Annotated in this window: 59 protein-coding genes (2 of these 59 cut by a window edge); 22 read left to right on the top strand and 37 right to left on the bottom strand. The window is 61.2% G+C overall.

Features of this window, described 5'->3' with window-relative positions; genetic code table 11:
- The 3 genes from accD to ACTRWK_RS04890 all read left to right on the top strand — a co-directional run.
- Window positions 1–73, top strand: the final stretch of a protein-coding gene (gene accD, locus ACTRWK_RS04900; RefSeq protein WP_005850460.1) for an acetyl-CoA carboxylase, carboxyltransferase subunit beta. Its footprint begins 893 nt before the window's first position; only the last 73 of its 966 coding nucleotides appear in the window; its start codon lies beyond the left edge, outside the window; it ends in the stop codon at window positions 71–73.
- Window positions 70–1,344, top strand: a complete 1,275-nt coding sequence (locus ACTRWK_RS04895; protein WP_289081341.1) for a bifunctional folylpolyglutamate synthase/dihydrofolate synthase — start codon at window positions 70–72, stop codon at window positions 1,342–1,344. Before accD ends, ACTRWK_RS04895 begins: the two co-directional genes overlap by 4 nt.
- Before the next feature lie 96 nt (window positions 1,345–1,440).
- Complete coding sequence (locus ACTRWK_RS04890) at window positions 1,441–2,082, top strand: hypothetical protein (RefSeq protein WP_289081340.1); 642 nt, start codon at window positions 1,441–1,443, stop codon at window positions 2,080–2,082.
- On the opposite strand, the gene zapE is transcribed toward ACTRWK_RS04890, so the two are convergent.
- Window positions 2,079–3,137, bottom strand: coding sequence for a cell division protein ZapE (gene zapE / locus ACTRWK_RS04885; RefSeq protein ID WP_289081339.1), 1,059 nt, complete (start codon window positions 3,135–3,137; stop codon window positions 2,079–2,081). The two genes, ACTRWK_RS04890 and zapE, sit on opposite strands and share 4 nt — an antisense overlap.
- Before the next feature lie 124 nt (window positions 3,138–3,261).
- On the opposite strand from zapE, the gene ACTRWK_RS04880 reads away from it, so the two are divergent.
- Window positions 3,262–4,503, top strand: a complete 1,242-nt coding sequence (locus ACTRWK_RS04880) for an MFS transporter (protein ID WP_009825556.1) — start codon at window positions 3,262–3,264, stop codon at window positions 4,501–4,503.
- Here ACTRWK_RS04880 and ACTRWK_RS04875 read toward each other — a convergent pair.
- The 6 genes from ACTRWK_RS04875 to ACTRWK_RS04850 all read right to left on the bottom strand — a co-directional run bounded on the left by ACTRWK_RS04875 (window position 4,500) and on the right by ACTRWK_RS04850 (window position 9,342).
- A complete protein-coding gene (locus ACTRWK_RS04875; protein WP_289081338.1) occupies window positions 4,500–5,435 on the bottom strand; it encodes an alpha/beta fold hydrolase in 936 nt (311 codons plus the stop codon). The two genes, ACTRWK_RS04880 and ACTRWK_RS04875, sit on opposite strands and share 4 nt — an antisense overlap.
- A complete protein-coding gene (locus ACTRWK_RS04870) occupies window positions 5,432–6,352 on the bottom strand; it encodes an ornithine cyclodeaminase family protein (RefSeq protein WP_037942633.1) in 921 nt (306 codons plus the stop codon). The genes ACTRWK_RS04875 and ACTRWK_RS04870 overlap by 4 nt, the downstream gene beginning before the upstream one ends.
- Window positions 6,349–6,969, bottom strand: a complete 621-nt coding sequence (locus ACTRWK_RS04865; protein WP_005850450.1) for an HAD family hydrolase — start codon at window positions 6,967–6,969, stop codon at window positions 6,349–6,351. Before ACTRWK_RS04865 ends, ACTRWK_RS04870 begins: the two co-directional genes overlap by 4 nt.
- Window positions 6,970–7,018: 49 nt before the next feature.
- Complete coding sequence (locus tag ACTRWK_RS04860) at window positions 7,019–7,468, bottom strand: YaiI/YqxD family protein (protein WP_005850449.1); 450 nt, start codon at window positions 7,466–7,468, stop codon at window positions 7,019–7,021.
- Window positions 7,469–7,477: 9 nt separating this feature from the next.
- Window positions 7,478–8,311, bottom strand: coding sequence for an S-formylglutathione hydrolase (fghA, locus tag ACTRWK_RS04855; protein ID WP_037942636.1), 834 nt, complete (start codon window positions 8,309–8,311; stop codon window positions 7,478–7,480).
- Between the two features lie 101 nt (window positions 8,312–8,412).
- Complete coding sequence (locus ACTRWK_RS04850; protein WP_037942638.1) at window positions 8,413–9,342, bottom strand: AEC family transporter; 930 nt, start codon at window positions 9,340–9,342, stop codon at window positions 8,413–8,415.
- A 148-nt stretch (window positions 9,343–9,490) separates the two neighbouring features.
- Between ACTRWK_RS04850 and ACTRWK_RS04845 the strand changes: the two genes are divergently transcribed.
- On the top strand, window positions 9,491–10,108 hold the full coding sequence (locus ACTRWK_RS04845) for a TetR/AcrR family transcriptional regulator (RefSeq protein WP_037942640.1): 618 nt from the start codon (window positions 9,491–9,493) through the stop codon (window positions 10,106–10,108).
- Here the strand turns inward: ACTRWK_RS04845 and paaK are convergent.
- Together paaK and paaI are read right to left on the bottom strand one after the other, a co-directional pair.
- On the bottom strand, window positions 10,105–11,415 hold the full coding sequence (gene paaK, locus ACTRWK_RS04840) for a phenylacetate--CoA ligase PaaK (protein ID WP_037942643.1): 1,311 nt from the start codon (window positions 11,413–11,415) through the stop codon (window positions 10,105–10,107). The two genes, ACTRWK_RS04845 and paaK, sit on opposite strands and share 4 nt — an antisense overlap.
- Complete coding sequence (gene paaI / locus ACTRWK_RS04835; protein ID WP_462843809.1) at window positions 11,412–11,849, bottom strand: hydroxyphenylacetyl-CoA thioesterase PaaI; 438 nt, start codon at window positions 11,847–11,849, stop codon at window positions 11,412–11,414. The genes paaK and paaI overlap by 4 nt, the downstream gene beginning before the upstream one ends.
- Before the next feature lie 113 nt (window positions 11,850–11,962).
- On the opposite strand from paaI, the gene ACTRWK_RS04830 reads away from it, so the two are divergent.
- Window positions 11,963–12,313, top strand: a complete 351-nt coding sequence (locus ACTRWK_RS04830; protein WP_037953992.1) for a DUF2794 domain-containing protein — start codon at window positions 11,963–11,965, stop codon at window positions 12,311–12,313.
- 31 nt (window positions 12,314–12,344) lie between these two features.
- On the opposite strand, the gene ACTRWK_RS04825 is transcribed toward ACTRWK_RS04830, so the two are convergent.
- From ACTRWK_RS04825 to ACTRWK_RS04815, 3 genes are all read right to left on the bottom strand, one after another.
- Window positions 12,345–13,154, bottom strand: a complete 810-nt coding sequence (locus ACTRWK_RS04825) for a C40 family peptidase (protein WP_340270213.1) — start codon at window positions 13,152–13,154, stop codon at window positions 12,345–12,347.
- Window positions 13,151–14,533 (bottom strand): leucyl aminopeptidase family protein, encoded by a 1,383-nt coding sequence (locus ACTRWK_RS04820; RefSeq protein ID WP_289081335.1) that lies wholly within the window; start codon window positions 14,531–14,533, stop codon window positions 13,151–13,153. The genes ACTRWK_RS04825 and ACTRWK_RS04820 overlap by 4 nt, the downstream gene beginning before the upstream one ends.
- A gap of 67 nt (window positions 14,534–14,600) precedes the next feature.
- Window positions 14,601–14,978, bottom strand: coding sequence for a hypothetical protein (locus tag ACTRWK_RS04815; protein ID WP_005850435.1), 378 nt, complete (start codon window positions 14,976–14,978; stop codon window positions 14,601–14,603).
- Window positions 14,979–15,127: 149 nt separating this feature from the next.
- Between ACTRWK_RS04815 and ACTRWK_RS04810 the strand changes: the two genes are divergently transcribed.
- Both ACTRWK_RS04810 and ACTRWK_RS04805 read left to right on the top strand, forming a co-directional pair.
- Complete coding sequence (locus ACTRWK_RS04810; protein WP_037965419.1) at window positions 15,128–15,778, top strand: carbonic anhydrase; 651 nt, start codon at window positions 15,128–15,130, stop codon at window positions 15,776–15,778.
- 40 nt (window positions 15,779–15,818) lie between these two features.
- Window positions 15,819–16,418 (top strand): NYN domain-containing protein, encoded by a 600-nt coding sequence (locus tag ACTRWK_RS04805; RefSeq protein ID WP_289081334.1) that lies wholly within the window; start codon window positions 15,819–15,821, stop codon window positions 16,416–16,418.
- A 99-nt stretch (window positions 16,419–16,517) separates the two neighbouring features.
- Here the strand turns inward: ACTRWK_RS04805 and ACTRWK_RS04800 are convergent, their stop codons facing one another.
- The 8 genes from ACTRWK_RS04800 to ACTRWK_RS04765 all read right to left on the bottom strand — a co-directional run bounded on the left by ACTRWK_RS04800 (window position 16,518) and on the right by ACTRWK_RS04765 (window position 25,347).
- Window positions 16,518–17,540 (bottom strand): aspartate-semialdehyde dehydrogenase, encoded by a 1,023-nt coding sequence (locus ACTRWK_RS04800; protein WP_289081333.1) that lies wholly within the window; start codon window positions 17,538–17,540, stop codon window positions 16,518–16,520.
- Between the two features lie 76 nt (window positions 17,541–17,616).
- On the bottom strand, window positions 17,617–18,792 hold the full coding sequence (locus ACTRWK_RS04795; RefSeq protein ID WP_180828408.1) for an MFS transporter: 1,176 nt from the start codon (window positions 18,790–18,792) through the stop codon (window positions 17,617–17,619).
- Window positions 18,789–19,565: an aldolase/citrate lyase family protein gene (locus ACTRWK_RS04790; RefSeq protein ID WP_037942656.1), complete on the bottom strand. Its 777-nt coding sequence runs from the start codon at window positions 19,563–19,565 to the stop codon at window positions 18,789–18,791. Before ACTRWK_RS04790 ends, ACTRWK_RS04795 begins: the two co-directional genes overlap by 4 nt.
- Window positions 19,566–19,659: 94 nt before the next feature.
- Window positions 19,660–20,565 carry a sugar kinase gene (locus ACTRWK_RS04785; protein WP_289081332.1) on the bottom strand — a complete coding sequence of 302 codons (906 nt, stop codon included), beginning with the start codon at window positions 20,563–20,565 and terminating at the stop codon, window positions 19,660–19,662.
- A gap of 3 nt (window positions 20,566–20,568) precedes the next feature.
- The gene (locus ACTRWK_RS04780) at window positions 20,569–22,353 is read right to left on the bottom strand and encodes an IlvD/Edd family dehydratase (RefSeq protein ID WP_289081331.1); all 1,785 of its coding nucleotides are present in this window, start codon (window positions 22,351–22,353) and stop codon (window positions 20,569–20,571) included.
- Between the two features lie 10 nt (window positions 22,354–22,363).
- A complete protein-coding gene (locus tag ACTRWK_RS04775) occupies window positions 22,364–23,689 on the bottom strand; it encodes a TRAP transporter large permease (RefSeq protein WP_005850423.1) in 1,326 nt (441 codons plus the stop codon).
- Window positions 23,689–24,264 carry a TRAP transporter small permease subunit gene (locus tag ACTRWK_RS04770; RefSeq protein ID WP_037942663.1) on the bottom strand — a complete coding sequence of 192 codons (576 nt, stop codon included), beginning with the start codon at window positions 24,262–24,264 and terminating at the stop codon, window positions 23,689–23,691. The genes ACTRWK_RS04775 and ACTRWK_RS04770 overlap by 1 nt, the downstream gene beginning before the upstream one ends.
- Before the next feature lie 60 nt (window positions 24,265–24,324).
- On the bottom strand, window positions 24,325–25,347 hold the full coding sequence (locus tag ACTRWK_RS04765; protein ID WP_037942665.1) for a TRAP transporter substrate-binding protein: 1,023 nt from the start codon (window positions 25,345–25,347) through the stop codon (window positions 24,325–24,327).
- Window positions 25,348–25,465: 118 nt separating this feature from the next.
- Between ACTRWK_RS04765 and gntR the strand changes: the two genes are divergently transcribed.
- Window positions 25,466–26,503: an HTH-type transcriptional regulator GntR gene (gntR, locus tag ACTRWK_RS04760; protein ID WP_037942667.1), complete on the top strand. Its 1,038-nt coding sequence runs from the start codon at window positions 25,466–25,468 to the stop codon at window positions 26,501–26,503.
- 79 nt (window positions 26,504–26,582) lie between these two features.
- Here the strand turns inward: gntR and ACTRWK_RS04755 are convergent, their stop codons facing one another.
- Entirely contained in the window at window positions 26,583–27,257 is a 675-nt protein-coding gene (locus ACTRWK_RS04755; protein ID WP_037942669.1) for a winged helix-turn-helix domain-containing protein, read from the bottom strand.
- 1 nt (window position 27,258) lies between these two features.
- Entirely contained in the window at window positions 27,259–27,552 is a 294-nt protein-coding gene (locus ACTRWK_RS04750; RefSeq protein WP_005850413.1) for a hypothetical protein, read from the bottom strand.
- A gap of 189 nt (window positions 27,553–27,741) precedes the next feature.
- Here ACTRWK_RS04750 and ACTRWK_RS04745 point away from each other — a divergent pair, with 189 nt between their 5' ends.
- From ACTRWK_RS04745 to ACTRWK_RS04735, 3 genes are all read left to right on the top strand, one after another.
- Window positions 27,742–28,320 carry a hypothetical protein gene (locus ACTRWK_RS04745; protein ID WP_037942674.1) on the top strand — a complete coding sequence of 193 codons (579 nt, stop codon included), beginning with the start codon at window positions 27,742–27,744 and terminating at the stop codon, window positions 28,318–28,320.
- 186 nt (window positions 28,321–28,506) lie between these two features.
- The gene (locus ACTRWK_RS04740) at window positions 28,507–29,124 is read left to right on the top strand and encodes a ribonuclease HII (RefSeq protein WP_037942886.1); all 618 of its coding nucleotides are present in this window, start codon (window positions 28,507–28,509) and stop codon (window positions 29,122–29,124) included.
- A gap of 101 nt (window positions 29,125–29,225) precedes the next feature.
- Window positions 29,226–30,326, top strand: coding sequence for a site-specific DNA-methyltransferase (locus ACTRWK_RS04735; protein ID WP_005850409.1), 1,101 nt, complete (start codon window positions 29,226–29,228; stop codon window positions 30,324–30,326).
- 151 nt (window positions 30,327–30,477) lie between these two features.
- Here ACTRWK_RS04735 and ACTRWK_RS04730 read toward each other — a convergent pair whose 3' ends face one another.
- Together ACTRWK_RS04730 and ACTRWK_RS04725 are read right to left on the bottom strand one after the other, a co-directional pair.
- Window positions 30,478–31,629: an alkane 1-monooxygenase gene (locus ACTRWK_RS04730; RefSeq protein ID WP_462843808.1), complete on the bottom strand. Its 1,152-nt coding sequence runs from the start codon at window positions 31,627–31,629 to the stop codon at window positions 30,478–30,480.
- A 78-nt stretch (window positions 31,630–31,707) separates the two neighbouring features.
- A complete protein-coding gene (locus ACTRWK_RS04725; protein ID WP_037942678.1) occupies window positions 31,708–32,772 on the bottom strand; it encodes an A/G-specific adenine glycosylase in 1,065 nt (354 codons plus the stop codon).
- Window positions 32,773–32,856: 84 nt separating this feature from the next.
- Between ACTRWK_RS04725 and ACTRWK_RS04720 the strand changes: the two genes are divergently transcribed.
- The 3 genes from ACTRWK_RS04720 to ACTRWK_RS04710 are packed head-to-tail and all read left to right on the top strand — an operon-like array spanning window position 32,857 to window position 35,187.
- Window positions 32,857–33,366, top strand: a complete 510-nt coding sequence (locus ACTRWK_RS04720) for a DUF721 domain-containing protein (RefSeq protein ID WP_005850403.1) — start codon at window positions 32,857–32,859, stop codon at window positions 33,364–33,366.
- 13 nt (window positions 33,367–33,379) lie between these two features.
- Window positions 33,380–34,075: a DsbA family protein gene (locus tag ACTRWK_RS04715; RefSeq protein WP_289081326.1), complete on the top strand. Its 696-nt coding sequence runs from the start codon at window positions 33,380–33,382 to the stop codon at window positions 34,073–34,075.
- On the top strand, window positions 34,075–35,187 hold the full coding sequence (locus tag ACTRWK_RS04710; protein ID WP_005850400.1) for a CaiB/BaiF CoA transferase family protein: 1,113 nt from the start codon (window positions 34,075–34,077) through the stop codon (window positions 35,185–35,187). The genes ACTRWK_RS04715 and ACTRWK_RS04710 overlap by 1 nt, the downstream gene beginning before the upstream one ends.
- A gap of 45 nt (window positions 35,188–35,232) precedes the next feature.
- Here ACTRWK_RS04710 and lpxK read toward each other — a convergent pair whose 3' ends face one another.
- From lpxK to ACTRWK_RS04680, 6 genes are all read right to left on the bottom strand, one after another.
- Window positions 35,233–36,225, bottom strand: coding sequence for a tetraacyldisaccharide 4'-kinase (gene lpxK / locus ACTRWK_RS04705; RefSeq protein WP_289081325.1), 993 nt, complete (start codon window positions 36,223–36,225; stop codon window positions 35,233–35,235).
- Entirely contained in the window at window positions 36,222–37,451 is a 1,230-nt protein-coding gene (locus ACTRWK_RS04700) for a 3-deoxy-D-manno-octulosonic acid transferase (protein WP_289081324.1), read from the bottom strand. The genes lpxK and ACTRWK_RS04700 overlap by 4 nt, the downstream gene beginning before the upstream one ends.
- A 6-nt stretch (window positions 37,452–37,457) precedes the next feature.
- A complete protein-coding gene (locus tag ACTRWK_RS04695) occupies window positions 37,458–37,700 on the bottom strand; it encodes a DUF4170 domain-containing protein (protein WP_005850395.1) in 243 nt (80 codons plus the stop codon).
- Window positions 37,701–37,742: 42 nt separating this feature from the next.
- Window positions 37,743–38,537, bottom strand: a complete 795-nt coding sequence (locus tag ACTRWK_RS04690; protein WP_064216093.1) for a 3'(2'),5'-bisphosphate nucleotidase CysQ — start codon at window positions 38,535–38,537, stop codon at window positions 37,743–37,745.
- On the bottom strand, window positions 38,524–39,870 hold the full coding sequence (locus tag ACTRWK_RS04685) for a TldD/PmbA family protein (protein WP_289081323.1): 1,347 nt from the start codon (window positions 39,868–39,870) through the stop codon (window positions 38,524–38,526). Before ACTRWK_RS04685 ends, ACTRWK_RS04690 begins: the two co-directional genes overlap by 14 nt.
- Window positions 39,871–39,965: 95 nt before the next feature.
- Window positions 39,966–41,495, bottom strand: coding sequence for a DUF2125 domain-containing protein (locus ACTRWK_RS04680; protein ID WP_180828396.1), 1,530 nt, complete (start codon window positions 41,493–41,495; stop codon window positions 39,966–39,968).
- Window positions 41,496–41,728: 233 nt separating this feature from the next.
- Between ACTRWK_RS04680 and ACTRWK_RS04675 the strand changes: the two genes are divergently transcribed.
- The 3 genes from ACTRWK_RS04675 (at window position 41,729) to ACTRWK_RS04665 (ending at window position 44,510) form a co-directional block, all read left to right on the top strand.
- Window positions 41,729–42,478: an SDR family oxidoreductase gene (locus tag ACTRWK_RS04675; protein ID WP_037942693.1), complete on the top strand. Its 750-nt coding sequence runs from the start codon at window positions 41,729–41,731 to the stop codon at window positions 42,476–42,478.
- Entirely contained in the window at window positions 42,475–43,110 is a 636-nt protein-coding gene (locus ACTRWK_RS04670) for an enoyl-CoA hydratase/isomerase family protein (RefSeq protein WP_289081322.1), read from the top strand. The genes ACTRWK_RS04675 and ACTRWK_RS04670 overlap by 4 nt, the downstream gene beginning before the upstream one ends.
- A 197-nt stretch (window positions 43,111–43,307) precedes the next feature.
- A complete protein-coding gene (locus ACTRWK_RS04665) occupies window positions 43,308–44,510 on the top strand; it encodes a TIGR03862 family flavoprotein (protein WP_289081321.1) in 1,203 nt (400 codons plus the stop codon).
- Here the strand turns inward: ACTRWK_RS04665 and ACTRWK_RS04660 are convergent.
- The 5 genes from ACTRWK_RS04660 to ACTRWK_RS04640 all read right to left on the bottom strand — a co-directional run bounded on the left by ACTRWK_RS04660 (window position 44,507) and on the right by ACTRWK_RS04640 (window position 49,724).
- On the bottom strand, window positions 44,507–45,097 hold the full coding sequence (locus tag ACTRWK_RS04660) for a glutathione S-transferase family protein (protein ID WP_289081320.1): 591 nt from the start codon (window positions 45,095–45,097) through the stop codon (window positions 44,507–44,509). The two genes, ACTRWK_RS04665 and ACTRWK_RS04660, sit on opposite strands and share 4 nt — an antisense overlap.
- Window positions 45,098–45,127: 30 nt before the next feature.
- Entirely contained in the window at window positions 45,128–46,126 is a 999-nt protein-coding gene (gene holA / locus ACTRWK_RS04655) for a DNA polymerase III subunit delta (RefSeq protein ID WP_009825517.1), read from the bottom strand.
- Complete coding sequence (lptE, locus tag ACTRWK_RS04650) at window positions 46,123–46,608, bottom strand: LPS assembly lipoprotein LptE (RefSeq protein ID WP_009825516.1); 486 nt, start codon at window positions 46,606–46,608, stop codon at window positions 46,123–46,125. The genes holA and lptE overlap by 4 nt, the downstream gene beginning before the upstream one ends.
- On the bottom strand, window positions 46,595–49,141 hold the full coding sequence (gene leuS / locus ACTRWK_RS04645) for a leucine--tRNA ligase (protein ID WP_289081319.1): 2,547 nt from the start codon (window positions 49,139–49,141) through the stop codon (window positions 46,595–46,597). The genes lptE and leuS overlap by 14 nt, the downstream gene beginning before the upstream one ends.
- 85 nt (window positions 49,142–49,226) lie before the next feature.
- Complete coding sequence (locus tag ACTRWK_RS04640; protein ID WP_168592297.1) at window positions 49,227–49,724, bottom strand: DUF3576 domain-containing protein; 498 nt, start codon at window positions 49,722–49,724, stop codon at window positions 49,227–49,229.
- Between the two features lie 289 nt (window positions 49,725–50,013).
- Here ACTRWK_RS04640 and ACTRWK_RS04635 point away from each other — a divergent pair, with 289 nt between their 5' ends.
- Together ACTRWK_RS04635 and ACTRWK_RS04630 are read left to right on the top strand one after the other, a co-directional pair.
- Window positions 50,014–50,985, top strand: a complete 972-nt coding sequence (locus ACTRWK_RS04635) for a porin (RefSeq protein ID WP_289081318.1) — start codon at window positions 50,014–50,016, stop codon at window positions 50,983–50,985.
- 103 nt (window positions 50,986–51,088) lie between these two features.
- Window positions 51,089–51,742, top strand: coding sequence for a YggS family pyridoxal phosphate-dependent enzyme (locus tag ACTRWK_RS04630; protein WP_289081317.1), 654 nt, complete (start codon window positions 51,089–51,091; stop codon window positions 51,740–51,742).
- Here ACTRWK_RS04630 and ACTRWK_RS04625 read toward each other — a convergent pair.
- Both ACTRWK_RS04625 and ribA read right to left on the bottom strand, forming a co-directional pair.
- Window positions 51,739–52,230: a L,D-transpeptidase family protein gene (locus ACTRWK_RS04625; RefSeq protein ID WP_289081316.1), complete on the bottom strand. Its 492-nt coding sequence runs from the start codon at window positions 52,228–52,230 to the stop codon at window positions 51,739–51,741. The two genes, ACTRWK_RS04630 and ACTRWK_RS04625, sit on opposite strands and share 4 nt — an antisense overlap.
- Entirely contained in the window at window positions 52,227–53,315 is a 1,089-nt protein-coding gene (gene ribA / locus ACTRWK_RS04620) for a GTP cyclohydrolase II (RefSeq protein WP_037942710.1), read from the bottom strand. The genes ACTRWK_RS04625 and ribA overlap by 4 nt, the downstream gene beginning before the upstream one ends.
- A 165-nt stretch (window positions 53,316–53,480) precedes the next feature.
- On the opposite strand from ribA, the gene ACTRWK_RS04615 reads away from it, so the two are divergent.
- The gene (locus ACTRWK_RS04615) at window positions 53,481–54,167 is read left to right on the top strand and encodes a response regulator transcription factor (RefSeq protein ID WP_005850360.1); all 687 of its coding nucleotides are present in this window, start codon (window positions 53,481–53,483) and stop codon (window positions 54,165–54,167) included.
- A 243-nt stretch (window positions 54,168–54,410) separates the two neighbouring features.
- On the top strand, window positions 54,411–54,534 hold the beginning of the coding sequence (locus ACTRWK_RS04610; RefSeq protein WP_037942712.1) for an exodeoxyribonuclease III. 665 nt of this gene lie beyond the right edge of the window; the window shows 124 of its 789 coding nt (coding positions 1–124); its start codon is at window positions 54,411–54,413; its stop codon lies beyond the right edge, outside the window.

The raw sequence follows: 54,534 nt of genomic DNA, 5'->3' as shown, positions 1-54,534 counted from the left end.
TATTGCCCATGCGCTGACGCCAGAACCCGATGCGGCCCCCAAAGCCGAAGCGGCGGAACCCAAGGCGAAATGACGCAGAAGACATCGGATGCAGTGCTTGCACGCATGATGGCGCTGCATCCCAAGATTATCGACCTGACGCTGGATCGCATGTGGCGGCTGCTGGACGCTTTGGGCAACCCCCAGAACGACCTGCCCCCTGTGATCCATATTGCCGGCACCAATGGTAAAGGATCGACACAGGCGATGATCCGTGCGGGGCTTGAGGCGGATGGCCACCGCGTCCACGCCTATACCTCGCCCCATCTGGCGCGCTTTCACGAACGCATCCGCCTTGCCGGAGAGCTGATTTCCGAAGCCGCGCTGACCGAGATGCTGGATGAATGTTACGCCGCCAACAACGGCGAGAGCATCACTTATTTCGAGATCACAACCTGCGCCGCGCTACTGGCCTTTGCCCGTACTCCGGCGGATTATACCCTGCTTGAGGTTGGCCTTGGCGGGCGTCTGGACGCGACCAATGTGATCGACCAGCCCGCATTGACCGTGATCACGCCGGTGTCGATTGATCACCAACAGTTTCTGGGTACGACCCTGCCGGAGATTGCGGGTGAAAAAGCCGGCATCATCAAACGTCGCGTGCCCTGCATCGTCGGCCCGCAACAAGATGCCGCGCTCGAGGTGATAGAGACGCAGGCAGCACGCCACCACGCCCCCGTTTTTGCCTATGGTCAGCAGTGGCATGTGGCCCCCGAAGCGGGACGCATGGTCTATCAGGATGACACGGGTTTGCTGGATCTGCCCAAGCCTAACCTGTTGGGCGCGCATCAGATTTCCAACGCCGGTGCGGCTTTGGCGGCATTGCGGCAATTGGGGGTCTCCGCGCAAGCGTGCGAGGCCGCTGTGACCCGCGCCGAATGGCCCGCCCGAATGCAACGTCTGCGTCACGGGCCGCTGATCGACGCAGCGCCGCAGGCCGAATTATGGCTGGACGGCGGGCATAACCCCGCTGCGGGCGACGCCATCGCGGAGGTGCTAGAAGACATGCCCACCCGCCCCACATTCCTGATCTGTGGCATGTTGAACACCAAGGATATCGGCGGCTATCTGCGCCCGCTGGCTCGCCATGCAGAACAATTGTTAGCCGTCTCGATCCCGGGCGAAGCAGCGACGTTGCCGGCCACCGAAACCGCGCGCGCAGCGATCGACGTCGGCCTGACCGCGCAAGAGGCACCTGGCGTCGCCGAAGCCCTTGCAACCATTGTCGCGAAGGCGCCCCACGCGCGGGTATTGATCTGCGGTTCGCTCTATCTGGCAGGCGCAATTTTGCGGGAAAACGGATAGCCTTTTAACAATTAGAATTGGCTATATTTACGTTTTGTAGGGAATTTGCGTCCTAAGGTCCGAGGGTAACATTTTGCCTTTGGGGGGACCAATGCAATGACCAATACGTATCAGAATTTCCTTGCGCTGCGCAGGATGGTGTTCGGCCATCTCCGTCTGCTCGCAATCTTTGTCGGTGTGACCTTTATCGTCGATCACTGGCGATCCTCCGGGGGCCACGACGCCGCGCAGGGCTATGCCAATGGACAGGTGGCGTATCTGTCCTCCGGTGGGCCAGCCTTTGTGCCGCTGTCGCCTGCGACGCTGCTCAACAAGATGCACAAAGACGCTTCCTTTGACGTGGGGGATGCCGTCAGCGCGATCGTCCAATCGTTCGATGATAGCAAACGCGGCCAAGTGCTTGAATCCTACCTGATCTGGGCGATTAGCACGGAACGGTCGGACAGCTATATTGATACTTTGCTGAACAGCGCGGCGGCCAAAGGCGATTTCAAAGTACCACCAGCGCTTACGACAGCCTCTGGTGCGCTGGATACGGCAGGTTTGCTGACGGCGGTTGTTGTCGCTGAACGCAAGGCTTTGGCCGCCCGCCAGACTGACGGCGATCAAGCGCATGCTCGCGACGGGCAGCAGATCCGCCAATCCGTCGCCTTTTACCACAATCAGGCCGCGCCACTCTATCTGGCTGCAGTCGATCTGCAGCGGGATGGGTACGCCCCGGGGCGGCGGCGCAATTAAGCGCCCCAGCCTTCCCCCTGCATTTCGCGCAAACGCGATGCCGTACGCTCGAACTCGAAGGTGCCTTCCCCCTCCAGATATAGCATTTCGGGTTCGGCCGCGGCTGAGCAGATCAGCCTCACCTTAGCCTCGTATAACGCGTCGATCAGGGTCACAAAGCGTTTGGCTTCATTGAAGTTTGACCGGCCAAGACTGGGGATATCATCCAGCATCAACACGCGCACGGCCTCTGCCAATGTCAAATAATCTGCCGCCCCTAGGGGCCGACCACAAAGCGCGTGGAACTTGGCGCGGGCGACACCGTTGCGAAACTCCGGCACGACGACATCGCGCCCCTTCACCCGCAGGATCAACTCCTCCCCCGGGCCGCCAGCCAGATCATCCCAGACGGCATTCATCGCGGCACGGCTCTCTGGATTCACGGGGGTGAAATAGGATTTCGTACCCGCCAATCGGTCCTGTCTGTAGTCGCGCGGGCTGGCGAGCTCCTTCACCTTCATCTTCTCTTTGATCAATTCGATGAAGGGCAGGAATATCTGGCGGTTCAGACCGTCTTTATACAAGTCATCCGGTATCCGGTTCGACGTTGTAACCACCACCACACCAGCTGCAAAAAGTGCCTCAAACAGCCGGCCAACGATCATGGCGTCAGTGATGTCCGTAATCTGCATCTCGTCGAAGGCCAGCAGCTTCACGCTATTTGCGACCTCGGCTGCGACTGGCGCAATCGCATCGTCGACGCCTGTTTTACGCGCCTCATGCATCGCGCTGTGAATTTCCTGCATGAACGCGTGGAAATGCACTCGCCGCGTTGGCACATCGCCCATATTTGCCGCGAACATATCCATCAGCATCGACTTGCCGCGACCCACACCACCCCAAAGATACAGCCCCTGCGGTGGCTCGGGCGCGCGCTTGAAAAAGCCCTTTTTCTGCGGGGCCATCAAGGCGCTGCGAATGCGGTCAAGCTCTGGCAGTACGGCCTCTTGCGCGGGGTCCGGCGACAGGCTGCCGTCGGCAACGCGGTTATCGTAAATGGTGCGTAAATCAGTCATGCCTTTGGCTTACAATGTGCCACAGGCTTTGGGAAGAACCCCCGCAGGCCGATATGCGCGCAGTTTTGAAATTGACGGCCCCGGTTTCAAAGCTACGGTGGCGCCACGTGCTTCGGGGGTCATCATGGAAAAAAATACGTCAATCTTCACACCGGTGCTGATCGTCGGGTGTCTGATCATCATGGTGAGCTTTGCCGTGCGTGCCTCTTTTGGCGTCTTTCAGATCCCCATCGCGGAAGAGTTCGGCTGGCTCCGCTCCGAATTCTCGCTGGCGATCGCGATCCAGAACCTCGCCTGGGGCATCGGCCAACCGATCTTTGGCGCGATGGCCGAGAAGATCGGAGACCGCCGCGCCATTATCATCGGGTCCGTGGTCTATGCCGTGGGTCTGGTGCTGTCGGCCAATTCGGTGTCACCGATTGAACACCAAACCTATGCGTGGTTGGTCGGTTTCGGGATCGCGGGAACGGGTTTTGGCGTGATTTTGGCCGTGGTTGGCCGCGCCTCAACGGCCGAGAACCGGTCCATGTCGCTGGCCATTGCCACGGCGGCGGGTAGCGCGGGTCAGGTCTTTGGTGCGCCGGTGGCGGAATGGTTGCTGGGGTTCCTCAGCTGGCAGGCGACCTTCCTTGTCTTTGCGGGCGCGATCATGGCGATGTTGTTGACGCTGCCGTTGATGCGCGCCCCCGCGATGGCCAGCAAGGCCGAGCTGGAGGAAAGCCTGTCGCAAATCCTGGGCAAGGCGCTGCGCGACCCGACCTTTACCTTCATCTTTATCGGGTTCTTTTCCTGCGGCTATCAGCTGGCCTTTATCACCGCGCATTTTCCTGCCTTCGTGACCGAACTTTGCGGTCCGATCCTTGCGGGTGGCGTGCTGCATAACATCGGGATCACAACAACCTCTGCCCTGGGTGCGGTGGCGATTTCCCTGATCGGTCTGGCCAATATCGCCGGAACATTGCTGGCGGGGTGGGCGGGCAAACGCTATTCCAAAAAGTACCTGCTGGCTGCGATCTATACTGGACGTACCGTGATTGCGGCGTTGTTTATCCTGCTACCGATCACGCCGGTGTCGGTCATCCTGTTCTCTATCGGGATGGGGGCATTGTGGTTGGCGACGGTGCCGCTGACCAGCGGGCTGGTCGCGCATATCTATGGGCTGCGCTATATGGGCACGCTTTATGGGATCGTGTTTTTCAGCCATCAGTTGGGCAGCTTTATGGGGGTCTGGCTGGGCGGGCGGATGTATGACGCTTACGGCGATTACACCGCCGTGTGGTGGATCGGTGTGGCCGTGGGCGCGTTTAGCGCGCTGATCCATTTGCCCATCCGCGAGAAGCGGTTGCCCGGGCTGGTGACGAGTTAATCCGTCGCTTTATCCGCCGTGTCGATATGTGCCTTGATCGCTGCAATGATCTGGGGCGCATGGGTATAGGGCAGGCCGTGGCCCGCGCCTTTGATCACCTCGTGTTCGGCGGCGCGGTTCCATTCGGCAAGGCTGCCGATGGCTGACGCGGGGATCACCTGATCATCCTGCCCCCAAAGCGCCAGCACAGGGATATCATGCGTCCGGATCGCGCGGTGTTCATCCCGCAGCACATCCGCCAGAATACCGCGACGGCTGGCCAGCACCGCGGGAACATAGTGCTTATAGTCCAGCTGTTCGGCCTGATGGTCGTGGATGTGGCGGACCTGTACGGGGATGTCACGTTCGGCCCTGATGCCGCGCCGGAAGGTCGGCGGGAACAGCGCCAGCATCAGCCAATCGCCGACCAGCGGGGTTTTGGCCATAAAGTCGACCAGCTTGTTCGGCACCAGCCCCATCCCTGCGGGAGCCAGCAGGATCAGCCGTTCGACACGTTCGGGGAAAGCGGCGGCAAAGCACGTCGCGATAGAGCCGCCCATGGAATACCCCAGCAGGGTAAAGCTGCCGGTGACATCCTGATCTTCCAGCAGGTCTTGCAGCTGTTTGATAAAGAACTGGCGATCTTGCGGGGCAGACGGACGGTCGGAATAGCCGCGCCCGTAAAGGTCATAGGTTAGAGTCCGGTACCCCATCGACGCCAACCCGCGGGCGACCGCGCGCCAGACAATGCTGGGGGTGGTCAACCCGTGGATGCAAACGACAACAGGGCCTTGGGTGGGGCCGGTCCAGGCGTAATGGGTCACGCCGTCGGGCAGCTCTGCGAATTGGCCAAGGGCGCTGCCGCGGTCCGCGTCCTCCATTTCGGCACGGTTGCGTTCGATCACAAGCGGGATTGCGATGATCAGAGCCGCAATGAGAAGAAACCAGATCATCTGTGAGCGCGCCACCGGTCAAGGATATAGCGGCTGGTCATCAGGTCGAGATGTGCGCCGCCGCCGTTTTTGAACAGGGTGATGTCATCCTCTGACTGGCGGGTGAACGCACCGAGATCATAGTAATCCGCGACGATGTCACTTGCGCTCAGCACACCTTGGGCGATCGGGATCTTCAGCTCTCCGATATGTTCAACCGTGGTGTCGAGGCTGTCGACAAAGACCCGGGCACGGGTCAGCGCCGTATCATCCACCTCGCGCATGTCGGGGCGGTAGGCACCGATCAGGTCAAGGTGCTGGCCGGGTTGCAGCCACGCGCCCTTGATCAGCGGTTCGGTCGACATGGTGGCGCTGGTGATGATGTCCGCGTCGCGCACCGCGGTCTCAAGATCATCGGCAACGCGCAGCCCGTCGATATCACGTGCCATCGCCTGAGCATTGGGGGCGGATCGGTTCCACACCGTGAATGCGGCATCGGGAAACGCCGCCCGGTAGGCAGCGTGCAGTCCGCGCCCTTGGGTGCCCGCGCCGACGATCAGGATTTTGCGGCTGTCAGGACGGGCAAGCCTGCGCGCGGCGAGCAGGCTGTCACCGGCGGTTTTCCATTTGGTCACGAGGTGAAAATCTACCAAAGCCTCGAGCGCGCCGTGATCATCTGCGTAAAGCGACACGCCGCCGTTCACCATCGGCGCCCCTTTGGCGGGGTTGTCGGGAAAGATGGTGGCGGATTTCACCGCTAAACCCAGCCCGTCGATCCATGCGGCGCGGTTCAGCAAGGTGTCCTTGCCCCGATACAAAAACGTATCTGCGATTTCGGCGCGCGGCAGGTTGTGCCCCTGGGCCAGTGCGTCGGTCAGGCCGATCCAGTCCAGCAGGGCGTCGCCGGCGTCAAAGGGGATGATGTCGAACTGGGTCATGCGGCCTCTGCTTCCGTCAACAGCCCCGCAGCGACGAGCCTGTCAGCCCAACCGTCCGGCCCGGTGAAATGATGGGTCTGCCAGCCGCGGGCGTTGGCGGCGTTGATATTGTCGATACGGTCGTCGGTGAACAAAAGCGCGTCGCCGGACAGGCCCGATCCTTCCTCGAGCGCTGCATAGATCGCGGGGTCGGGTTTGATCATACCCATATGACCCGAGATGAAATCGCGATCAAAGGCGCGCAGGAAAGGGTAGTGTTCTGCCGCATGATCATAGGATTGGATGCCGAAATTGGTCAGTGAAAACACCGGCACGCCCTTGGCCTGCAGCGCCTCTTTCAGCCTGAGAGAGCGGGGGATCACGGGGGCGGCCATTTCGATCCAGCGATCATGCCACATGCGGATCTCATCGCGCCAGGCGGGGTTGGCCTCGGCGGCGGCATAGATCGTGTCGGTGAAATGCTGGCCGCTATCGACAAGATCGTTCATGCCGTGCAGGTCCACCTCGGCGAACATGGCGCGGCGGCGGTCCTCTCCGATTACGGAGTCATAGAACCGTTCGGGCTGCCATTCGATCAGCACATTCCCGATGTCAAAGACGACTGCCGCTGGTTTCATGTGCTCTTCCTATTGCCGGGTCGGCGGGGGCACCTGCGCCGCCCTTGCCCTATCGTTGTGCCGCGCGAAGCTCGCGTTCTAGCGCGTCCAGAAAACGGGAGCGGTCGGCCTTTGTAAACCCTTTGCCGCCGCCCTGGCGAAACGGGTCCGCGGCGCGCAGGTCGGCCATCAAATCACGCGTCGCCAGCACATTGCCGATATTGGCTGCGGTCAGCGCTTCGCCATTGTGTTTCAGCACCCGCGCGCCGGCTTCGACGCAGCGCGCGGCAAGGGGAATGTCGCCGGTCACCACGACGTCACCGGGGCCGCAGCGTTCGGCGATCCAGATGTCGGCGATGTCGGGGCCGTCGGGGACAATCACGGTTTCGACCAGCGGGTTCTGCGAGGGGCGCAGCCCGCCGTTGGACACCACAAACATCCGCACCTTGTGGCGGGTGGCAACGCGTTCCGCCTCTGCCTTCACGGGGCAGGCGTCCGCGTCGATATAAAGCACCGTCATCGCCTGGCCCTATCGCGCATAAAGCGCATCGGCGTGGAAGGCGATGTGGTCTTCCATGAAGGTCGAGATGAAGAAATAGCTGTGATCATAGCCCGGCTGCATCCGCAATGTGGCGTTCTGGCGGGCTTTCGCCATCGCCTCGGCCAATGCTTCGGGTTTCAGCAGGTCAAGGAATTGGTCATCGGTGCCCTGATCAATGAGGATTGGCCCGTCAAAGCCGCGCTCCGCCATCAAAAGCGTCGCGTCATGTTTGGCCCAGGTCGTCTCGTCACTGCCCAGATAGGCTGCCAGTTGTTTGCGGCCCCAGTCACTGCTGGTTGGATGCGCAATCGGCGCGAAAGCCGAGACCGAGGTAAAGCGCCCCGGCAGGTTCATCGCCAGCGTCAGCGCCCCGTGCCCGCCCATGGAGTGGCCGCAGATCGCCTGCCGGTCCATGTCCAGCGCGAAGTTTTCACCCAGCAGCGCCGGCAGCTCGTCGACGATATAGTCCCACATCTGGAAGTGCGGTGCCCATGGGTCTTGGGTGGCGTTCACATAGAAGCCCGCGCCCTTGCCCAGATCATAGGCGTCGTCGTCGGCCACATCCTCACCGCGGGGGGAGGTGTCGGGAAAGACCACCGCGATCCCGTGTTCCGCGGCCCATGCCTGCGCCCCCGCTTTGGTCATCGCGTTTTCATGGGTGCAGGTCAGCCCCGACAGGAACCACATCAAGGGCACCGGGCCCTGCTGCGCCTCTTCGGGCAGGAACAGCGCAAAGGTCATATCGCAGTTGCAGGCGGTGGAACGGTGGGAATAGACGCCTTGGGTGCCTTTGAAGCTGGCGTTTTCGGAAATCGTTTTCATCGGGCGTCTCCTGTGTCTGGTTGGTCTATGGCTATCGGCCCTCGGTCTGCGCGGCAAGGGCAGGACGCTGCGCTGGCTGAGTATTTGCAAAAGGGTGAAGGCTAAAGCGCGGTGACCCACGCGATGACGAGGCTAACGCTGAGGATGCTGAGCAGTGTCGAGACAAGGATTGCGGCAGACACCCGTTGCGGCCCGACGTTATAGTGTTGGGCCAGCATATAGACGTTGCCCGCGACCGGCAGCGCGGCGGTGGCGATGATCACGCCCGCCTTATACGGATCGACGTTGAACAACCACAGCGCGGCAAAACCCACAAAGGCCGGATGGAGCACGAGTTTGCAAAACGACAGCCAGCCCGCGACATGCAGCTTTTCCGCCGATTTCGTTGCCAGCGATGCCCCGATGGCAAAAAGCGCGCCGGGGGTCGCGGCCCCGCCGAGGATGGCCAGAAATTCGTTCATCGGATCAGGGATCGGGATCTGAAGGCCGGACCAGATAAAGCCAAGGGTCATGGCGACGATCATCGGGTTTTTCACCAGCCCCACGGAAATCGTGCGCAGGGCGCGCAGGCTCAGCTGACCATCGCGCGCCCCGGTGATCAGGATCACGATGAGGCTGGAAAACACGATCAGATCCACCGCCAGGGCCAGTACAACCGGGCCGATAGCCTCTGCCCCGAGCAGCAGGGTCAGCATGGGCACGCCGAGGAAGCCGGTATTGCCGATCACGGCACATTGGGCCTCCATCGCGGTGGCGGGGACATCGAGGCGGCGCAGAAAGCCTGTCAGCGTTGCGATGCCATAGACAAAGCCCGTGCCCCATAGATAGGCCGCGACAAGGCGGCTGTCCCAGACCTCGGCCAAGGACAGGTTGGCGGAAAAGCGGAACAGCATGGCAGAGAGGGCGAAGTAGAAGACGAATTTGGTCAGATAGGCCGTGGCCTCTGCGGTGAAGAACCGCGTGCGCCCGGCCCAATAGCCCAAGCCGATCAGCGCGAAAAAGGGAAGTGTCTTGAGAAAGATCGCCAGCATGTGAAATTGGTAGCGGCTGGCTGTGCTTCGTGCAACGGGGCAACAGTGCTGTGACGCAAATACACAGGCTTTGGGGTGGAGGCTGCATTTGGGACTTGGAACTGAACGGTTCAGTTTATACTCTGCCTTTCAAACTGCCGGAGCCTTCATGACCAGTGACCAGACCAAGGTTCGTAAGGGCCGTAAATTCGATCAGGTTCTTGCGGGGGCGCGTGATGTCTTCATGGCAGACGGGTTTGAGGGCGCGAGCGTTGATGCGATTGCCCGTGCCGCCGGCGTGTCCAAGGCGACACTGTACAGCTATTTCCCCGACAAACGCCTGTTGTTCATGGAGGTCGCCGATACCGAATGTGCCCGCCAGTCACGGCAGGCTTTCGATAGTATCGACACCGATGCGCCGCCGCGTGTGGTGCTGGGGCTGGCCGGTCGGCATCTGCTAGGGTTCATCACATCGACCTTTGGTCAGCAGATGTTTCGCCTATGCGTGGCCGAATGTGACCGCTTCCCCGAGCTTGGCCAGCGCTTTTATAATTCCGGCCCAGCTGTGGTCCGGCGCGAGATGGCGGGGTATTTCGAGACCGCTGTCGCGCGTGGGCAGCTGCGTATGGAGGACCCGCTACTGGCGGCCGACCAATTCGGAGAGCTCTGCAAGGGGGATGTCTGGCTGCGACTGACCTTTGGGATCATCGACAGGATTTCTCAGGCAGAGATCGACCGCGTGGTAGACAGCGCGGTCGATATGTTTCTGGCGCGCTATGCGGCTTAGCCCTTGGGCCGGTTGTCGATAATCCGCACCGCTTTGCCTTCGGAACGGGTGATGGTGTTCACATCGCCCACGTCGATCATCACGCTGATGCCCACGGTTTCCTTGATCTGCGCGGCCAGCTGCTGTGCCGCTGTTTGCCTGGCGGCATCGTCGACGGTGGCGTCGACACATTCGCACAGCACCCGCATCTGATCCATGCGGTCGGGCTTGCTGAGCTCGATCTGGAAATGTGGGGCGAGACCGGGGGTGGCCATCAGCGCCTCTTCGATCTGGGTGGGGAAGACGTTGACGCCGCGCAGGATGATCATGTCGTCGCTGCGGCCGGTGACTTTCTCCATCCGGCGCATGCTGCGGGCGGTGCCGGCGAGCAGGCGGGTCAGATCGCGGGTGCGGTAACGGATGATGGGAAACGCCTCTTTGGTGAGCGAGGTAAAGACCAGCTCCCCCTGTTCGCCATCGGCCACGGGCTGCCCGGTTTCGGGGTTGATGACCTCGGGGTAGAAATGATCCTCCCAGATGTGCAAACCGTCTTTGGTTTCGACACATTCGCAGGATACGCCGGGGCCCATAATCTCGGACAGGCCATAGATATCGACAGCGTGCATATCAAACGCCTGTTCAATCTCGAGCCGCATGGCATTGGTCCAGGGTTCGGCCCCGAAGATACCTACTTGCAGCGAAGACTGGCGCGGATCGATGCCCTGACGCGCGTATTCATCCAGGATCGACAGCGCATAAGAGGGTGTGACCGTGATACCGTCGGGTTTGAAATCCTCGATCAGACGGACCTGTCGCGGGGTCATCCCGCCCGAGATCGGAACCGTGCTTAGCCCAAGGCTATCCGCCCCCAGATGCACCCCCAACCCTCCGGTAAACAGCCCGTAGCCATAGGCGTTATGCAGCATGTCACCGGGTTTCAGCCCTGCCGCGCGCAAGGATCGCCCCATGACGCTGCCCCAATTGGCGAGGTCATTCTTGGTGTAGCCCACGACCGTCGGCTGGCCGGTGGTGCCCGAGGACGCATGGATGCGCGCCAGCTGGTCGCGGGGCACGGCGAACATCCCGAAGGGGTAATTGTCGCGCAGGTCGGTTTTCACGGTGAAGGGGAATTTCGCCAGATCGCTCAGGTCGTTCAGGTCGTCGGGGTGGACGCCCGCGGCATCAAAGCTTTGACGGTAGAAAGGCACATTCGCATAGGCGTGGTGCAGGGATTTCTTCAGCCGCTCCAATTGCAGGGCGCTGATTTCATCGCGGCTGGCAAGCTCGATCGGGTCAAGCGATGATCGGGCAGGCGTGAGGTCTTTCATGGGGTCATTTCCTCCTCGAAATGGTGGCCTTTGATGGTGCGTGACAGGCCACGGAACAAGGCGATGGTGCGCCCGTCCTCCCCCGTGACAGTCACGTCATAGACGCCGGAGCGTCCGGTTCTGGATTGTTCGCGTGCCGCCGCGTGCAGCCGTTCGCTAGCTTTCCCCGGTGCGAGGTAGGAAATCTGGTTCTGCTGGGCGACGGCAAGCTGGTTGTAGCTGTTGCAGGCGAAGGCAAAGGCGCTGTCGGCGAGGGTGAAGATATACCCGCCGTGGGCGATGCCGTGGCCGTTCAACATGGCCGCGGTGATCACCATCGACAGATCCGCCGCGCCGGGGGCGATATGGTCGATGCGCATCCCCAGAGATTGGCTGGCCGTATCGGTGGACCACATGGCAGCGGCGGATTTTTCGGCGCGAAGTTGCGGGGTCATGGCGGGCCTTTATGTTTCACAATTTGGATGCTTGCACAGATAATGTAACGCTTTCAAGAGAATTGATCGGCGGCTCTCTTGATTTGAGCGGCGAAGGGCGCAACTGTCAAAACATGACAGTGCATATTCATCCCTCACACCCGCAGAATGAACGCGCGCCCGAACAGGTTTCCTTTCACCGGACAGAGCTTGGCCCGATCCTGTCGCTTTATGGGCGCATGGTCGCGGCGGGGGAATGGCGCGACTATGGAATCTCTTCGCTGCGCGAGGTCGCGGTGTTTTCAATCTTCAGGCGCACTGCAGAGATGCCGCTTTACCGGATCGAGAAACGTCCCAAGCTGCGGTTGAAGCAAGGGATGTACGCGGTGATCGGGGCCAATGGGCAGGTGCTGCGCCGCGGTCAGGATCTGGCTGCCGTGCTGCGCGTGCTGGAACGCAAGATGATCCGCGCCGTCGACACCTAGACCGCCGCGCCGGTCGAGGGGGTGGATGGATTTAAGGCCATTTGGAAGGGCTGAGCCGTTTGTGCCCGATCAGCGGGCCGTCGGTTTTTGCGATACGGGTCAGTGCGTTCTGGATGGGTTCGCGGGTGACGGCCATATGATGCGCATTGGCGTGGATCATGGTGGCGGGGTCGAGGACCAGCGCCACATGGCCTTTCCAGAACAGGAGGTCATTGCGTTGGATGTCGCGCGGGACGGGGCCTGCACCTGCCACGGGGTCGGCAAAGCTGGTCTGCTGCTGGTCGCTGTCACCGGGGCAGGGAATGCCGCAGGCGAGGAAGGCGGCCTGAACGAGGCCCGAGCAATCGATCCCCCAGCGGCTGTTCCCGCCCCAGAGGTAGGGCGTGCCGAGAAACAGCTCTGCCACGGCGGCGGGGTCCGGGAAAGCGTGCGGCAGCGGGGCGAGGTGTTGGGTCGGGATATGGCCAAGCGAGGTCTGGGCAAATCGGCCTTCCGTTCCAGTCACCATAACGCGGCTGCCAAAGCTGAGGCTGCTGACATCCGGTGATTTCAGATCGGCACGCGTATAGGCGTGGGTGGCGGGTGCGGTGACGACGTGAGTCGGGGGGACCGCAGGGCCGATGGCGGTTTCGGATATGTAACCGCAGTAGTTGTCCTTGGTCAGTTGCACATAGGCGGTGCCATCGGTGCGATGAAGCACGGTCAGCGCCTCACCGTAGAGCGCTTGCCGGTCGCGGGGGCCGTCGGGACTGCGGTTCAGATCAACGACCGGAAGGGTGATCTGCACCGCTGTCTTTTCGGTGATCCGCTTGGGGTCGGGATGCAGGCGTCGGTCAGTCATTTTGACAAGATCGCCCCGAGGCTGGCATGCAACGCGCGTGTGGCCTGACCAACGCCGCCTTTGGCGCGGGCAGGGGCGGCGCTTGGTTGCCAGCCGTAGATGTCGAAATGCGCATAGGGGCTGTCGGTGATGAAACGACGCAGAAACAGCGCGGCGGTGATACAGCCTGCGAACCCGCCAGAGGGGGCGTTATCCAGATCGGCGATACCGGGTTCGATCAGCGGCTCGTAGGGCGTGTGGAAGGGCATACGCCAGACGGGGTCGGCGTGGGTGGCGGCAGCGGATTCCAACGCGGCGACGAAATCGGGATCGTCGCTGAAATAGGGGGCAAGATCGGGGCCCACGGCGACCCGTGCGGCACCGGTCAGCGTCGCCATAGAGATAATCTGGTCGGGCTTGTCCTCGTCCGCGAGTGCCAGCGCATCGGCCAGCACCAACCGGCCTTCGGCGTCGGTATTGTTGATCTCGACCGTGAGGCCCTTGCGCGAGGTCAGGATGTCTTGGGGGCGGAAAGCATTGCCGGAGACCGCGTTTTCAACCGCGGGGATCAGCACGCGCAGTTGCAGGTCCATCCCCGTGGCCATGATCATATGCGCCAGACCCAGCACCGCCGCCGCGCCACCCATGTCCTTTTTCATCAGACCCATCGACGCGCCGGGTTTCAGGTTCAGCCCACCGGTGTCAAAACACACGCCTTTGCCCACCAGCGTCAGCTTTTTCCCGGTTTTGCCCCAGTTCAGGTCGATCAGCCGGGGCGCGCGGTCGGCGGCGCGGCCGACGGTATGGATCAGCGGCAGGTTCTGTGCCAACAGATCGTCGCCCGTGATGACAGAGATCTGCGCCCCGTGTTGATCTGCCAGTTTTCGCGCTGCGGCTTCCAGATCGGGCGGACCCATATCCGAGGCGGGCGTGTTGATCAGGTCACGGGTCAGCATCTCCCCTTCGGCGAGGGCGCGGATGTGATCGGCGTCGATCCCAGCGGGCGCAACAAGGCGGGCGGCCATCGGAGATTGCGTGGCATAGCGGTCAAACCGATAGGACGCGAGTAGCCACCCCAGAGCCTCCACCGCGCGCTCTGCCGCGGGCAGGTCGGCGTGCAGGTCATAGTCGCCCTTGGGTAGCTTTGCCGCGGCACCTGCCAGATGGAAGCGCCCCCGTTTGCGGGCGCTGGCCGTGCCGTAGCCCGCCAGAGCCATGCGCAGCGCGCCATCTTCGCCCGGCAGCGTCAACGCCTGCCCCAACGCGCCGGTAAACCCCTGTGCCGCGACCCAAGTGCGTGTGGCATCGGATTGCCCCTCAAGCCAGTCAGGCAGGGCATCGGACGCAATCAGATGCAGCGGGATCGCAGCGGCGGAGGGATCGGCGAAGAGAGCGGACATAGGGCTGGGCCTTTCGTGCGTGATAGTCGCGCGCAGCCTAGACGTATCCTGTGGCGCTGCAAGCCCGTCAAAGGGTCACATCCTGCGTGTCCCAGATCGCTGTCAGCGACCGTTCGCCGATGCGGATCAGCCGCGTGAGCGTCGCCCCGATCGCGACGTGACTGTTCTGGTCAATCGCGCAGATCACATCCCCCGCGACGTTTGCCAGCTTTTGCAGCCCCACCTGTTCGGCAATCGCAATCAGCGACCGGCAGTTTTTACGCAGCTCAAGCCAGTTGGATGCCTGATACAGACGGTCGCAGTGGGACATGCGCAGGGCCAATTCCTCCATCGCGCGACAGACGACATCCTCGGCCCCTGATTCACCCAGTTGGTCATACAGGATACCCAGACGTTCCTGATCTACGCGGACTTGTTCGACTGGCCGCATTTGCAATACATACATTTGAGTCACCTCATCATTACGCCCCCACAGCGCATCTGCACTATGTCGGCCAATTGATGTCCAATTCGTTTACGGCCGTGTGCGTTTTCGCTCGAATATGATGCGAATTCAGAGTAATTTGGCTAAAATTTAGTAAAGGCGAGACAGAGATGGATAACGCGAAACCGCTCCCGAATTATCTGGTTCAACGGTATCACGGATGGAAAGCAACCAGTTACGCTGAAAACGAGGCATGGTACCGCCGTTTGGCCAGCGACGGGCAGCATCCTCGTGCGATGATCATTTCGTGCTGCGATAGCCGCGTGCATGTAACATCGATCTTTGGGGCGGATCAGGGTGAATTCTTTATTCACCGTAATATCGCCAACTTGGTGCCACCTTACCAGCCTGACGGGCAGCAGCACGGGACGTCAGCCGCGGTTGAATATGCGGTTCAGTCGTTGAAAGTCGCGCATGTTATCGTGCTCGGTCACTCCAGCTGTGGCGGTGTGCAGGGCTGTCTGGACATGTGCAAAGGCAACGCGCCAGCGCTGGATGCCAAAGACAGCTTCGTCGGTCGGTGGATGGATATCCTGCGCCCGAAATACGATGCGGTTTCGGACATCGAAGACCCGAAAGAGCAGGCGCGCCAGCTTGAGAAACACGCTGTTATGACCTCTCTTGAGAACCTGATGACGTTTCCCTTTGTGGCGCAGCAGGTCAAAGCGGGCGAGCTGACGTTGCACGGCCTGTGGCACAACATCGGCGAGGGCGGGCTTGAGTGCTATAGCGCCGATAAAGAGATGTTCCGGCCCGTATAATGGGCTGGTCTGACAGGGACGGTTCCGGCGGCACCTGCGCGTGATCGTTCCTGCGCTTTTGCTGACCGTGTCGATCATTGGTACGGTCATCGCGACCTCCCAACCGGTTTGGGGGGATCTGGTTTTGCTGGCGGGGCCTTGTGCCATCGCCAGCGCCATCTTGCTCCTGCGGGAGGCGCGGGTCTGGTTGGCGGGGCAATCCCGGCGCAGTGCCCGTGGGGCGGTGGTGATTGACGGGTCAAATGTCATGTACTGGTGGGGCGGCACGCCGCTGATCACGCCAGTGCAGGACGTGGTGCGGACCCTGAAAGACCTTGGCTTCAAGACAGGCGTGGTCTTTGATGCCAACGCAGGGTATCTGCTGACGAACGCTTACAAAGATGATGCGGCGCTGGCGGCGATGCTGAAGCTGCCGGTGGATCAGGTGATGGTCGTGCCAAGCGGATCGCCGGCCGATCCCTTCATCCTGACCGCCGCGCGCGAGATGGGGGCGGTTGTCGTGAGCAATGACCGCTACCGCGACTGGGCCGATGACTTTCCCGAGGTGCTGCGACGCGGACATCTGATCAAGGGCGGATACCGGCAACAAGAGCTGTGGTTCGACTTTGCCACGCTGTCAGACAAACAGAACGCCGCCTGATGGCCAAAGCGCCCGCGGCAGCGTTGATCTGAACATGCCCGACATGAAAAAGGCCAGCGCATCGCACTGGCCTTTTCCGACATAAAGATCAGGGGGCGCTTAGCCTTTTTTCAACACTTCGCGGCCCAGCAGTTCCGCGATCTGCACGGCGTTCAATGCGGCACCCTTGCGCAGGTTGTCGCTGACACACCACAGGTTCAGACCGTTGTCGATCGTGCTGTCCTGACGGATGCGGCTGATGAAGGTTGCGAAATCGCCCGCACATTCAACGGGGGTGACATAGCCACCGTCTTCGCGCTTATCGATCACCATGATACCGGGGGCTTCGCGCAGGATGTCGCGGGCCTCGTTCTCGTCCAGATGCTCTTCGAACTCGATGTTGATCGATTCGGCGTGGCCCACGAAGACCGGAACGCGGACACAGGTCGCTGTGACCTTGATTTTGGGATCGACGATTTTCTTCGTCTCTACCATCATCTTCCACTCTTCTTTCGTGTCACCGCTATCCATAAAGACGTCGATATGCGGGATCACGTTAAAGGCGATCTGTTTGGTAAATTTCTTCGCGGGCTTGTCGTCGGTGGGGTTGTAGATCGATTTGGTCTGGTCCCACAGCTCGTCCATGCCGTCTTTGCCCGAACCGGACACCGACTGGTAGGTCGACACGACAACACGTTTGATCGTGGCGCGGTCGTGCAGCGGCTTGAGCGCGACAACCATTTGCGCGGTCGAGCAATTCGGGTTCGCGATGATGTTTTTCTTGGAATAATCGTGGATCGCGTCGGCGTTCACCTCTGGGACGATCAGCGGGATATCGGGATCGTAGCGGTACAGCGACGAGTTATCGATGACCACGCAACCGGCCTTGGCGGCCTTGGGCGCGTATTTTTTGGTCGCTTCCGAACCGACGGCGAACAGCGCCATATCCCAGCCCGTGAAGTCGAACGTATCCAAGTCTTTCGTCTTGAACGTCTTGTCGCCAAAGCTGACTTCGGATCCCATAGACTTGCGCGAGGCAAGTGCCACGATCTCGTCTACAGGGAAGTGGCGCTCGGCCAGAATGTTCAGCATTTCACGGCCCACATTGCCTGTGGCACCCGCGATGACGACGCGATAACCCATCTTAAAACTCCAATACTAAAATGTGATGGTGCGGGCCTCTTATACCGCTTGGGCCCGCGGGGGAAGGGGGCGTGGCCTATTCGCCTGCATCGCGGGAAAACAGGTAGACGAACAGACCCGCTGCCATGAGCGCGGCAAACAGGGTGAAAATCATCACATAGGGGGCCTGCGCGGTGACGGCGGGCTGGCTGGCCGCATAGACGCGCCCCGAAAGGAACTGCGCCACGCCAACGCCCCCAATGCTGCACAGGTTCAACAGGGTCATGCCCCGCCCGACCAGCTGCGGCGGCATAAAGCTGCGGCCGTGGGCGATGATCACCGCATAGGTCGCGCCAAAGAAACCGACAGCGGCCATCAGCGCCGTGGCAAGAATGATGCCACTGTCGGGGAAAAGCATAAGCGCCACCAAGGCCGCGAGGTTCAGCGCCGTGCCCCCGACAATCACCCATTTCGTGCTGCCGATCACGCGGTCCAGTGGGCCATAGGCGAGGCTGCCTGCCACCATCGCGATACCCATCAACAGGGTCGCCCAGCCGATCTGGTGAGCGTTCGCGGCAAAGACATCCTCGAAATAGGGCCCGATCCAGAGCCCGCGCAACGCGCCGACTTGGGCGTAGCTGACGCTCATGATGGGAAAGATGAACCACAGCGCCTTGATCTTGAACACGCCAAGTAGGCTGCCGCGTTGTTCCCCTTCGGGGGTGGCGGGGTCGCGCACGACGCTCCAGATGCCAATCGCCGTCAGCGTGGTGATGGCGCAAAGCCCCCAAAGCGACGCGCGCCAACCGATCGTTTCCGCCGCAATCGCCATCGGATAGGAGGCGACGAGATTGCCAAGCGTGCCGATGCCCACCATGACAGAGGCGAGCACGACAAAGCGGCTTGGTGCGAATTCACGCGCAAAGATATAGTAGGCTCCCATCAGCACCGGCGCACAGCCGATCCCGATCAGGATCATCGCCAGATTGATGTGCAGCGGCTGCGTCGCCACCGCGAACAATGCCGCCCCGCCGCCCCCGCCCACCAGCAGCAAGCTGGCCGCCGTGCGCCGCGGCCCGACTGTATCCAGCGCCCATCCCACAGGCAGTTGCATCGCCGCAAAGGAGAAGAACCAAAGCCCCGACGCAAAGGCGAGGTCTTCGGGCGTGGCCCCCAGATCAACGCGCAGTGATGGGCTGAGCACGGCCAGAAAGGCACGGAAAAACTGGCTGAGCACATAGCCCAGCCCCAACAAAGCTACCCCGCGTGTCATGTCAGTGTGTCACGCCATTTGCCCGCAAGCGCTTGCGCCGCGTGGCTGAGCAGCAGAACATCCGCCCCGACCGCAACAAACTGCGCCCCGGCCTCAAGCGCGTCGCGGGTCATGTCGTCGTGGGTCGACAAGATGCCCGGTGCCTTACCCGCCGCGTGTATCTTGTGCAGCGCGGTCATGATCGCGTCTTGTACATCGGGGTGGAGCGCATTGCCCATGTACCCCATATCAGCCGCCAGATCCGCAGGGCCGATGAACACGCCGTCGATCCCGTCGACCGCGAGGATCGCATTCAGGTTCTCAAGGCCCTTCACGCTTTCGACCTGCACCAGCAGGCAGATCTCATCATCCGCCGTGGTGCCGTAATCCGCGATCTGCGAGAAACGCGCGGCGCGGGTCAGCGCATAGCCGACACCGCGGTCGCCGTGAGGCGGATAGGTGACATCGCGCACCAGTTGGCGGGCCTGATCGGCGTTATCCACCATAGGCACCAGCAGGGTCTGCGCCCCCGCATCCAGCATCTGTTTGATCAGATAAGTCTCCCCCACGGGGACGCGCACAACGGGATGGCTGTCAGAGGCTTCAAGCACCTGAAGCTGCGCCATGATAGAGCGCAGGTCGTTCGGCGCGTGTTCACCGTCGATCACAAGCCAGTCAAAACCGGCGGTCCCCATCAGTTCGGCGCTATAGGTGTCCGCAAGACCCAGCCAGCAGCCAAAGACGGTGTCGCCTTGTTTCAAAGCCTGTTTGAATGCGTTGAAGGGGGCTGGCATGGGCATGATCCTTGGTGCTGTTTCGGCGTACCCTAGGGTCAAGCATCACGGAGTGTCCAGAGGGGGCACCGCCCCCGCCCGCGCAGGCGTTCGCTTAACCCGCCGCCATGTCGGCAACAGTGGGCAGCGGGGCGACGGCGCCGTAGCCCTGGACAGACAGCGCAGAGGCCGCGACGGCGTAGTGGCAGGCGGCTTCGGGGGTGTCGCCTTTTGACAGGCGGGTCAGGAAGGCCCCGTCGAAACAGTCTCCGGCACCTGTGGCGTCGACGGCTGTGACCCGAACACCGGGAATATGCGTTATCGTCCCGGCGTGCCCCAGAAGCGCGCCGTCCTCTCCGAGGGTCAGGGCGACGATGTCCGGCCCCATTTTATGAAATGCCCGCACGATGTCTTCGGGGGTGTCCAGCCCCGTAATCTGGCGCGCGTCATCCAGACCCGGCAGCGCGATATCCGCCAGCCCGAGCGCTTGGGTAATCACGGAACGGGCTTGCTCAAGGGGCCAGAGCGCCAGCCGCAAGTTCGGATCGAAAGACACCTGCCGTCCGGCCGCCCGTGCGATACGCATCGCCTCCAGACCGGCATCGCGCGCGCCGGCACTGATCGCCAGAGTGATGCCGGACAGATGGGTGAACCGGGCGCTCTCTATGGCCTCAACAGGCAAGCTGTCTGTGGTCATTCTGCTGGCAGCAGACCCTGCGCGGCGATACTCGAACCGGTGCCCATCTGACCCGTGGCGCACGAAGTAGAGCCCCGTCGGGGCCGATGCATCCGTCGCAACGCAGGACGCGTCGACGCCCTCGCGGCTCCAAAGATTGCGAAGCTCTTGCCCGAAACCATCGTCGCCCAAGCGCGTTGCGATGGCGCTGCGCGCGCCGAGGCGGGCAGCGGCAATGGCGACGTTTGACACGTCACCACCGAATCCCTGGTGCCACTGCGTCCCCTTGATCTGGTTGAACTCGACCAGCGGTTCGCCGATGCAGATAATATCGAAGTCGCGCATGGGTTAGTGGTTGTTGCGCGGCAGGCCGCGGCTGGTGATGTCGCGGTATTCGGTAGCACCTTCAAAGACCATACCTTCGGAGAAGGGGCGTACTTTCTCGCGGAAGATCTCTTGCCAGGGGGATTGGCTTTCCGGCTGCGCATAGCCCCCCGCAGCGTCAAGGGCCGCGCGGCGCGCGGCAAGCTCGGTTTCGTCCAGCAGCACGTCCACGCGGCGCTGTTTCAGGTCAATGCGGATCGGATCGCCGTCTTGCAACAGCGCAAGCCCGCCACCATCCGCAGCTTCGGGCGACGCATTCAGGATCGACGCCGAGCCAGAGGTGCCGGACTGCCGCCCGTCGCCGATACACGGCAGGGCGCGGACGCCCTGTTTGATCAGATAACTTGGCGGGCGCATGTTCACCACCTCGGCCCCGCCGGGATAGCCCTTGGGCCCTGCGCCACGCATCACCAGAACACTGTCATCGGTCAGCCCCAACGCTGGGTCATCGATGCGGGCGTGAAAGTCTTCTGGCCCGTCGAATACCGCGACACGGCCTTCAAAAGCCTCTTGTGCGTTCGAGAAATAGCGCGCCCGAAAGCCCGCGTCGATGGCAGAGGTCTTCATCAAGGCGCTGTCGAACAGGTTGCCGCGCATGTTCAGGAAACCGGCATTGGGTTTCAGCGGTGACGCCGCGCGGCGGATCACATCCTCATCAAGGATCGGCGTGTCGGTGTAGAGTTCGGCGATCGTTTGACCGGTCACAGTCAGCGCATCGGGATGTGGCAAAAGCCCGGTCCGCAACAATTCACCGATCACAGCGGCTGTGCCCCCCGCGCGGTGGAAGTCTTCGCCCAGATAGGTGCCGACGGGCTGCATATTGACGAGGAGGGGCACGGCGTGGCCGAATTCCTCCCAATCTCCGTTGCTCAGCGCGATGCCAAGATGCGCGGCGATGGCATTGAGGTGGATCGGCGCGTTGGTCGATCCGCCTAGTGCGGAGTTGACGACAATGGCATTCTCGAAGGCTTCGCGGGTCATGATCTGGGCCGGGCGCAGGTCTGCATGGACCATATCAACGATACGTTTTCCCGTATGATAGGCTGCTTGCCCGCGTTCACGGTAAGGTGCGGGGATAGAGGCAACGCCGGGCAGCTGCATGCCCAGAGCCTCTGACAGGGAGTTCATCGTCGACGCGGTGCCCATCGTGTTGCAGAACCCGACCGAGGGGGCGGAAGAGGCCGCGATCTCGAGGAATTCTTCAGCGTCGATTGTGCCGGCCGCCAGCTCTTGCCGCGCCTGCCAGATCACCGATCCCGATCCTGCGCGTTCGCCCCGGTGCCAGCCGTTCAGCATCGGCCCGACCGAAAAGGCCAGGGCGGGCATGCCCACCGTCGCCGCTGCCATCAGCAGCGCTGGCGTGGTTTTGTCACAGCCAATGGTCAGCACGACGCCGTCGATCGGATAGCCATACAGGCTTTCGACGAGGCTAAGATAGGCGAGGTTACGGTCCAGCATCGCGGTCGGACGCTTGCCGGTTTCCTGGATAGGATGCACCGGAATTTCCATCGGGATGCCTCCGGCGGCGATGATCCCGTCGCGGGTCCGTTTGGCCAGCTCGATATGGTGGCGGTTGCAAGGGCTCAGGTCGCTGCCGGTCTGCGCGATCCCGATCACCGGCTTGCCTGACCGCAGTTCTTCAAGCGTGAGCCCGTAGTTCAGGTAGCGTTCGATATAGAGCGCGGTCATCTCCGGATCGTCGAGATTGTCGAACCACTTACGGGAGCGCAGAGATTTGGTGTCGGTCATAATTCGTCTTTCAGCGGCCGGTCACGCCAGGGAAGGCAATGAGAATAGCGAGCGCGAGGATTTGAAGGGCAATGAAGGGCAGGAGAGAACGGAAGATCTCTCCCAAAGAGATATCGGGTGGTGTCACCGACTTGAGATAGAAGGCGGCGGGACCAAAGGGTGGCGACAGGAAGCTGACCTGCATGTTCATGGCGAAGACCACACCGAACCACACAGGATCAAGGCCAAGATCGCGAATGATCGGGACAAAGATCGGCATGGTCAGCAGTGCAATCCCTACCCAGTCCAGAAACATCCCAAGGACAAAGAGGATTGCCATCATGAACAAGACAATCACGGTTGGATTGTCGGACACGCCGGTGATCAGGTTAGAGACAAAGGTGATGCCCCCCATCAGGTTAAAGACCCCGACCAGTGCCGAGGCACCGATCCCGATCCAGACGATCATCCCGACGGTCGCGAGGGTTCGCTTGGCCGCGCCCACCATCAGCTCTGTGGTGAATTCGCCGCGGATCATCGTGGACAGGGTCACGCCGATCACCCCGATGGCAGAGGCTTCGGTGACCGAGGCAATGCCGCCATAGATCGACCCCAGCACAAAGATCACCACCATGATTGGCAAGATCAACCCTTTGAGCAGACGCATCTTCTCGGCTGTCGAGGTCTCGTCCGGTTCCGGGATCGGGGCGATGTCGGGGTTCATATAGGCCCGCACCAGCACGTAGATGATATAGAAGCTTGCCAGCATCAGACCGGGCAGGAAGGACGCGGTGAACAGATCCCCGATAGAGACGGACGCCGTCAGACCATAGATGATCAAGACGATGGACGGGGGCACCATTGTCCCCAAGGCCCCGCCCGCGCAGCAGACGCCGATGGCCAGACGCCGGTCATAGCCAAGCCGCAACATCTGGGGCAGCGCCAGCAGACCCAGCAGCACCACCTCGCCCCCGATGATGCCGGACATGGCGGCCAGCACCACGGCGACCAGCAAAGTCTGGATCGCGATGCCGCCCCGCAGACGGCCACCGACCACGCGCATGGCGTCGAACAGATCGCGTGCAATGCCCGACCGATCCAGGATCGCGGCCATCAATACGAACATCGGTACGGATACGAAGACGAAGGAATTGACGAAGCTGAAGATGCGGCTGGTGATCAACGGCACGGCCATCGGCCCGAACCAGCCAAGCGCAAAAATCAGCGCCACGAGCAGGGTCACGAAAGCCAGTGGCATGCCGGTGATCAGCAGCAGGAACAAGGTGACGAACATCGCCCCTGTCGCCACTTCGATCCCCATGGCCTTAAAGTCGAACAGCGCTGTGAGAAGGTCCATCACCGGTCCTGTTTTGTCATGTAGTTCCAAGCAAGCACAGCGAACTGCACGGCCATGACCACGAGAATTGTAAAGAGAAAGATTTTAAGCATCCCCGGCGTGGGTGGATCCCATGCGCTGCCGCTGCTTTCCAGCCGGATCGCACCGGTTGGCGTCCAGACCGCACGCACAAGGCTTTGCCATGCGGCCCAGCCGAAGAAAGCCGTCGCCACGAGGCAGACCAGCGAAATCACCACATTGAAAATGCGCCGCCACGGGGCTGACAGGTAATCGTAGATCAGGACCACACGGATATGCGCATCCCGCGATACCACATAAAGCCCCCCGTAAACAAAAGCGGTGGCGTTCAGAAAGATCACCGTCTCATGCGCCCAGATCGTGGGGGCGTCAAAGACATAGCGCAAGACCACCTCGATCCCGAGAATCGCGGCAGAGGCGAGGATCGCAAAGGCAAAAAGGATGCCGATCCGGTCGATGCCGCGCCCTAGCAGCCCGGCCTCCGGGATCGCCCCCTTGGGTGCGTCAATATCCACTGGTGCGCTGGCCGCGACGTTGGGATCTGTCCTGTCTTGCATATGCCCCTCCCGAGCGTTCACCCCTCCGGTCTGTCCGGAAGGGTGCTGGTGCTTCGGCGCTTATTTCAGCAGCCCGTTTTCTTCGAGATAGGCGGTCAGCGTGTCATAGACCTTGCGCGATGCGTCGGATGCTTCGGCCGCCTTCTCCCATTCGGTCTTGGCGAAGGCGCGGAATTTCGCACGCTCTTCATCGGACCAATTGTGCACGGTGATATCGGCGTTGGCTTCGGCTTCTTTCACCGCGGCCATATCACGTTCGGCCAAGGTCGACACCTGGAGCTGCCGGAAGTCTTTTACGGACTCCACCAATGCGCTTTGGATATCCTCGGGCATCGAATCCCATACACCTTTGTTGATCGACACCTCGACCAGCGGCATGGAGTGGAAGCCGGGATATACAGGATGGTTCGCCACGTCATGCATGCCCTGCGCGTGGTTGGTCGAGAAGACGGTATAATCCGCCGCGTCGATCACGCCCTTGTCAAGCGAGGTGAACACCTCGGAGCCAGGCAGGTTGACCGGAGACGCGCCCGCTGCGGCAAAGACTTTCTGCACCATACCTTCGGGCGCGCGCATTTTCAGCCCCTTCAGATCGTCCACACCGTCCAGCGGCACCTTCGACAAAAACGCCTCGAGGCCGGGGGTCGTCGCGCCGATGAAGTGCAAACCGTAGGGTTCAAGCATTTCGTTCATCAGCTCATTGCCGCCGCCGTTCTCCATAAAGTCGAACATCTGCTGCGGGTCTGACCATGCCCCGACCGGATTGGCAATCAGACCAAACGCCGGCTCTTTCCCTGCGAAATAAGAGGTATCAGTGACGTGGCCATCGATAATGCCAGCCGCCACGGCATCCTGAGATTCAGTATGGGCGACGATTGTTTCAACGGGCAGCAGATCGACCTCGACGCGGCCGTCGGTTTTGGCGGCGACGTCTTTTGCCCATTCTTGCTGGAGCAAGAAGTTGGCGTTGCCTGCCGGATCAGATGACTGGAACTTGAGCGAAAAATCTTGTGCAGCAGCGGCACCGGCCAGCCCGGCGCTGACAAGTGCGGTTGCGGCCAGAAGCCTAGCGGTAAAGCGCATGTGTTTATCCTCCCTAAAAAGTCGTGACCGTAAACGGTGACGATGGGCGGACGCTAATGACAGCGCTGTCATCTGTCAACTATTCACAAAGACCTGTGCACGTGATAGGTTTTATCGCATGGAAAAGAACACTAAATACAAGCGGGTTACGTTGAATGAAGTCGCGGCAGAGGCCGGTGTCAGCGCTATCACGGTATCGCGGACGATTCGTGCCCCGAACATGGTCTCGGCTGGCGTGCGAAAGAAGGTTCAGGCTGCGATCGAACTGCTTGGGTATGTACCGGATCAAGCCGCTTCGGCGCTTGCGTCCGAGCGGACAAATGTGGTGGGTCTGCTGGTCCCATCGCTGACCAACGCGGTGTTTTCTGACGTCTTGCGCGGTGTTTACGATGTGATCGACGGGTCAGGCTTATCGGTGCAAATCGGTAATTTCCGCTATAGCCCCAGCAAAGAAGAGAACCTTTTGCGTACCTTCCTGCGTCAGCGCCCTGCGGGGCTGATTGTGGCAGGGATCGACCAAACCGACGCCGCACGGACCCTGCTCAAGTCCGCCCCCTGTCCCGTCGTGCAGATTATGGACGTGTCGGACTCTCCGATTGACCTCATGATCGGGTTCTCACACTACGATGGTGCGGTCGAAGGCACGCGGCACTTGATCGATGCGGGGTACAAAAAGCCCGGATTTCTGGGCGCGCGAATGGACCCGCGCTCGCAGGCGCGGCTTGCGGGTTTCACAGCCGAAGCGCAGGCGCGCGGCCTGTATGACCCGACCCGCGTGATCACGACGACCCACCCGTCCTCGGTGGGTATGGGCGGGCAACTGCTGAGCGATCTTCTTGCGCAAGCGCCAGACACCGATGCTGTGTTCTGCAATAACGACGACCTCGCCGCCGGCGCGCTGTTCGAGGCCGAACGCCGTCGCATCAACGTCCCCAACGATCTGGGTATTTGCGGCTTCAACGACCTTGAAATGTCGCGACACCTGAACCCGGGTATTACCTCTGTCGCGACGCCGCGCTATGAGGTCGGCGCAGGGGCAATGACCCTGCTTCGGGACGCAATCGCCGACCGCGCGGCCATCCAAACGCCGCATATCCGGCTCGACGTGGAGTTGATAAAGCGCGGGTCGACAAGGCGGGGATACCCTCGCGAATAGCACGAGGCCGGGCAGAGGGGGCGCTGCCCCCGTCGCGCAGGCGCGACTCCCCCGGAGTTTTCAGGGCAAAATGAAGAGGTCAGATGACCTTGATCACGTCTTTGTCGATGGCCAGCATATAGCCGCGCCGCGCGATATTCTTGACCAGCAGTTCCGACACGATCTGATTGCCCAATGTATCGCGCAGACGTTTGATGCGCGTGGCCCCTGCTGCTTCGTCGCAATCAGCGGCGGTCCGGCCCGAGATCATGCCCTCGATCTCGGAGCCTGAGAGCACGTCGTCATCCATGCGCGCTTCGGCAAGGACCGACATCGTTTCCATCGCGGCGGCGGTCAGTTTGAAGCCGAGGTTGTTGAGATAGACGGTGTTTTCCTCGCGGCTGATCAGGAGCGAGTTTACTTGTATCCCCACCCGTTCGATCTGCGCCATGCGACGGTTGAAGCCCACGAGCATGATCAGGAACACCAGCGCAGCGACCAGCATGGCCGTCGCAAAGACCAGCAGCACGATGATCACGATCCGGTAGCTCGACAGGGTTTCGGAAAACGCGGTGCCCGATTGTGCGAGAATTTCAAGCAGTTTGATTTCGGCCTGAGTCGTCAGATCGTCGTTCTCGACAAAGATGCGTTCAACCTGCGCGTTAAAGGCATTGGCGTCGGGCAAGGCCCATAGCAACAGCCCTGCGCCGATCAGAATGATCGCCACAACGGCCGCGATACCACCGCCGACAAAACGCCCGCCCGTGCGGCGCATCTCAGAAGCGGAGGAAATTTGGTCCGGCACTCGCTTTCCTTTGGTTTAGGCCATCCTTGCCAAAGACAGAGACGATCGTCAGCAACGTCCAGCCATGTGCAGCCAGCCGGTCCGTCAATTGGGCCTGCGCCGAGGCACGGCTGCAGTCACCGGATACCTGCGCCACACCATAATGCAGGCGCAAGGGGTTTTCCTGCTTTGCCTTGTAATCGGCAAAACATTCCGCCGCTTGGGCAGAGGGGGCGGAGAGGGCCAGAAGCCCCGCAGCAGCCAGGGAAAGGAGGATGTGTTTCATGACGATCAGACTGCGCCTATCCGGGCGGATATTCAATATCCATTGGGTCTGTACCGCTTTGTTATTCGATAACAGGGGGGTGTTATTGCCTGTCTGAGGGGGGTGCGGCCAGTTTGATCCCACGGCCTCGCTCTTGATGGCTTTGCATGGGGTGCTTCCCATGTTGCCCCCAACCGAAAGGATCAGACAATGCGCTTTACATTGCACCATAAATTCATCGCCTCGATTGCAGCCGCAGCCGTCGCTATCACCGCCTTTACTGCTGCCCCCGCCGCGGCGGGCGACCGCAACAGGGATCTGGCGAAAATCGCGGTCGGTGTTCTGGGCGTGGCCATTGTCGGCAAGATCATTCACGACAAGAACAAGCGCGACGAAGAACGTGCACGGCAGGAAGTATCAAAGCACCGCCATGCGCCAAACACTGTGTACCGCGCCCCACGCACTCAACGGGCCGAGCGCGTGCCCGTCTACCGCGCGCCGCAATCGCGCCACCGGGTAGAGCCGCGTCCGCTGCCCAAGGGCTACAAGCGCAAGCAGCATCACACCCATGCCAACGCCAAGCTGCTGCCCAAACAGTGTTTCCAGAGCTTCGACACGCGTCGCGGTCAGGTGCTGATGTTCGGCCGCCGCTGTCTTGAGAATAATTTCCGTCATGCCAACCGTCTGCCGCGGCAATGCGCGCAGCAGATCCGGACCCATCGGGGCACCCGCTATGGATATGACGCCCGCTGCCTGCGCGGCGCGGGATACAGTTTGGCGCGCGGTTAATCTCAGCGTGCCAATACCGGGGGCATTTCGATGCTCTCGGGTGGGGAAGGGAGGGATGTTCGGGCATCCCTCCCTTTCTTATGTGCTGTGGATATCTTTTGCGATTGTGACATCGCAGTCTTCGCAAGGTCACAATTCGCTTGGGCGGGGCTTGAGCTTTGGCGCGGGTTGGGGTTTTCACGGGTCATGAAACCAGATTTTGAATTTGAACGGGCCGCCCATGCGCGCGGCTTTGAGCGGGTCGCCGGCGTGGACGAGGTGGGGCGCGGGCCCTTGGCGGGGCCGGTCACTGCCGCTGCCGTGGTGCTGGACCCGGATCGCATTCCCGAAGGGCTGAACGATTCAAAAAAGCTGACCAAACCTGCGCGAGAACGCCTGTATGAAGAGCTTTTGCAGGTTGCGGATGTCAGCGTTGCCCATGCCTCGGTCGAAGAGATTGAAGAGCTTAACATCCTGAGGGCGAGCCACCTTGCCATGCTGCGCGCGCTGGAGGGGCTGAAGACCCCCGCCGATTATGCGTTGATCGACGGCAATATGATCCCGCGCGATCTGACCTTGCCTGCCGAAACCGTGATCAAGGGAGACGCCCGGTCGCAGTCGATTTCCGCGGCCTCAATTGCGGCCAAAATATGTCGAGATTGTGTCATGTTGTCCTTGGCGCAACAGCACCCCGGATATGGCTGGGAAACCAACATGGGATACGGGTCGAAAAAGCACATGGAGGCGTTGCAGAAAATTGGTGTGACCCCACACCATAGACGTTTGTTCAAACCCGTACACAACATGTTGTATCAAGATAAATAACTAACCACTTGATTCAAAAAAGAAATTGACCAGGAATCGTCTGTCGGGGCATCTTGTGGATAACCAAGAGCACACAATGTGCCGGGCAAGAGGCAGCTATTATGAAGACGATGACCAAGGGTGCGGCAGCACTCCCTTTAAACACGATCATTTCTGGCGACTGTATCGAAGCGATGAATGCGCTTCCGGCAGAGTCGGTGGACCTTATCTTTGCAGATCCCCCCTATAACCTGCAGTTGCGTGGCGACTTGCATCGCCCCGACAATTCAAAGGTGGATGCGGTCGATGATGCGTGGGACCAGTTTTCCAGCTTTGCCGTCTATGACAAGTTTACCCGCGAATGGCTGAAAGCCGCGCGGCGTCTGTTGAAACCCAATGGCGCGATCTGGGTCATTGGCAGCTATCACAATATTTTCCGCGTTGGTGCCGCATTGCAGGATGCGGGTTTCTGGATCTTGAACGACGTGGTGTGGCGCAAGTCGAACCCGATGCCGAACTTTCGCGGCAAGCGCTTTACCAATGCGCATGAAACCATGATCTGGGCCGGCAAGGACGAGAATTCCAAATACACCTTCAACTACGAAGCGTTGAAAGCGCTGAACGAAGGTATCCAGATGCGCAGTGATTGGGTGCTGCCGATCTGCACCGGCCACGAACGTCTGAAGGACGAGATGGGCGATAAAGCGCATCCGACGCAAAAGCCCGAAAGCCTGTTGCACCGTATTCTTGTAGGGTCCACCAACCCCGGTGATGTCGTGCTTGATCCGTTCTTTGGCACAGGCACCACAGGTGCCGTGGCCAAGATGCTGGGCCGCGACTTTATCGGGATCGAACGGGAAGAGGCGTATCGCAAGGTTGCCGAAAAGCGGATCAAATCCGTGCGCAAGTTCGATAAGGAAGCGTTGCAGACCACCACCTCGAAGCGCGCCGAGCCGCGCGTGCCGTTTGGCCAGCTGGTTGAACGTGGCATGCTGCGCCCGGGCGAAGAGCTTTATTCCCTGAACGGCCGGTATTCCGCCAAGGTTCGTGCCGATGGCACGCTTGTCGGGAACGAGGTCAAAGGATCGATCCACCAAGTTGGTGCGGCGTACGAGAAAGCGCCAAGCTGCAATGGTTGGACATATTGGTGCTACAAGAAAGACGGCAAACGCGTGCCGATCGATATCTTGCGCCAGCAGATCCGGGCAGAGATGGCCAACTAGGCCTCTCCCCACTTTCACACCCTATTTACGAACACCGCCGGTGTCCTTGCCGCCTCATGAGAAGGCGTGCCCATAAGGACACTCACCTTGGCCCCGCCTTTCATTGGCGGGGTCTTTTTCGTTTCAGGCGGTCAGGAAGGTTCAGCGATGTTCAGCGGGGATAGGGGGTCTTGCCCGCGTTATACTCGGCCCAGTCCGTGATCTCGGGGTAGTAGGTCCGGCGCCATTCCCGCACCCGAGGGTTCATCACACGCCGCCAGACCCAGGGCATCATCGCGGCCATTGTCATGACGGGGTAGCCATAGGGTAATTGCGGCGCTTCTGCGTCGCCATAGGTTTGCAGCACGGGAAACCGCCGGTCGGGTTTGTAGTGGTGGTCGGAATGGCGTTGCAGATTGATCAGCAGCCAGTTGGACGCCATATGCGCCGCGTTCCACGAATGACGCGGCTGGACGTGTTCATATTTGCCGTCACCCAGATGTTTGCGCGTCAGACCGTAGTGTTCGATGTAATTCACCAGCTCAAGCTGCCAGATCGCCACGCCCGCTTGCAGCAGGAACAGGCCCAGACCGACCCAGCCGCCAAGGACCACGGCGAGGATCAGACAGCCTGCTTGCAGCGCCCCATATTTGAAAAACGGGTTGCTCAGGTCGGTCCAGGGTTTGCCCTTGCGTGCCAGCATCGCTTTTTCGGCCTGAAAGCTGGACACCAGCGATTGCCGCAGGACGCGCGGGTAAAAGCGGTGGAACCCTTCGTTATAGCGTGCGGTCACCGGATCGCGCGGGGTGGCGACATAGCGGTGGTGCACCAGCAGATGTTCAGACCGGAAGTGGGAATACAGCACCATCGCCAGCAGCGCATCGGCCCAGAAGCGTTCGCGTCTATTGCGTTGGTGCATCAGCTCGTGGGCGTAGTTGATCCCGATGGTGCCCGTCATGACGCCGACGCCGAAGAAGACGGCGGCTTTCTCCCAGCCGGACAGATGCGCGGCCTGTGGCACGTACCATAGCAACCCGAAGAGCGTGAGAAACTGCACCGGCATCCACGCGGTCGTGATCATGCGATACCAGAACAGGTCGCCGTCTGACGCGTCCGGATCGGCGTTATCAAGGTTCAGCCCCGCGATCGCGTCGATGATCGAAAACAGATACCATGTGACCAGCGGCATCAGGAGCACGGTCCAGCCGCCGACGGTGGCTGAGACCCAGACCAGCGGGATCAGCGCAAAGGACAGGGCAAAAGGCAGCGCACGCCGGAACTGCGACAGCTGGTCGGTGCTTATGTTTGTGGTGGGCGAGGTCATGCTGCACGGCCTTTTCGGGTTATCTGGCCCAAGGGGTCGGGCACAGCTTTGGCTGCGACAAACTATGCCGCGCCGCCGCTAACGTAGCAAGTCATAGGCTTTGCGCATCACCGTGGGCAGGTCCGAGGGGCGGAAATCATCCCGCACGACAAAGTGTCCGCGTGCTGGCACCGTGTCATTCGTTAGGGGCGCGTGCATGACGGTCAGCATCAGGTGAAAATGCGTGAACGTGTGCCGCACCTCCCCTGCAAGGGGCTGCCAGTCGGCGGGGGCAGGCGGTGTGCCTGCGGGGCGCGGGCCGTCTGCCTCGATCCAGTCCGTGCCGGGCCAACCGAGCATACCGCCCAGCAACCCTTTGTCGGGGCGCGTCTCAAGCAGCCAGGCGCCATCCGCGCGCTGCCCCAGATAGACCGTGCCATGCCGGATCGGCTTCGGCTTCTTCGGTGTCTTCTTGGGCAGTTCGGCCGCCGTGCCATTGCGGCGGGCAAGGCAGGGATCGCGCCACGGACAAATGCCGCAGGCCGGGGATTTGGGGGTGCAGATCGTGGCCCCCAGATCCATCACCGCTTGGGCGTAATCTCCGGGGCGGGTGGTTGGGGTCAGCGCCTCTGCACGTGTCATCAGCTCGGGCTTGGCAGCGGGCAGGGGGGTGTGGATGTCATAGAGCCGCGCCATCACCCGTTCGACATTGCCATCCAGCACGGTGAAGGGCAGGTCAAACGCGATAGAGGATACGGCCGCAGCGGTATAAGGGCCAATCCCTGGCAGCTTTAGCAAGGCCGCGTGGTCGGCGGGGAACCGGCCGTCATGATCGGCCACCACAGCGCGGGCGCATTTCAGCAGATTGCGGGCACGGGCGTAATAGCCCAATCCGGCCCATTCTCCCATCACATCCGCATCCGCAGCCGCTGCCAGATCAGCGACCGTCGGCCAGCGCGCGGTGAACCGCTGGAAGTAGTCGCGCACGGTTGCGACGGTGGTTTGTTGCAGCATCACCTCGCTTAGCCAGATGCGGTAGGGATCGGGGCGCACGCCCGCCGCCCGCGCCGCTGGCGGCACGCGCCAAGGCATCGCACGCGCATGGACATCGTACCATTCCAGAAGGATCAGCGGGAGGTCGCCGGAGGGGTCGGTGTCACGCAATGTTTATAACCTTTTCGGTTGGGTATGGCTGGTGATACGAGGCGGGATCGCTATGTTGTGGCTAGTCATTCGGGAAAGATAGTCATGGCGCCACGGCGTACCAGTACAAAAGGGTTCAAAAGGACGGATAGCCTGCTTTCGGCCAAGATCCGTCAGGCGAGCGAGACTCGCGGCTTTGCCCAATCCCGTCTGTTGACCCAATGGGCCGAAATCGTCGGTCAGGACGTCGCGGCCATCTCGCGCCCTGTCGAGGTCAGCTATGGCCGCGGCGGTATGGGGGCAACGCTGACCTTGCTGACGACAGGGGCAAATGCGCCGATGCTGGAGATGCAGAAGGAACAGCTGCGCGCCAAGGTGAACGCCATCTACGGGTTCAACGCGATTGCGCGGGTGCGGGTGACCCAGACGGCTGCCACCGGCTTTGCCGAAGGCCAGGTCGCTTTTGCGCCGCAACCTAAGACCCATCCCGAACCGCCGAACGACCCCGTCTTGCAACAGCGTGCTGCCGAAACCGTCAGCCCTGTCGCGAACGAGGCCCTGCGCGATGCACTTGCACGTCTGGGCGAGAACATATTGAACAAGACCAAACGCTGAAAAAGGAAATCACATGAAACCGACATTCCCCATCCTTGCGGCTGTTGCCGTAGCTGCCGCAGGTGGCTGGTACGCTTTCAGCGGTACAAATGCCGTGAACAGCACACCGATCAACCCGCTGGTGAGCGCGGCCAACGCACAGTCAGCCGACACGGCAGAGGCAGATGCGCCTGCTGCAACCACCGAAATTCGGGACATGACATTGGGCAACCCCGATTCAGCGGTCCAGATCATCGAATACGCATCCTACACCTGCCCGCACTGCGCCGCCTTTGACCAAGGCCCGTTCCAGCAGCTCAAGGCGGATTACATCGACAACGACAAAATCGGCTTCACCTACCGCGAGGTCTATTTTGATCGCTACGGCCTTTGGGCGTCGATGGTGTCGCGCTGCGGTGGCGAGGACAAGTTCTTTGGCATTACCGACATGATCTATGCCGGTCAGTCCGAATGGGTCCGCGCCGGAGAGCCTGCCGCGATCGTCGAAGAGCTGCGCAAAATCGGCCGTTTGGCCGGTCTCGACAATGCTGAACTGGACGCCTGTCTGCAAGACGGTGAAAAAGCACAGTCGCTGGTCGCATGGTGGGAAGAAAACCAGAAGGCGGATGACATCAACAGCACGCCAAGCTTCATCATCAACGGCAAGAAATACTCCAACATGCCCTATGCCGAGATGAAAGAGATCATCGACGCGGCGCTGGAAGAATAATGGCGGCCCCGCTGGCAGGGCTCAAGGTTATTGAGCTGGCACGTATTCTGGCAGGCCCTTGGGCCGGTCAGACGCTTTCGGATCTCGGCTGCGAGGTGATCAAGGTCGAAAGCCCGGCGGGCGACGACACCCGCCAGTGGGGGCCTCCGTTCATCGAGCGCGGGGAAGATAAATCCGCCTCGTATTTCCACTCGGCCAACCGGGGCAAAGCCTCGGTTGTTGTCGATCTGACCACCGATGAAGGTCAGGCCAAGATGAAAGAGCTTTTGGCCGATGCCGACATCCTGATCGAGAATTTCAAAACCGGCGGGCTTGCCAAATACGGGATGGATTACGCCAGCCTGTCCAAGCAGTTCCCCAAGCTGATCTATTGTTCTATCACCGGTTTCGGGCAGGACGGCCCCTATGCGCATCGCGCGGGCTATGATTTCATCATCCAAGGCATGTCCGGCCTGATGTCGATCACGGGTGAACCCGACCGTCAGCCGCAGAAACACGGCATGGCGATCACCGATATCTTTACCGGCGTCTATGCCACCACGGCCATTCTGGCAGCGGTACACCAGCGCAGCCAGACCGGCGTGGGCCAGCATATTGACATGGCACTGCTGGATTGCGCTGTTGCGGTCACGGGCAATCAGGCGATGAACTATCTGACCACGGGCAATGCGCCGACGCGGATGGGCAACGCACACCCGAACCTCACCCCCTACGAGGTGTTCACATCCTCTGACGGGCATCTGATCATCGCCACGGGCAATGACGGGCAGTTCCAACGGCTGTGCCGGATGCTGGGGCTGGATGATATGGCAACCTCGGCAGACTATGCCAAGAACGCCGACCGCGTCGCCAACCGGCCCGAGATGATCCGCCGTCTGAACGGGGCTACCAGCCAACGCACCCGCGACGATCTGCTCGCCGCCTGCGAGGCAGAGGGCGTGCCAGCAGGGCCGATCAACGACATGGCCGATATGTTCGAAGACCCCCAAGTCATCGCGCGCGGCATGAAGGTCGAACTGGACGGAGTGCCGGGCATCCGGTCGCCGTTCAAATTCTCGGGCGCTGAACTGGCTTTGCATCGCGCCGCGCCAAAGCTGGGGCAGGACGACTAGGTTCGCCCCGACACGCTGCCCGGGCTTCGCTGGAAGCTCTGGCGGTTATGCCGGTTTCGGCAGTCGATCCAGCGCGGCAAAAAGCGCGTTTTCAGGATCGAACTTCAGTCGCACAGGCAGGGTTATCACCTTCATTCTGAAAGACGCGGGCAGACGCACCGCGTCTTTTTCCGTTGTGACCAGCTGGGCGCCGCGCAGGGCGGCATCCGCCTCTAGCCGTCCCATCAGCGCAGGGTTCAGCGGCTGGTGATCCTCCAGCGCTTCGGCGTGGACAATCTCTGCCCCCAGATCGCGCAGGGTGGCAAAAAACTTCTCGGGGTGGCCGATGCCTGCGAAGGCCAGCGCGCGGGTGTCGGACCAATCCATCCCCGTTTGCAGGGGGGCGAGTTCGGCACGCACATGCGGCAGCCCGTCGGGCAGGGCGGTCGCGTCAAACTGCGCCTGATCTGCAGCGCCACCGATGGACAGCACGATATCCGCCCGCGCCAGACCCGTAGCAACGGGTTCGCGCAAGGGGCCCGCAGGGAGGCACAGCCCGTTGCCGAACCCCTTGGCCGCATCTACCACCACGATTGACAGATCCTGATGCAGCGCGGGGTTCTGGAAGCCGTCGTCCATCACAATCACCGATGCCCCCGCTTCCGCCGCGGCCTGCGCCCCCGCTGCGCGATCCTGCGCAACCCAGACATCGGCAAAGGCGGCCAGCAGCAGCGGTTCATCCCCCACCTGCGCGGCAGTGTGGCGCGACGGATCAACCTGCACCGGTCCCTTCAGCGTGCCGCCGTAACCGCGCGACACCACATGGGGCGTGTGATACCTGTCGCGCAGGTGTTCGACGACAGCCATGACCGTTGGCGTCTTGCCCGTGCCCCCGGCGTTGATGTTGCCGACGCAGACCACCGGAATATCCAGACGCAGCGGCGTGCCCGCCGCCAGCCTGCGGGCAGTGGCCTTGGCATAAAGCGCGCCCAGAGGTTGCAACAGGCGCGCGCGCCAATCGGGCGTGGGGCGGTGCCAAAAGGCGGGGGCGCGTTTCATGATGTGGCCTCTCGCTGGTCAAGCGTTTCTTGCACAAGGTCGATCACCTTGTCGGTGACGGCCGCACCGCGGCTGATCACATCCCACCCCGCCTGCGCCATCGTCGCTGCCTGATCTGGCGCGATCAGCCGGTTCACGGCGGTGCCAAGCGCTGTGGCATCATTCACGATCCGCGCGGCCCCTTCGGCAGCCAGCCGGGTATAAAGCGGCAGATACCGCCGAACTTTCGGCCCGTACAGCACAGCCGATCCCAGGGCCGCGGCCTCGAACGGGTCACAGCCACCGCTGCCGTTGATCAGGGAGTTGCCCAGAAAGGACACAGGGGCCAGCCGGTAGAACAAGCCGATCTCTGCCGGATCATCGGCGATCATCACCTGGGTCGAGGCGTCGGGATAGCCCGCGTCGCCCCATCGCAGCACGCGAAAGTTCTGATCCTCCATCCGCTGCGCGAAAACATCGGCCTGCTTGGGGTCTCCGGGCGCGAGGATCAGCAACAGCCGGTGTGATAGACGGAGCCCTTGGCGGTGCGCGGTAAGGACGGTGTTCAACTCACCCTCGAGCACCTGATTGGCGAACCAGATCGGGCGCCCCACAACCGCAGCCGACAGATCGGCCAGATCGGAATCCATGCACGGCAACACGCGGCCACCGGCCTGAAGGGCGGGGGTCAGCTCTATGTCCTTGCGGGCGAGCCCAAGCCGGACAAGCCGCTGCATCCCCGCCTCCGACCGCGTCATGATCGCCGAGAAATGCATCAGCAGATCGCGGGTCAGATCGCGCAGCCACCGGTCGCGCCTCCCGTCAAAGCCGTCGCTGTCGGCATCGATCAGGAACATCGGACAGGCCTGTGTGGTCATCTCTGCAATCATATTCGGGTGCAAGCGCCCCCATGCCCAGACACAGGCGTCGGGCTGCCAGTAATCGATAAAGTTTTTGGCAAGCGTCGGGTGGTCTTCGGGCAGGGTATCGATCAGCACGTCGGCTTCGCTACACGGCGGCAGGTCCACCGGCACCAATGCTTGGGGAACGGTGATCAGAACACTCAGCCCCGGACGGCTCCGGCACAGGCGGATGGCCAGATCCTGTATCGCGAACAAGCTGCCGGGTTCGGGGGCGTGGCACCAGACCAGCTCTCCGGTGGGGCGCTTGGCCACGGGGGTGAATGGCGGCACGCCCCCGCGACCGGTAAAGGCGCGATAGGCCGACAGCCCAAGCGACCGCGCCATAAGAGTTTACCCCAGCTCTTCGGTAGAGGAGGCCGCAGCCTCTTCGTCGCGCAGACGGTGCAGATGGGCGATGAAATACCGCATATGCGCATTATCGACCGTGCGCTGTGCCTCGTTTTTCCAGGCGTCATAGGCGCTGGCGTAGTTCGGAAAAATCCCGACGACATGGATGTCATCGACGTTTTTGAACGCGGTACCGGTGGGCGAAATCAGTTCGCCCCCAAAGACGAGATGCAAGCGTTGGGTCATATCGCGGTCCTTTGTTTTCAAACAGATGGCCTTGGGGGCAATCTAAGGGGTGGCTTGGGTCTGGGCAAGGCCGCTTAGCAGCGCCGCATGGACGGCATCGCCCCCCGCGACGACACCGTTCAGGCGTGGATCGGGGTTGTTGAACCGCAGGGGTTGCCCTGTGCGGTCGGTGCATTGCCCGCCTGCTTCGGTGACAATCAGCGCCCCTGCGGCAATGTCCCATTCCCAGCTTTTGCGCAATGTGACCATGCCGTCAAAACGACCCTGACCCACCAGCCCCAGCCGATAGGCCAGCGACGGACGGTGCGCGCGTTTGAAGCCGGGGTCGCCCTTGGTCCAATGCTGCATTTCCATCACCGGTTTCGTGGCCAGCACGGTCGCCTCGGGCAATGTGGCGATGTTGGAGACAGAGATGCTTTGCCCGTTCAGGGTCGCACCGGCCCCCGCCGCCGCGGCATAGAGCCGGTCGAGCATGGGCAGGAACACCACCGCCGCCGTGATCCTCCCGTCGCGCGCAATGGCAAGGGAATGGGACCAGGTGTCGGATCCTTCGATAAAGCTGCGTGTGCCGTCAATCGGGTCGACGATGAACAGATCACGCTGCCCCAGCCGCCGTGTACCGTCGTCGCTTTCCTCGGACAGCCAGCCATAATCCGGACGTGCCGCTGTCAGCGTCTGGTGCAGCATCGCGTTCACCGCAAGGTCAGCCTCCGTCACCGGGCCGGCATCATCGGGCTTGTCCCAACGCTGCGCGGTCTTGCCGGTGAAAGAGGTCGCAATCTCGCCCGAGCGGCGTGCGGCCTCGATCAAAAGGGAGAGGTCATCAAGCGCCGGCAAGGGTCATTCCCGAGACAAGAAGCGACGGCACAACGCGGCTCAGATGCGCGCGCGCGTCATTGGCCGGTACGATCGATTGCAGCATATCACGCAGATTGCCCGCGATGGTACATTCGTTGATCGCGTGGGTGATCTCGCCGTTTTCGATCCACAGACCGGACGCCCCGCGAGAGTAGTCGCCGGTATTGGGGTTGATGGTCGACCCGATCATCGACGTCACCAAAAGACCTGTGCCCATATCACGGATCAGGTCTGCGCGGGTGGCATTGCCCTGGGACAGCGCGATATTCCATGTGGCCGGACCGGGGTTCGATCCGGTGCCGCGTGCGGCATTGCCGGTCGGGGTCAGCCCCAGCTTGCGCGCGGTTGCCAGATCAAGGGTCCACCCCTGCAACGTCCCGTCGTCCACAATGGTGCGGCGCGACGTGGGCAGCCCTTCACCATCGAACGGGCGCGAACCTGCGACGCGGGGGCGAAACGGGTCTTCGATCAGGGACATGCCCTTTGGCAGCACCTGTTCGCCCATAGCGTCGCGCAGCCACGAAGCACCGCGTGCAATCGCCGTGCCACTGATCGCCGACAGAAGATGCCCGATCAGCGCCGAGGAAATGCGTTCATCAAACAATACCGGATAGGCCCCCGTGGGCGGTTTGCGTGCACCCATGCGTTCAAGAACGCGCTCACCGGCTTTGGTCCCGATGTCTTCGGGGCTGCGCAGGTCGGTCTGGAAGATGCGGCTGTCGCCGTCATAGTCCCGCTCCATCCCTGTGCCGCTGCCAGCGATTGCAACGCAGGACAGCCCGCGGTCGGTACGGCGGTATCCGCCCTCGAAGCCGTTGCTGGCCGCCATAAATACCTGTTGCGCGCCATAGCCCGCACCCGCGGACTGCACCTGACTGACACCTTTGACGGCCAGCCCTGCGGCCTCGGCGCGGGCGGCGTCATCCTGCAGCGCTTCGGGCGAAGGCTCGGGCGCGGGGTCGTAAAGCTCAAGCGCCTCGACATCCCAATCCGTCGCCAACTGGTCGGGATCGGCAAGGCCGATGTAGGGATCTTCGGGGGCCTCTTTCGCCATTGCCACCGCGCGGATCGCCATTTCCTCGATCGTGCGGTCCGATGTGTCGGAAGCAGAGACGTTGGCAGAGCGTTGCCCGACAAAAACCCGCAGCCCGATATCGACGCCTTCGGCGCGTTCGGCCTGTTCCAGCACCCCGCCACGCACATCGACGTTCACCGACGTCCCGCGCACGGCCATCGCATCAGCACTATCCGCACCCGCTTGACGGGCGGCATGCAGCAACGACTTGGTCAGCGCCTCAATGGATTGCGACATGGGGGGATACTCCTTGAATGGGTGAAAGACTGCTAGCGCCCCTGCCGCAGCTGTGCAAGGGACGCCAGTCGCTGGAGGGCCGTGGCCGCAAAGGGTTACTTGATCCGCTGCCCATTGGCGAGGATTTGCCCGTCGCGGGTAAATTCGAGCTTGGATTTCAGCGTATCCTCCTCACCCTCGGCCGGGACGGCGAACATGCCCATCATCATACGCGCACCCATCGCCATCTGCGCAGGCAGCAAGCCCGAGGACACCAGCGTATCGATCAAGGTGTTCCCGCCCACTAGCTTGAGGTCAACAGCGCCCGACGGCTTGAGCGCCGTGGGGGCGTTCTCGTCATGCTCGAACGTGACCGCGCCATTGCCGGTCAGCTTGGCCCCCAGTGCATCCACGATCAGCGCATTCAGGTTCACGCTATCGAGCTGTGCTGGCACCTGTCCGGTCTCGGCCATTCTGGTCGCGGCCTCGGGGTCAAAGTAATCCATCAGCAGCCGCGCCTTGCCGGACACATCCAACGACAGGTTGGCCGGATCGCGGGGCAGGGTGCCTTGCGGGTTGATCATGCCCCAGACCATATCCGACATGGTGAACCCTTCGAGGTTCAACCCAAGGGCCACGTCCTGCGCATCGTCGGTCTTGAGCACCGGCGCGCTCAGGTTGAACGCCGCATTATCGAGGCCGAAGGACAGAAGGAATGGAAACTGCTGCGGCTGCACTGACAGCGCCATGCCCTGACGCGAACCGGCATAGCTCATGCCGTCGGCGCTGGTTTCCACCGTCAAACGCCCCCCTTCAGAGGCGACAGCGGCAGACATATTACCGTTCTCGGGATCTTCGATGTCGACCGTCATGGTGCTGTTGCCGCTGGTGAACGTGCCCGCGCCGGTCATACCTGCCCGCAGCATCGCGGCCATATCACTGGCCTGCGCGATACCCAGTGGCAACCGCCCGTCGCCGTCGAACGTCATATCCGTCGAGGTGCCGTTGATCGTCGCGATGGCGGGCTCTTTGGGGTCTTTGAAGCGCATGTCAAACGTCATCGACGCAATGGACCCGTCCTGCGCATAGGCGCGCATATCGTCCAGCACCGATTTAGAGGCGTATTCGACGTTGTTCAGCACCACATTCAGCGAGGCGTTGTCGGGGCCGAAGGTCTCGTCGCCCACCGTCATCTGATCCAGCGTCAAGCCTAGAAGACCGGCAGCATAGGCGCTGCTCAGGTCGGTCGGCGTCCCGCTCACGCGCATGTCCTGGCCGGTCTGGTTCACGGTCAGCGCTGCGCGCACGCGGTCTTCATCCGGGTCGGTCGGGGTGATTTCGAACACCAAGGGCATTGCGTCGGGCATGACCACCGACACGGTGCCATCGTCGTTTTGCACAAGGCTCAATTGTTCAAGCGACATCGAGATCTGGCCCAGATCAGGCTCGCTCGTCAGATCAAAGCGGACATTGCTCACCGCGAGCGTATCCCCGGATACCTTTTCGGTAGCCGTCAGCGCATAGCCCATGCTTTGCATATGGTCCTGCCAGTCACGCCACACATCCTGCGGTGTCACATCCGCCAAAGCGCTGGACGAGGTGAAAAGAACTGAAAGGGCGGCACTGCCGAAGAGAGGGCGGATCATGAAAAATTCCTTTGTCGCAAATCGCGGGCGGCTATCCGGTGACAGCGCGGTTGCGCTAAAGGTAAGCGCCCGACGCCACCTTACAAGGCAAAGCGACCCGCGCCAATCTGCGATGTTCCGCCCGCGGGGGCGCTTTTGATTGGCGCTGGCGGATGTTGTTGCTAACGATGTCACCAAACGCCGTGCACGGCAGGCCCCGTGCGGGGCTTATTGATGACGAAGGGAATTATACGATGGATATGACAGGTAAAACCGTGATGATCACCGGTGCCAGCCGCGGGATCGGGGCCGAAGCGGCACGGGTTTTTGCAGACGCAGGTGCGAATGTCGTGCTGATGGCGCGGTCTCAGGACGCGATTGCCGATCTGGCGGGCGAAATTGGCAAGCAAGCCATCGCGATCCCCTGCAACGTGGCCCGTTTCGGTGAGATGTCCTCGGCGGTGGAAACGGTGCTGGGGGCCTTTGGCGGCGTCGATGTGTTGATCAACAACGCCGGTGTGATCGAACCGATCTCGCATCTTTCCGCGTCGGACCCTGACGAATGGTCGCAGGTCATCGATATCAACCTCAAGGGTGTCTACAACGGCATGCGCGCTGTCTTGCCCGTGATGAAAGACGCAGGCGGCGGGTCGATCCTGACCATCAGCTCGGGTGCCGCGCATCACGCCATCGAAGCCTGGAGCCACTATTGCGCGTCCAAAGCGGCGGTGAACATGATGGGCCGCTCGATCCACCTGGAGGAAGCCGCGAACGGGATCCGCGCCATCGGTCTGTCGCCGGGCACGGTCGCAACCCAGATGCAGCGCGAGATCAAGGCAAGCGGCATCAACCCCGTCAGCGAACTGGCATGGGAAGATCACATCCCCGCCGATTGGCCCGCGCGGGCCCTGTTGTGGATGTGCAGCGCCGAGGCCGACAAATACTGTGGCGAGGAAATCTCGCTGCGCGACGAGGGCATCCGCAAAGCGATTGGTCTGGTATGATCGATTTCGACCGCGAAGGCCCCGTCTGGGTCGCGACGATCAACCGGCCGGACAAGGCGAATTCCCTCACCCACGAGTTGCTGGTCGCCCTGGCCGAGTTCATGGAGGACGCCCAAGCCGCCCGCGCGGTGATCCTGACGGGGACTGGCAAAGTGTTCAGCGCCGGTGCCGATCTGGACGAGGCGCGTGCGGGGCTCGCTGTCTCTGACATATGGGAGCGGCTGTCGGGTGCGATTGCCGCGCTCCCGGGGCTGAGCATCTGCGCGCTGAACGGGACGCTGGCGGGGGGCGCTATGGGGATGGCCTTGGCCTGCGATCTGCGGATCTGCGTGCCCGGGGCCAAATTTTTCTATCCGGTTATGAAGCTGGGGTTCTTGCCGCAACCCAGCGACCCCGCACGTATGGCCGCCTTGATCGGCCCTGCGCGCAGCAAGCTTATTCTGATGGGCGGTCAGAAGATCACTGCCCAAGAGGCACTAACGTTCGGCTTGGTCGATCGTATTGTGCCAGCCGACGAGCTTATGCAAAGCGCACGCGATATCGTCGCCGATACCGTTGCCGCCACGCCCGAAATTGCCACTGGGATCAAAGCGATGTGCGCCCCGCCCGAAACCCCTGCCGAGATGCCCTAGGTCAGGCGGTTAGATGAACGGGACAAAGGGCACGCCGCAGCTTGCCAGCAGTGTAAGGCCCGAGATGATTAAAATGATGCGCATATTCTGCCCTTTTATTGGAATAAGCACGATCGTCGTGCATTTGGTTTAAGGTCAAGTTAATGGTGCCGCTGTAACTCACAGCTGTATCCTTAACCCGAATGGAAGAGCACGTCATGACATCAGAAAATTTGCCCGCCCGCCGCGGGGTTGTCATCGGCGCGGGGCCTGCAGGGCTGATGGCGGCCGAAATGATGGCCGCGGCAGGCTTGGCTGTGACGGTCTGCGATCACAAGCCATCCGTCGGGCGCAAGCTGTTGATGGCGGGTAAATCGGGGCTGAATATCACCAAGGCCGAAGACCACGCCAAATTCCTGAACGCTTTTTCGACGGCGAAAGAACCGCTTGAACCCATTCTTAACCGTTTCGATGCTACGGCGGTGCAGGAATGGGCCAAGGGATTGGGGCAAACCCTGTTCACCGGCTCTACCGGGCGGGTTTTCCCGACCGTGATGAAGGCGTCGCCGCTGCTGCGTGCGTGGCTGGCGCGGCTGGCCGATGCAGGTGTTGCGGTGAACACCCGTTGGCGTTGGACCGGATGGGAAGACGGCGCGCCGGTGTTCGATACGCCAGACGGCATGAAAGGCTTGCCGGCCGATGTCACTGTGCTGGCCATGGGCGGGGCAAGCTGGTCACGCTTGGGGTCCACCGGCGCTTGGGCCTTGCCGCTGCGCGACGCGGGCGTCGATATCGCGCCTTTTGCGCCTGCCAATGCAGGAATCGCGATGAACTGGTCGCCGCATATGGAAGCGCATTTCGGCGCGGCGCTGAAAGGGATCGGCTTGAAATCAGGCACCTACCGATCGCGGGGGGAGGCGGTGATTTCCGCCCGCGGATTGGAAGGCGGCGGGATCTACACCGTGTCGCGCGGGCTGCGTGAAGGGCATCCGCTGATGCTGGACCTGCTGCCGGATCAATCCCGCGAGGCGTTGGTCGAAAAGCTGGCTAAGCCGCGTGGCAAGATGAGCGTGGCAAACTATCTGCGCAAAACGCTCAAACTGAATGTGGCCAAGATCGCGCTGCTTCAGGAAATGGCGCGCCCCTTGCCGGCGAACGCGACTGACTTGGCGAGGTTGCTGAAAGCGCTGCCGGTGAAGCACGCAGGGCTGCGCCCACTGGACGAGGCGATTTCAACCGCAGGCGGGGTAAAGCTTGATGCGCTGGATGACGGGTTGATGTTACACGCCCGCCCCGGCGTTTTCGTTGCAGGCGAAATGCTGGATTGGGAGGCCCCGACGGGCGGGTATCTGATCTCGGCCTGCCTTGCGACAGGCCGATGGGCCGGACAACACGCTGCCGCTTGGGCGCAGCGGGATTAACCTTCGCGGGTGGCGGCGGCCTTGAACGCGGGGCGGTCACGCATGGACTTTGCCCAATTTCCCAGCTTGTCATCCACCCGCGCAAATCCCGCGCCGATGGACCAGTTGATGCAATGGGTCGCCAGCAAATCCGGTATGGTGACTTCCTCCCCCATCAGGAACGGCCCGTCCAACCTGTCTGACAGGATCGCCGCAGAGCGGGCGAATTCGGCTTTCAGGCTATCCTTGATCTCGGGGACGCGCTGTTCCTGCGGGAAGACAAAGCTGTGTTTCGCCGCAGCCCAAAGGATCGCATCCATTTCGTCGATCAGCCAGAAGGTCAACGCATCCTGATGCGCTCGGGCCGCGGTGCCAGGGGGGGCGGTCAGCGCGCCGTGCTTGTCCGCCAGATACTGCATGATCGCGACAGAATCGGTCAGCACGTCGTCACCGTCCACAAGTGCGGGAATTTTGCCGGACGGGTTGTATTGCTTGGCCTCGTTCGAACGTGGCGCACAGGGCAGGTGATCGTAGGGCTGGCCCAACTCCTCGAGCATCCACATCACCCGCATCGCCCGCGTTTTGGTTGCCCCGATTACCTTATACATCGATATTCCCTCCCAAGAATTAACCTGAATTTAGCGTTGTGCCCCCAGCATGGCGAGGCGGATAAAGGCGCGTTCGACCAGCGCCATCGTCGGCGCGTGTTGGCCTGCTGATCGAAGCGTTAGGTCGGTGTCTGTCAGCACGGTCAGTGCGGTTTCCAGTTTGGCCGCGCCCCAGTTTTTGGCCTGACGCATGGCGCGATCGCGGTCGCGGACGCCCCAGATCTGGCCGCCCGGATTGCTCGCGATGCGGTAAAGCGTGCGAAAATGACGTGTCGCCATGATGATCAGCGTCACGGCGTTCACCCCTTGGGCCTGCAGCTTGGCCATCACGGGGCCGATGTCGCCCGCGCGCGCCTCTGCCACGACATGGAGAATGTCGTCGACCTCTGCCTCTGTCGAGGTGGGGGCGCAGTTGGCCACATCCTCTGCCGTGAGCGGGCCTGCGTCGCCGATCTTATAAAGCGTGATTTTATCGACCATTTGACGAAAATCGCCCGGATCAAGCACCCGCGCCAATTCACTAAGCGCCCCCATCGCATCCGCCTCGGGGCTGAGCTTTGCTTCGGCAAGCACGCGTTCAATCTCTGCCCGGTCGGGTGGATTGTCGTAGATCGGGGTGGCGAAAGCGTTCTTATGCGCCTCGAACGCCTTGAGCACCTTGGAGGTTTTTTTCAGATCCCCCGCCGACACGACGATCTGCGCGTCGCCCGGCTGCCAGTCGGCCAGTGCATCGGTCAGGATTTTGGCGATATTGTCGTTGGCGTCTTCCACAAAAGCCGCGCGCGGCCCCGGAAAGAAACCTACCGCCTTGATCGCGTCCAGCAACATGGGCGCATCCCGCCGCAGGTCAGCGGCCTGAATACGGGTCAGGCGCATTTCCTCTTCGGCATTGGGGCCCAGCAGGTTTTTCAGGAAAGTCTGCCGTTTCAACGCGACGCGCATCGCATCGCCGCCATAAATCAGCAGCCCGGTCTTAGTCGGATCGGGCTTGGCGAAATAGGCATTCGCGTCGCGTGGGGGCAGCTTCATGGGGTCAGATCGGCCGCGTAAAGGCGGGTGACCAGCTGGTCGGCCAACATGACCATCAAGCGTTTTTGGGCATCACGTTCTGCCGCGAGCGTTGCAACAGTCGAACCGGTCGCGGAATAGCCGGTAAAGTTTTCGACATTTCCTGACACCTCGATCTGACCACTGCTGAGGTTGCGCAGGGCGAAATCGACCTTGCCGACCAGATTATACCGTGTGGTGTTGTCTTCGCTGTCGATCGCCAACCCCTCTTCCGAGGTGTCGACGGTCAGGGCCAAAGCATATCGCGGGCTGGCGGCGCGACCCAACCGCGTCTCGATCTCGCGAACGAGCGTGTAGGAATAGGCATCATTCGGCGCGTCGACCTGCACCGCGTTTTGCAGCGCCGTGCCAGTGCCGCCGGGGCCGTAAACGGGTTGAAACCCGCAGGCCGCCAGGACCAGCAGTGGCAGTGCGATAAGAAAACGGCGGTTAAGCAACGACATTGACGATCCGTCCGGGCACAACGATGACCTTTTTAGGCGTGGCCCCATCAAGGGTACGAATGACAGCTTCGTGGCTCAGCGCGATCTTTTCAACCTCTTCCTTTGGCATATCGGCAGGTACCTGAATTTCCGCGCGGCGTTTGCCGTTGATCTGGATCGGCAGGGTCACCGTATCGTCGACCAGCATCGCCTCGTCTGCTTGCGGCCAGGTCGAGGTAGTGATCAGACCGTCGCCGCCTTGCGCGGTCCAGATTTCCTCTGCCAGGTGGGGCGTCATCGGGGCCATTAACTGGGCCAGCGTCATGATCGCTTCGCGCTGTGCGGCTTTGCCCGCCTTGGATTTCTGCAACGTTGCGGTAAAGGCATAAAGCTTGGCAATCGCGGCGTTGAAGCCAAAGGATTCCACACCCATTGTGACATCGTGGATGGTCTTGTGCATCGCGCGCAGCAGATCGTCGTCGCCAGTGCCTGTGGCGCTATCGTCCATCTCGGCGATGCGGCTGCTGATGTTCCACACGCGGTTTAGGTGCTTATACGCCGCCTCTGCCCCGGATGCGGTCCATTCGACATCGCGTTCGGGGGGCGAATCGGACAGAACGAACCAGCGGGCGGTATCCGCCCCGTAATTCGCGATGATCCCCAGCGGGTCGACCACGTTTTTCTTCGACTTCGACATCTTGGCCGAGGGGATGACTTCAACCTCTGTCCCATCGGCGAGTTTGCCGTCGGTCACATCTTCGGGCAGGTGATAGACGGGGCGGTCATTTGCGTCGCGGGTTTGGTAAATCTCATGTGTTACCATGCCTTGCGTGAACAGTGCGTTAAACGGCTCAATCGCTTTTTCGGGCAGATGGCCGGTGATCTGCATCGCGCGGGCGAAGAAGCGCGAATACAGCAGGTGCAGAATCGCGTGTTCGATGCCACCGATATATTGGTCCACATTCATCCAGTATTCCGCATCCGCCATATTGGTCGGCGTGTCAGCGCGTGGCGCGGTGAAGCGGGCGAAATACCAAGAGGAATCGACGAATGTGTCCATCGTATCGGTTTCGCGTTTCGCGGGCGCACCGCAAGACGGGCAGGCGCAGTCGCGCCATGTGGGGTGTCGGTCCAACGGGTTGCCGGGCGTGTCAAAGCTGACGTCATAGGGCAGCTCGATCGGCAGGTTCTCTTTCTTTTCGGGCACCACGCCGCAGGTGTCGCAATGCACGACCGGGATCGGGCAGCCCCAGTAGCGTTGCCGGGACAGGCCCCAATCGCGCAGGCGGTATTTGGTCACGCCTTGGCCCACGCCCTGCGCTTCGCAGGCGTCGATGGCCGCAATGATCGCCTCTTCGCCGGTTTGCCATTTCTCGCCGGCAAAGCCGCCGTTGTAATACACTTTTTCGGATTTCGCCGGCACGAAGGGCGCGGAGAGCTTTGGGTCTGCGTCCTCGGACGGCAAGAAGGTCGACGTGATCGGCAGCCCGTATTTGGTGGCGAATTCAAAGTCCCGTGCGTCATGGGCGGGGCAGCCAAAGATCGCCCCCGTGCCGTAGTCCATCAGGATGAAATTCGCGATATAGATGGGCAGTTCCCACGCGGTATCGAAGGGGTGGCGCACACGCAGGCCGGTATCCATCCCCAGCTTTTCAGCAGTCTCGATCGCTTCTTCTGTCGTGCCGCCCTTGCGACATTCGGCACAGAAGGCCGCGATTTCGGGGCTGTCTTTCTCGAGCAGTTTGGCCAGCGGGTGATCCGGCGAAATGCCGACAAAGCTTGCGCCAAGCAGGGTGTCGGGGCGCGTGGTGTAGACTTCGATCCGGTCGAAACCTTCTGGCGCGTCGATGGTCGAGAACGCGAATTGCAGACCGCGCGATTTGCCGATCCAGTTCGCCTGCATCAGCTTGACCTTCGCGGGCCAGTTATCAAGCGTGTCCAAAGCATCAAGCAGCTCTTCCGAGTGGTCGGAGATTTTAAAGAACCATTGCGTCAGCTCGCGCCGTTCCACCAGCGCGCCAGAGCGCCAGCCGCGCCCTGCCTCGACCTGTTCGTTGGCCAGAACGGTCATATCGACCGGATCCCAGTTCACGATGGCGTTCTTGCGATAGACCAGCCCTTCCGACAGGAAATCGAGGAACAGCGCCTGCTGCTGGCCGTAATATTCAGGGTCACAGGTTGCGAATTCGCGGGACCAGTCGATCGACAATCCCAGCGGTTTCATCTGGTCGCGCATGTCGGCGATGTTGCCATAGGTCCAGTCTTTTGGGTGGCCGCCAATAGCCATCGCGGCGTTTTCAGCGGGCATCCCGAAGGCATCCCAGCCCATCGGGTGCAGCACGTTATGCCCCGTCGCGATCTTGTAGCGTGCGATCACGTCGCCCATCGTATAGTTCCGCACGTGGCCCATGTGGATGCGCCCCGACGGATAGGGAAACATCTCAAGCACGTAATACTTTGGCTTGTCGGCGTTGCGTACCGCTTGGAACACATCGTTCTTTTCCCAGGCGGCTTGCCAGCGGGCTTCGATTTCGGCGGGAGAGTAGGAGGGCATCTTGGCGGACCTTATCAACGAAAAACGCCGGGCGAGCGACTAGCGCGTGGCCCGGCGTGATAATGGGGAATAGACGGGTGCGGGCTTAGAATTTGGCGTCGGCAATGCGCATTTCACGCGCACGGCTCAGGATCGCGTCTTCGACCGCGCGAGAGGTTGCTTTGCTGACCGTGCGGCCACCACGGGTTTGCAGCGCGATGTTCAGCGACCGTGCATCAAGCGCGGGATCATCAATCAGGACCGTCGCGCGGTAGGACTGGCTGCCCCCCGGGGGGGTGCCATAGCCGGTCACGATCACGCCGGTATAGGGGTCGATGGATTGCACAGGCAGGAAGTTGAGAACTTCGAGCGACGCGGACCAAAGGTATTTGTTGACCGACACGCTGGTATCAACATTCTTGCGATTGAAAATCGCCCAGATCGTGTTGTCTGGGTCCATCTCGACATAGTTGGGGTTTGTGGGCTCAAGGCCAAGATTGGGGTCGCGATCCGCGGGTGCGCCAAAGTTGAGCGCGCCGCATGCGCCAAGCGCTGAGACCACCACGAGGGCTAGTGTAGATTTGAATACCGAACTGCGCACCATCTCGACCGTCCTTTGCCTGTTTGCGCACAGGTCTATCCAAGCGGGGTTCGGTGGGCAAGCGCAATGTCAGTATATACTAGAGTACAGGGCACCTGTGCCTCTGCGTTCTTGGCCCGTCCGAGCATTCAGCGGGGTTGCACAACTGTGACATAGCTGCATCACAGTTTTTTCCAATGATGCCAAGGCTTCCGCGATCCTTGCCAAAACTAGGGCAAACGCTGAAAACACCTCTCATACCTTTACCGGATTCCCCGGTATGGGCATATGAATTCAAACCGAGGGATAACTCATGAAAAAAGTTCTCTTCGCTACAACAGCTCTGGTTGCGACCGCTGGCGTTGCAGCTGCAGACGTTACATTCGGCGGCTACGGCCGTTTTGGTGTCATCTATGTTGAAGGCGCAACAAACGAAACAACCATCACCAGCCGTTTCCGTCTGCAAATCGACGCGACAGCTGAGTCCGACAACGGCATCACCTTCGGTGCACGCGCTCGTATCCAGCAGGACAACGACGGCGACAGCAACGGTGCAAACCTCGGTGAAGATGCAGCTTCCGCAGGCGGCACATTCCGCAGCGACCGCATCGAAACAGGCATCAACGGCATCCGTTACTTCGCGCGCTCCGGCGGTCTGGAAGTCGGCGTTGGCAACATCTACGGCGCGATCGACTCCATGCCCGGCATGTACCCCGTCGAGCTGGGCCTGACCGGTCTGTCCTATGACTACATCATCAACGGTGCCGGCGCGTACTCCGCGACATACGACTCCGATGGTAACGGCGCAGCTGGCCGCAACGGTGTTGAAGTTCTGTACGCAATGGGCGACCTGAAAGCGCACCTGTCGTACTCCGAGCTGGACCTAGTTGCGAACAACAACGACCTCGAAGGCGAGCGCATCGAAGGTTACTTGGCGTACACATTCAGCGGCTGGACCGTTGCTCTGGGTCTGCAAGACTCCGACATCGCAAACGACACTGAAGTTGCTCTGACAGTTGGCGGTAACGTCGGCGTTGCAGACCTGACATTCGGTTATGCTGACAACGGCACCGGCGGCGACGCATTCGCGATCACCGCAGCGTTCGACATCGGTGCGGCAACACGTCTGACAGCTGTTGTACTTGACCAAGAATCCTACACCGACACCGTATACGGCGTTGGCGTAACACACGACCTGGGCGGCGGTACATCGCTGCGCGGTGGTGTTCAGAACAACCGCAACGGCGCAACCGTTGCTGACCTGGGTGTTCGCTTCAACTTCTAAGTTGAACGATACAGTCTAAAAGAGGGGCAGGCCGTTGGTCTGCCCCTTTTCTTTTGCGCCAAGCTGTTGTTCTGTGCGCCCTCAACAACAAGGGCCGACTGACATGAGCTTGCACGACATCACATCCCGCATCGCCAAAGCCGAAACCGACGCAGGCCGCGCGCCGGGCAGCGTTGAGCTGATCGCCGTGAGCAAGGTGCAGCCGGACGCGCGCGTTGCGGCGGTGCTGTCGGAAGGTCACCGCTGTTTCGGCGAGAACCGCGTGCAGGAGGCCGAAGGCAAATGGCCCGCTTTCCGGCAGGAGTTTGACGGCGTAAAGCTGCATCTGATCGGCCCACTGCAAAGTAACAAGGCACGTAGCGCGTTCGAATTATTTGACGTCATTCACACGCTTGACCGCCCCAAACTGGCGCAAACCTTTGCGCGGCTGGCGCAGGAAATGGGGCGCTGTCCTGATATGTTCGTGCAGGTTAACACCGGCGAAGAGGATCAGAAGGCCGGTGTTCTTCCAGCGGATGCCGACGATTTTATCAAGGAATGTCTGTCACTTGATCTGCCCGTGCGCGGGCTGATGTGCATCCCGCCGGTCGATGAAGAAGCCGCGCTGCATTTCGCGCTGCTGGCCAAGATTGCTGCGCGCAACGGGGTGCGGGATTTGTCGATGGGGATGAGCAGCGATTTTGAAAAGGCCATCGCGCTTGGGGCGACCCATGTGCGCGTCGGCTCCGCCATCTTCGGGGAACGTACCGCAGGCTAGACGATCAACCTGCTGTGCCGGGTCAGCTGCGCGGCGATCCGGTGCAGATGCGCGCGTGAAAAGGCGACGCAGCCTTCGGTGGGATAGCCCGGTCGGCGCTGCTGGTGGATAAAGATCGCCGACCCGCGCCCTGCAACGGCATCGGGCCAGTTCCAATCTGTCAGGATCACCAGATCGTATAGGGGATCGGCACGGCGCAGAACCTCGTGGCTGTGCGGGTAGGGGGCCTGCACAAGGCTGTTGTAGTCGCCCTGCGTCCCGTCATCAGACCAAAGATCGCGCGTGCCGATCGGCATCGCCCACGGCACAGGGGCGGGAATGCGGTCGGGACGGTAGAGCATACCGACAATGCGGTGAATGCCCGCGGGCGTCGCCTTGTCGCCCTCGCGCTTATTGCGGGTGATACCGGTTTTTCCGATGGTGCAGGGGTAAAGTTGCCCCTGAAACCGGACGCCCCGCGGCGTAAGGACCAGATCGTCGGGTGTCACAGAAGGTGCCCGGATTTGGCGGCTTTTGTGGCAAGGTAGGCGTGGTTGTGGCTGTTCTCGCCGACCTTGAGAGGGACGCGCTCTGCGACTTTGACGCCGCTTGCCTCCATCATCTCGACCTTGCGGGGGTTGTTGGTCAACAGACGCACCGATGAAAACCCCATTGATGTCAGGATGTCCGACCCCAATCGAAAATCCCGTTCATCGTCTTCAAAGCCCAGACGGTGGTTCGCCTCGACCGTGTCAAAGCCTTGATCCTGAAGGGAATAGGCGCGCATCTTGTTGGTCAGCCCGATGCCGCGCCCCTCTTGGTTGAGGTACAGCAACACGCCGTGCCCTTCCTTGCCCATCTGCGTCAGCGCGGCATGCAACTGCGGCCCGCAGTCGCATTTCAGACTGCCCATGATATCGCCGGTAAAGCAGGCCGAATGCAGTCGCGCGAGCACGGGTTTGCTGCGATCGGGGCGGCCGATTTCGATGGCGTAATGTTCCTCTCCGCCGTCGTCGGGGCGGAAGATATGCAGACGTCCGGCCTCTGAGACCTCCATCGGGAGACGCGCATTGACCACCGGATGCAAGGGGCTGCGCGCGGCAAGGATCGGTTGTGCCGCGCTCAGGTTGATCATCGTCAGGCCGTTTTGCTGGGCGAACTGACTTGCATCCGCAAGGTCGAGTATCACAGCAGCGGGTAGCAGGCGCGCTGACTTGATCAGATCAATCGCCAGGCCGTGCGGCGTCGCATCGCCCCCACGTGCGCAGGCCAGCGGGCCTTTCAGGGGGCTGCGCAGATCGTCCGCCGGATCCGCGATGGATTTCACCCATCGCAACGTGGCGTCCCGTGGCAGGAGGACACGCGCAAAGCTGCCATCGTAGGCGCGCGCTTTCAGGGTTTCGGCGCGCCGGGCGCTGATCACCAACACCGGTTCGCCACCCATGGCAAGCAGGCCGGTCAACCGCGCGGGCGTCAGCGTTTCGGCAGCCATAACCAGAACTGGCCGCGATCCCGCCAGTACAATGGGAACGCCCAAACGCAGGTCCGCACGGGCGCGTGCCAGTTGCTCGGTTATATCGGGCCCAAAAACCATGATTTGAAATCTTTCATGTTATGTTGTCACATTTCTTACTGCAGAAACCGGCGGATTGAAACATTGCGCGACAATTTCGCACGGTCGTGTGATCAAACACCTGCTACTCTTGCACGCACGGCTTTGTGAACACATCTAAAGTAAAGTTGTAGAGGATGAGTTGATATGGCCCAGCTAAAGAAAATCTTGCTCGTAGATGATGACGATGACCTGCGCGACGCGCTGAGCGAGCAATTATTGCTGACCGAAGACTTTGATGTATTCGAAGCAGGCAATGGCGCAGACGCCAAAACCCGCGCCGCCGAAGCATTGTATGATCTGGTCATTCTGGATGTTGGACTGCCGGACATCGACGGGCGTGACCTGTGTCGCGACCTGCGTACCCAGGGCGTGAAAAGCCCGATTCTGATGCTGACGGGGCATGACAGTGACGCGGATACGATCATGGGTCTTGATGCGGGCGCGAATGATTACGTCACCAAGCCGTTCAAATTCCCCGTTCTCTTGGCGCGCATCCGGGCACAGCTGCGCCAGCACGAACAATCCGAAGAGGCGATTTTCCAGCTTGGGCCCTATACGTTCAAACCGTCGGCCAAGCTGTTGATCACCGAAGACGACAAGAAAATCAGGCTGACTGAAAAAGAGACGAATATTCTCAAGTTCCTATACCGTGCTGCCGCGGGCGTCGTCCCGCGCGACACGCTTTTGCACGAGGTCTGGGGCTATAATGCCGGTGTCACGACGCACACGTTGGAAACCCACATTTACCGTCTGCGCCAGAAGATCGAGCCTGATCCCTCGAACGCAAGAATTTTGCTAACTGAATCAGGCGGTTACAGAATTATTTCATAATTGTGGAACCCAAGCGGGCGCCACTGGTTATTCCTGCGAGAGACGGGGTTTTCATGACCCGTCGATCGGTTTGAACCCGAAGTTTGTATCCGGGAAATGATACATACCTCCCTGTTGGACTAGGCCGGGCCCTTGTGCCCGGTCTTTTTTTGTCCGCAGCCCGGAAGTCCCGGGAATTCGGCATGGTGGACGCTGCGCATTTCGCGGTAGGGTGCGCGCGATCTGACCCAAGGGAGCTGCCTCATGCCTTTCACGCTGGCCACATGGAATATCAACTCTGTCCGGTTGCGCGAACCGATTGTGCTCAAGCTGCTGGCTGAACATGGGCCGGATGTGCTGTGTTTGCAGGAATGTAAAAGCCCGGTCG

Source organism: Sulfitobacter sp. G5_S2_6_S6, assembly GCF_054968505.1.
This window is presented reverse-complemented; position numbering and strand designations above follow the sequence as displayed.

Bases quoted from the DNA above. Each gene is read 5' to 3' on its own strand.
- ACTRWK_RS04865 (WP_005850450.1), bottom strand. From the start codon at position 6,969: ATGAAACCAGCGGCAGTCGTCTTTGACATCGGGAATGTGCTGATCGAA.
- ACTRWK_RS04815 (WP_005850435.1), bottom strand. From the start codon at position 14,978: ATGTATGTATTGCAAATGCGGCCAGTCGAACAAGTCCGCGTAGATCAG.
- ACTRWK_RS04755 (WP_037942669.1), bottom strand. From the start codon at position 27,257: ATGCGCCGCACGGGCGGGCGTTTTGTCGGCGGTGGTATCGCGGCCGTT.
- ACTRWK_RS04795 (WP_180828408.1), bottom strand. From the start codon at position 18,792: ATGACACGCGGGGTAGCTTTGTTGGGGCTGGGCTATGTGCTCAGCCAG.
- zapE (WP_289081339.1), bottom strand. From the start codon at position 3,137: ATGACTGATTTACGCACCATTTACGATAACCGCGTTGCCGACGGCAGC.
- ACTRWK_RS04800 (WP_289081333.1), bottom strand. From the start codon at position 17,540: ATGGGTTATCGCGTCGTCATCGCGGGTGCCACAGGCAATGTGGGCCGT.
- lpxK (WP_289081325.1), bottom strand. From the start codon at position 36,225: ATGAAACGCGCCCCCGCCTTTTGGCACCGCCCCACGCCCGATTGGCGC.
- ACTRWK_RS04770 (WP_037942663.1), bottom strand. From the start codon at position 24,264: ATGCAAGACAGGACAGATCCCAACGTCGCGGCCAGCGCACCAGTGGAT.
- leuS (WP_289081319.1), bottom strand. From the start codon at position 49,141: ATGCCCTCCTACTCTCCCGCCGAAATCGAAGCCCGCTGGCAAGCCGCC.
- ACTRWK_RS04880 (WP_009825556.1), top strand. From the start codon at position 3,262: ATGGAAAAAAATACGTCAATCTTCACACCGGTGCTGATCGTCGGGTGT.
- ACTRWK_RS04680 (WP_180828396.1), bottom strand. From the start codon at position 41,495: ATGATCCGCCCTCTCTTCGGCAGTGCCGCCCTTTCAGTTCTTTTCACC.
- ACTRWK_RS04635 (WP_289081318.1), top strand. From the start codon at position 50,014: ATGAAAAAAGTTCTCTTCGCTACAACAGCTCTGGTTGCGACCGCTGGC.
- ACTRWK_RS04845 (WP_037942640.1), top strand. From the start codon at position 9,491: ATGACCAGTGACCAGACCAAGGTTCGTAAGGGCCGTAAATTCGATCAG.
- ACTRWK_RS04720 (WP_005850403.1), top strand. From the start codon at position 32,857: ATGGCGCCACGGCGTACCAGTACAAAAGGGTTCAAAAGGACGGATAGC.
- ACTRWK_RS04700 (WP_289081324.1), bottom strand. From the start codon at position 37,451: ATGGCGCGGTCGCTTGGGCTGTCGGCCTATCGCGCCTTTACCGGTCGC.
- ACTRWK_RS04670 (WP_289081322.1), top strand. From the start codon at position 42,475: ATGATCGATTTCGACCGCGAAGGCCCCGTCTGGGTCGCGACGATCAAC.
- lptE (WP_009825516.1), bottom strand. From the start codon at position 46,608: ATGTCGTTGCTTAACCGCCGTTTTCTTATCGCACTGCCACTGCTGGTC.
- ACTRWK_RS04810 (WP_037965419.1), top strand. From the start codon at position 15,128: ATGGATAACGCGAAACCGCTCCCGAATTATCTGGTTCAACGGTATCAC.
- ACTRWK_RS04780 (WP_289081331.1), bottom strand. From the start codon at position 22,353: ATGACCGACACCAAATCTCTGCGCTCCCGTAAGTGGTTCGACAATCTC.
- ACTRWK_RS04730 (WP_462843808.1), bottom strand. From the start codon at position 31,629: ATGACCTCGCCCACCACAAACATAAGCACCGACCAGCTGTCGCAGTTC.
- ACTRWK_RS04745 (WP_037942674.1), top strand. From the start codon at position 27,742: ATGCGCTTTACATTGCACCATAAATTCATCGCCTCGATTGCAGCCGCA.
- ACTRWK_RS04615 (WP_005850360.1), top strand. From the start codon at position 53,481: ATGGCCCAGCTAAAGAAAATCTTGCTCGTAGATGATGACGATGACCTG.
- ACTRWK_RS04715 (WP_289081326.1), top strand. From the start codon at position 33,380: ATGAAACCGACATTCCCCATCCTTGCGGCTGTTGCCGTAGCTGCCGCA.
- ACTRWK_RS04750 (WP_005850413.1), bottom strand. From the start codon at position 27,552: ATGAAACACATCCTCCTTTCCCTGGCTGCTGCGGGGCTTCTGGCCCTC.
- ACTRWK_RS04790 (WP_037942656.1), bottom strand. From the start codon at position 19,565: ATGCCAGCCCCCTTCAACGCATTCAAACAGGCTTTGAAACAAGGCGAC.
- paaK (WP_037942643.1), bottom strand. From the start codon at position 11,415: ATGAAAGACCTCACGCCTGCCCGATCATCGCTTGACCCGATCGAGCTT.
- ACTRWK_RS04775 (WP_005850423.1), bottom strand. From the start codon at position 23,689: ATGGACCTTCTCACAGCGCTGTTCGACTTTAAGGCCATGGGGATCGAA.
- holA (WP_009825517.1), bottom strand. From the start codon at position 46,126: ATGAAGCTGCCCCCACGCGACGCGAATGCCTATTTCGCCAAGCCCGAT.
- ACTRWK_RS04675 (WP_037942693.1), top strand. From the start codon at position 41,729: ATGGATATGACAGGTAAAACCGTGATGATCACCGGTGCCAGCCGCGGG.
- fghA (WP_037942636.1), bottom strand. From the start codon at position 8,311: ATGAAAACGATTTCCGAAAACGCCAGCTTCAAAGGCACCCAAGGCGTC.
- ACTRWK_RS04870 (WP_037942633.1), bottom strand. From the start codon at position 6,352: ATGACCCAGTTCGACATCATCCCCTTTGACGCCGGCGACGCCCTGCTG.
- ACTRWK_RS04895 (WP_289081341.1), top strand. From the start codon at position 70: ATGACGCAGAAGACATCGGATGCAGTGCTTGCACGCATGATGGCGCTG.
- ACTRWK_RS04710 (WP_005850400.1), top strand. From the start codon at position 34,075: ATGGCGGCCCCGCTGGCAGGGCTCAAGGTTATTGAGCTGGCACGTATT.
- paaI (WP_462843809.1), bottom strand. From the start codon at position 11,849: ATGACCCCGCAACTTCGCGCCGAAAAATCCGCCGCTGCCATGTGGTCC.
- ACTRWK_RS04640 (WP_168592297.1), bottom strand. From the start codon at position 49,724: ATGGTGCGCAGTTCGGTATTCAAATCTACACTAGCCCTCGTGGTGGTC.
- ACTRWK_RS04820 (WP_289081335.1), bottom strand. From the start codon at position 14,533: ATGTCCGCTCTCTTCGCCGATCCCTCCGCCGCTGCGATCCCGCTGCAT.
- ACTRWK_RS04735 (WP_005850409.1), top strand. From the start codon at position 29,226: ATGAAGACGATGACCAAGGGTGCGGCAGCACTCCCTTTAAACACGATC.
- ACTRWK_RS04695 (WP_005850395.1), bottom strand. From the start codon at position 37,700: ATGACCCAACGCTTGCATCTCGTCTTTGGGGGCGAACTGATTTCGCCC.
- ACTRWK_RS04765 (WP_037942665.1), bottom strand. From the start codon at position 25,347: ATGCGCTTTACCGCTAGGCTTCTGGCCGCAACCGCACTTGTCAGCGCC.
- ACTRWK_RS04785 (WP_289081332.1), bottom strand. From the start codon at position 20,565: ATGCGCGACTTCGATATTATCTGCATCGGCGAACCGCTGGTCGAGTTC.
- ACTRWK_RS04660 (WP_289081320.1), bottom strand. From the start codon at position 45,097: ATGTATAAGGTAATCGGGGCAACCAAAACGCGGGCGATGCGGGTGATG.
- ACTRWK_RS04630 (WP_289081317.1), top strand. From the start codon at position 51,089: ATGAGCTTGCACGACATCACATCCCGCATCGCCAAAGCCGAAACCGAC.
- ACTRWK_RS04685 (WP_289081323.1), bottom strand. From the start codon at position 39,870: ATGTCGCAATCCATTGAGGCGCTGACCAAGTCGTTGCTGCATGCCGCC.
- ACTRWK_RS04665 (WP_289081321.1), top strand. From the start codon at position 43,308: ATGACATCAGAAAATTTGCCCGCCCGCCGCGGGGTTGTCATCGGCGCG.
- gntR (WP_037942667.1), top strand. From the start codon at position 25,466: ATGGAAAAGAACACTAAATACAAGCGGGTTACGTTGAATGAAGTCGCG.
- ACTRWK_RS04825 (WP_340270213.1), bottom strand. From the start codon at position 13,154: ATGACTGACCGACGCCTGCATCCCGACCCCAAGCGGATCACCGAAAAG.
- ACTRWK_RS04875 (WP_289081338.1), bottom strand. From the start codon at position 5,435: ATGATCTGGTTTCTTCTCATTGCGGCTCTGATCATCGCAATCCCGCTT.
- ACTRWK_RS04850 (WP_037942638.1), bottom strand. From the start codon at position 9,342: ATGCTGGCGATCTTTCTCAAGACACTTCCCTTTTTCGCGCTGATCGGC.
- ACTRWK_RS04890 (WP_289081340.1), top strand. From the start codon at position 1,441: ATGACCAATACGTATCAGAATTTCCTTGCGCTGCGCAGGATGGTGTTC.
- ACTRWK_RS04830 (WP_037953992.1), top strand. From the start codon at position 11,963: ATGACAGTGCATATTCATCCCTCACACCCGCAGAATGAACGCGCGCCC.
- ACTRWK_RS04740 (WP_037942886.1), top strand. From the start codon at position 28,507: ATGAAACCAGATTTTGAATTTGAACGGGCCGCCCATGCGCGCGGCTTT.
- ACTRWK_RS04860 (WP_005850449.1), bottom strand. From the start codon at position 7,468: ATGACGGTGCTTTATATCGACGCGGACGCCTGCCCCGTGAAGGCAGAG.
- ribA (WP_037942710.1), bottom strand. From the start codon at position 53,315: ATGGTTTTTGGGCCCGATATAACCGAGCAACTGGCACGCGCCCGTGCG.